The organism is Bradyrhizobium sp. CSA207 (assembly GCF_029051685.1).
GTDB lineage: Bacteria > Pseudomonadota > Alphaproteobacteria > Rhizobiales > Xanthobacteraceae > Bradyrhizobium.
The window spans coordinates 1-57433 of the sequence record NZ_JAACFT010000038.1 but is presented as its reverse complement, the minus strand read 5'-3'; the positions used below and the strand labels follow the sequence as shown (position 1 = coordinate 57433).

Here is a 57433-nt window from a genome sequence, read left to right as displayed (position 1 = left end):
CTCGGGCCTCGGCCTTAGCTGAGCGCCTTCCCAAGACAGTGTCTTGGTGTTTGGTGCGCTGCGCCGAGATCGGCCGGACTTCGATCAATTTCCCGCGATACCTCCAGCTATCTTGATGCAAAGCGGGATACATTTCTCTTGCAATACTACCGGTGGATGCAGGCGCGGGCATCGGAGTTTTCGTCAATTCTCCGACGAGGCCTCGACTGGGACAGCGAAACCTACCTTTACGCGGTCTACTACGACCATTGTCTTGACCGCCTTAATGTTCGGATTCGTATAAAAGAACCGTCTGGTGAATTGCTCATAGTCTTCCATGGTGGGCGCGGTAATATATAAAAGGAAGTCCGCGTCGCCAGTGACGTAGAATCCATTCACGACTTCAGCGGACGATTTGATGGTCTTTTTGAACTTATCGACTATCTCCGAACTTTCCCGCTCCAGGCTTACCAGCAGGAGCATTTGAATGGGTCTGCCAACCGCCTTCGGCGAAACGATCGAGATGTCGGCCTCGATGATGCCTTCCGCACGGAGCCGCTTCAGTCGTCGTTGACACGCGGTAGCGGATAGCCCGACCATTTCGCCGATCACGTCGGAAGTCAGCCGGTTGTTCTTTTGCACGATCTCGAGGATGCGGGCGTCTATTCGATCGTATCGCATAGTTGCTACCACCGAGGTGAATTTCACCGATAAATGCCACTGACAAGCAGAAAATCGACCTAATACGCAAGGAATGCAACGTTTTTCGACATGTCGCCTTCGTTCGGACCCATGAGAAGTCGTTGCGGGCCGTGCCAAGGGGTCCACTATAGTTGTGATCGACGGAATCATCTCGGAAATTGAGCACCGCATTGACAGGACTTACGCGACGATTGGGGCAGCGGCCACATAGGTACCAACGTTGCCGCCGCACTGTAACGATCCGCGACAACTTGGCTCGCTCTCTATGGCGACGTAGATGCGTGATCCGAGTTGCCCAACGCAAGCGCGCGTGGAGTGCCCGGGCAGCGTTTTTTGCTCTAAAGCCGCGCCAAAAGAGTCGTCGGTGAAGAACTCCCAAGCCGTTGAGCGGGGGGCGATTTTTGGGCGGAGCGAGGCAAGGGTTTGCGCGCTGGACGGACCCTCTGCTGGCCGAGGCGCTGGACGATGTTGACGTCCAATATCGTTTGGCGATGCCTGCGCAGCCACAAGATCGACCTCGCGGCTCGCAAGTCCTGGTGCGAGAGCAACGACCCGAGCTTTACGGCCAAGGCCGCCGATGTTGTTGGCCTCTACGTCGCCCCGCCCGCGAAGGCCATTGTGCTATGCGTGGACAAGAAGCCCTCGATGCAAGGCCTTGGAGCGAGCGCAGGGTTATCTGAAGTTGCCCCATGGCCGCGCCTTGGCCAGAGCGACCATTACAAGCGGCATGGCACGACAACACTGTTTGCGGCGCTTGAGGTCGCCACCGGAAAGATCATCGCGACCCATTCAAAACGCCGTCGTCTTGTCGAGTTTCTCGACTTGATGAACAGTGTCACTGCGGCCTTTCCCGGCCGAAAACTCCACGTCATCCTCGATAACTTAAACACCCACAAAAAGAACGAGCCTTGGCTCAAGGCCGACCCCAACGTGCAATTCCATTTCACTTCGAGCATCGCGTCCTAGCTCAATCAGGTCGAGGTGTGATTCTCGATCTTGCAGGGGCAATCACTTAGCGGCTCCTCCTTCAGAACCCTCAAGCAGCTTCAGGACCACATCGATGCTTACGTCAACGCATACAACGACAAAGCCGAGCCCTTCGTCTGGAGCAAGAAAGAGGTCCGCCAACGCCGCTTCACAGGCGACCGTATCACTCAGCTCTGATTCCGGGGATTAGTGTCCTGAACCAAAACTTCGTAACATCACGTCGATGTGATTGACAGCGATCTTGGGCAGAGCGGTGCTGGCGCAGCCCACAGGAAAGGATTTAAGGACCTGGTCGCACGTGTCCCTCTTGGTGAGGTCGGTCTCATTCTATCGATGGACGGTGACGCGCCTGGCTCGCAATTGCTCGGATTGGTATCCGCTCCTCGATGTCTGTGGGCATTGTCGTTGTTTGATCGCTGATCGGGATAGCGTTTATGATCCTGGAACGCCCAACGGGCGTCGTCTGCTCGGTTTGAAGGGAACGATCTCAGAGCTTGAATTGCAACCGATCAAGAGCCGGATGACCACGGGGCTTTTGGCAAAAGCCGAACGCGGGACTTGGCCCTGCAACTTCCCGCGGGCCTCGCCCGCGACCCTCCGGCGTGGCTACCAAGGACCCAATGTTGAGGTGCTGGGGCGCTTGTCGCTGCTCCTCGAGACATTCTTGAAAGTGCGGACCGCCGCTCAGGCGATGCGGACCTTCACCAGCCGCGGCTTGGCCTTGCCTCGTCGTGACCGCCATGGCGATCTGCGCTGGCGGTCGGCCAGCGTCTCGGCTGTGACCGCGATCCTGAAGAATCCGGCATATGCGGGTGCCTTTGTCTATGGAAGGACTTGGCAGAAGCCATCCCGGATACCAGGAGCGCCTCCACAAAAAAATCGCGGCGGACGGGCATGGACTGGAGGATCGCGGTGCGGGACAAATACCCTGCCTATATCGATTGGGAGACCTTCGAGAAGATCCAGGCCATGCTGCGAGGCAATCGCGCAGAATACCAACGCATCAAGAGCCGCGGCATCCCGAGCGATGGGGCGGCCTTGCTCCACGGGCATCACCTATTGCGGTGAGTGCGGACACAAGATGACCGTGCGCTACAAGGGCGGCAGTCAATCCAACGTGGCGCGCCAGAATGTCAGCCGGTCCCATCGATGCGCAGGTCGCGGCGGCTTTTTTGCAAGCCGCGGCGCCTGCGTAAATCGATGGGCTATCCAGAGCACGCAAGACTCAGCTTGAATCCCGAAAGAGCCCTGCGGCAAGCCGAGAGCAACAAATTGAAAGCCGCGCTACCCAATCGGCTCATCGGCTCTCGCGGAGCGCCAGTTCAATCGTGCCGACCCGGACAATCGGCTAGTCGCCAGAAAAGCATTAGGAAGCCGCCCTCTTGGCGCTTCGACAAGCCGAGGAGGCATTGGCCCAGCACACGGTGTCCAAGGCCAATGATCCTGTCGGCGTTCCTCAGGATCTACGGGCCAAGGTGGGTCGCGCTCGGAAATCGCCTTCCGGCCCTATGGGAGAATCCGGTGACCCGCAGGGATCATCGAAAGGCGCTATTGCGCTGTCCGACCGGGAAGGTCGTGATGCGCCGCTGCGCCCGCGACAGAGCTGAGGTGCGCATGTGTGGCGCGGCGGCACGACTACTGAGCTCATGGCCGCTTACCCCTCAACGCCGTGGCTGCACTGGCACGTGGAACGTATATGCGCATTGGTGCGTGATGGCGCCTACGACGATGAAATCGCGCGAATTCTGACGCAGGAAGGGCATCACTCGCCATGGTAGGCGGACAAAGTCCTTGCCGATCACGGTCCGGCGCATTCGTCTTAAACACCGCCTCGAGGTGCGGCATCGGCAAACGCGGGGGCCGCTGGTTACAGACCAATTGACAGTACCCCAATTGGCAAGCCGTCCGAATATCTGGGGCCATCAAGACAATGGTTGTAGTAGACCGTGTTAAGGTGGGTTTCGCGACCCGGTTGAGGTCTCGTCCGAGGAGTGACAGTTCGGATGCATGTGTCCGTATCCGCGCCTCAGATCTGGCTGGCGCAACGAGTGCCGCGAGCGGTTTGGACTTTCCTGGGTGCCGCAGCCGGCTTGTCGCGGCAACCACCAGAATTCCAGCAAGAAACGCGACCGGAACAGTTCAGTTGGTTCCTATTCATGCGGGGAGATGTTCCAATCCGGAGATTCTCAGGCGAACATTTTGTAAGCGGCCGGACTCAGCTTGACCGCCGGCGAGGATTCGGTCCTTGCGACTTCCAACTTCAAGTCCACCAGAGAACCAGATCCGGCCTCGCAAACCCGAGAAAACAGTTCAGCAGAAGGCGAGGCTTCCCATTGCCTGATTGCCGAGTGACACCATGAACGAACCCGCCGTCGATCACGGCGATATCTCCCGCCTCGAGTTGAACATCGTGATAAGGAAGGGCTTCGAGATAAGCTGCCGAATAGGGGTAGCCCGTGGTCTCCACGCCCTGCGACTTTCGGTCGCTCGCTGTTGGCTTATGGCTCCAGATGCGCAGATTGCCCCCTTCGTTGGGCATGCTGGGGTAGAAGTTTAGCGCGGCAACCGTGTTGTTCGCCACGGCGGGAAGCTCGCAATCTTTTCCGGCACATAGGATTTGGGCGACGTCGTCGTGGGGCTCTAAGGAATACGTGCCGGTTCCAGACCAACAAATGGCCCGACAAATATTGGCTTGACCGCGCTCCGAACGCGCCGGCCGCAACTCAACGCCCTGCTTGTGAAGCTCGCGCTTCAATGCGTCGAATAACGCACGAACCGGATCAACCAGATTCGCAAAAAGAGCCTCCACGAATGGTCGCGCACTTTCCGCCTCTGCGAAATAGGCAGCCGCATTCCTCCTGTAATGAGATGCGCCGACATATTGTCCGGGAACGCCATCTTTGCGCTGCTTGAGACCGGGATTTCGATTAAAGTTCGTGGTGATCTCCTCAGCTATCTCAGGACTGAATGCCTGTTTGATATGCAGAACAGTAATCTCACCTTTCAGGACTGAGATAATCTCCCCAGCGCTGATTGAGCCGGTTCGTTCTTTCGTTGCGACAGGCGAGATCGCTGGCGCTTGAGGTACCTGGGCAGTTACCATTGCCTTACTCCTGTATTGCCTGGTTAAGAATCGTGATGCCAAGATCGAGCTCGTCATCCGTGATTGTTATCGGCGGGAAGACTTTGATCACGTCTCGATTTGGTCCCGACGATTCGATCAGCAGTCCGTTTGCGAAGGCGACATCGTGTACACGGTTGACAATCGCCTGTGAGCGACATTTGAGGCCAACCATCAAGCCGCGGCCTCGCTTTTCCTCAATACAATCGGGGAATTTCACGACGAGATCGTCAACGCGTTTTTGCAGAGTGACAGCTGTCCGTTCGACGCCAGCACTAAATTTGCTGTGTGACCACATTTTGCACATGGCGGCTGCAGTCACGAAAGCGAGATTGTTGCCTCTGAAAGTGCCGCTATGTTCTCCCGGCTTCCATACGTCTATGTCCGGGCGAATCAAAACGACGGAGAGCGGAATACCTGAACCGCTTAGGGACTTGGAGAGGCAGACGATGTCAGGTTCGATCTTCGCGAATTCGAACGAGAAGAAATCACCCGTTCGACCCGCCCCGGCCTGAATATCGTCGACGATAAAAACAATGCCGTGGTTACGGCAGATGCGCTGAATTTCTGCGAGCCAACGTGCAGATGCAGTGTTCATGCCGCCCTCTGCTTGGATACTCTCTAGAATGATTGCTGCGGGTTTTTCTATACCACTCCCCAGGTCGCCGAGGACGTGGTCGATATAACTCGCCGAATCGAAAGCTCCGTTCGGATAGCCGTCGTAGGGGATACGGATCACATCGTGGCGGGCCACGCCGCCCAGCTCCCTGGTGGAGGCTGAACCTGATACAGCTAGAGAGCCGAGCGACATTCCGTGGAACGCATTTGTAAAGGCCATGACGCTCGAACGACCGGTATATTTTCTAGCTAGCGCAAGAGCCGCTTCGTTAGCGCTTGTGCCAGTCGGTCCAGGAAATTGCATTTTGTACGAGAGGCCCCTGGGCTTTAGGATCGTATCAACGAACAGTTCGATAAATTCACGTTTTGCCGCCGTGTGCATATCAAGCGACAAAAGAATGTTCCCGCCGGTGAGATAATCAATGGCCGGTGCAAGGATGTCAGGATTGTTGTGCCCGTAGTTGAGCGCGCCGGATCCCACGAGGAAGTCAATATAGCTCTTGCCGGCCTCGTCCCAAATCGTCGCCCCTCGCGCCCTCGTAAAGACGGTAGGAAACGAACGCCCATAGCGACGAACGTTAGACTCATGAAGAGAGAAAGCGTCTGTATTCATTCTTGAGGATCCGTCTACATGCATCTCATTTAGCGAGATGGACTGAACACGTTCAATTGGCGCCAGATGTCCAGAGCGTAGCAATACGTCATCAGGCTAAGCTCCAGGCCGTTGATTACGTCGATCGAGCTATTGGCGATTTTTTATCCAAGAAAGGCGAACAACGAACCTGCTAAACTTGGTAGGTTTTGTTACAGAGCTCTGCATCTGCTGCAATGCACGTATGTGTGTCGTCGATTTCGTCAACTAAACACCTCTCCGAGACGGCACCGAAGCTGTGCTACCTGAGTTGCGCAGCTGCGTTTGAGCTGTCGAGTCTAGAATAGAACAAATTGGAAAACACTGGATCGCCGCTCTGCACCACCTGCCGGGCTGATCAGCAAAGAGGCTTGGACTGCAGCCGCGATGGAAGCCGGCCCTCGCTGGCGTGAGCCCGCGTTCCCGTGCTTGCTCTGGACGACGGAGCACAATACTCAGACCCGGCTAAGGTGGTTGCATAGATGCCAGCATCACAGCACGTGTCTCATATGAACGTTCCCGTGAAGACCGAAGGATATTCGCCCAGGCTCGCTGATTGATTTGCTTGTTTCGGCCGCGCCAACTTCACGGAAGCACTTCGTCGACCTTTTAACAGGATGCGCAGCGATGCACGCCAGGACGTCGGCGATCCGGGGTTCTGGATCTACGTCTTTCATCTTGGCGGTGATCAGGCTGTATATCACGGCAGCACGGTCGCCGCCGCTATCCAAAACGATCTGAGCTTCTCGTCAGGTCGTGGTCGAGTAGCTCAGCCATTTGGCTTCGCCCTCACAGATCCGGGCAGGCGGGTTTCCCGCACCCGGCTCTTCCCGAGGGTAACCCGCGTCATATCCGCGCCTGCGCCCAAGTGCGAGTGATGCGTGGAACGGGCAGACGGAAGCGTGCCGTCAGGGCATCGAACTCCGACCAGCCCATGCGCCGACTTTTCTGACTGCGCCGTCTCAGACAGCGCAGCCAGGTCCGACGCACTTCGCGGTAGAAGCCGCTGAACGCTGGATAATTGTGCGGCCTGCCGTAGTAACCGTAGTGTCCACGCAGCACAGCGGCGAACCACTCGTGCTGGGTGGCCAGTGACGCGTGCATGAGCCGCCAGGCCTCCTGGCGCAACGCCGTCAGCTTGCGCGTCAGGCGTTTCCCTTCCGTCTTGTGCTTCACGATAAACTGGCCGTCCCGGGTCCGCCCGCAGTAGTGGGTGAAGCCGAGGAAGGCGAAGGGCTCGGGTCTCCGCTCGCCGCGCCGCTGACGCGAGAGGGCCGCAAACCGACCGAACTCGATCAACCGCGTCTTGCCCTCATGAAGCATCAGGCCAAAGCTGGCCAGCCGCGCCTTGAGGGCCAAGAGCATCTCCTGCGCATCCGCCTTGCTCTCGAAGCCCATGACGAAGTCGTCCGCATAGCGCACGGCCACAACGCGACCGCGTGCGCGGCGACGGCGCCATTGATGGGTCCGGAGGTCGAGGATGTAGTGCAGAAAGATGTTGGCGAGGAGCGGACTGATGCCCACCCCCTGCGGGGTACCCCTGTCCGTTTCATGCTTCTGGCCGCTCTCAAGAACGCCGGCCCGCAGCCACAGCTCTATGAGCCGCAAGATGCGAGGATCGGCGATCCTGTGCGCCACGATCCGCAGCAGCCACTCGTGGTCGACCGAGTCGAAGGAAGCGGCCACAGACTACCCATCACCGTGATATTCCAGATTCGCTGACCATCACCCGCGAGCGCCACGCCTTCGAAGGCCAGTCGCTGGCCGTGATCAGCAGCATCCGGCGGCGCGGCGTCCTCCTCGTTCTCGTGGTCTTGCCAGACGGTAGCCGCTCGGTGATTCCGGCCAATTGGCCCGATTGGAACGCCGAGCAGGCAAGGCGAACGCCGGCGAACGATGCTGGTGGTGCGCACGATCTCGGCCGGCTTGGCGATTTGCTCCACCTGCGCAAGATCATTGACGCTCTCTACGACCGACCCGTCGAGTCGGTGCAGTGCAAGGAGAGCAACCATGCAACTGAACCTGGCCTTTCTCGACCGCCCCGATCTTCCACCGGACCCCTTTCCAGCAGCCCCGTCGGCGACGGCGTGGGAGCAGCTCGACGAAGCCTCGCGCGTCGCAGCGCTCGAGATCCTCGCACGTCTCATCGCCCGCATGATCTCGGCCAGTTCGACGAGGGAGGCAAGCGATGAATGAACGCGCCAAGATCACGGCCAGCCATCTGTCCCGACACGCCATCGTCTACCTGCGCCAGTCGAGCGCCGTCCAGGTCGAGCACAATCGCGAGTCGACCGATCGACAGTATACGCTTGCCGCCAAAGCCCGTGAACTTGGCTGGCCCAATGATCGCATCATCGTCATCGATGAGGACCTCGGGCTCTCCGGTTCCAGCTTTGTTGCGAGATCGGGCTTCGCCCGCCTCACCGCCGAAGTCGCACTCGCCCACGTCGGCCTCGTGCTCGGACTCGAGGTCTCGCGCCTGGCGCGCAACAACGCCGATTGGCACCGCCTCATCGACCTCGGCGGCCTCACCGACACGCTGATCGGCGCCCTCTTCAATCATCGGCTCCTGCTCGGGCTCAAGGGCACCATGAGCGAGGCCGAGCTGCATGTGCTGAGGGCCCGCCTCAACGGCGGCATTCGCAACAAGGCAGCACGCGGTGAACTCCGCCGAGGATTGCCGGTCGGCTTTGTCTGGGGCGAGGCCGATGGCGAGGTCCGCTTCCACCCCGACGAGGCCATTGTCACCGCCGTCCGCAACGTCTTCGCGCGCTTCGCCGAGACGGGCTCGGCGCGCCGCGTCTGGCTATGGTTTCGCTCGGAAGGGCTCACATTCCCTCTGCAGATGCACCAGAACGCAGAGATCCGCTGGGTCGAGGCCAGCTACACTGCCATCCACCACGTGCTCACAAATCCCGTCTATGCTGGCGCTTACGCCTATGGCAAATCACGTCAGGAGACGAGGCTGGATGCAGCGGGTGCACGCACAAAGCGCGTGCGACAACTGCCGCGCTCCGAGTGGCAGGTACTCATCCCGGACCATCATCCCGGGTTCATCGATTGGCAGACCTATGAGGCCAACCAGGATCGCATCGCCAAGAACACCCGCCCCGGACCGCACAAAGTGGGCGGCGCCGTGAGGGAGGGCAGCGCCCTGCTGCAGAGCCTTGCCAGCTGCGGGCACTGCGGACGCCGCTTGCACGCGCACTATCGCGGGCGCCGTTCCGCACCTGGGTATCATTGCCCCGGCAAGATCCTGGTCGAGGGCCGCGGCGTCTATTGCCTCAACATTGGCGGCATTCAGATCGACGAGGCCGTCACGCGGGCCTTCAGCGCCGCCCTCGAGCCGGCAAAGCTCGCTGCCACGCTCGCCGCTGCCGAGCGGCTCGAAGCAGATCGCGAGACCTCGCTCAAGCAATGGCGTCTCGGCGTCGAGCGAGCAAGCTACGAAGCAAGCCGCGCCGAGCGCCGCTACCGTGCCGTCGATCCAGACAACCGGTTGGTCGCTCGCGGCCTGGAGCGCGAGTGGGGGGAGGGCTTGAGCGAAGCCGCCAAGGCCGAGCTTGCACGCCGCGAACGGGAGCGTCCACGCGTGCTCTCCCAAGAGGAGCGCGACCGTCTGCTCGCACTCGGGCCCGATCTTCCCACCGTCTGGCACGCGGCAACGACCACGCCGCGTGACAGGAAAGAGCTGCTGCGAGCATTGCTCGAGGAGGTCATCATAAAGGTCGAGCGCGACAAGGCTGCAGCCCACCTCACGCTGCGCTGGAAGGGCGGCGCGCTCAACGAGATCGATCTCGCGCTGCCGCGCTCGCGGCCGGCCACGATACGCACCGATGAGGACACGATCGCGCTCGTCCGCCGGTTGGCGGGGCATTATCCCGACGCCGTGATCGCCGGCATTCTCAATCGCCAGGGGCGCACCACAGCATACGGCCATCGCTTCGAGGCAAGCCGCGTCGGCAATCTGCGTCGCCACTGGGATACCCGTGCTTCGAGCCGAAGGCCGAGCAAGCCGGAGGGGAACTGCTGACCATCAGCAAGGCCGGGGTCGTGCTCGGCGTCGCCCCTTCGACTTTGCACCGCTGGCTCAACGACGGCATCATTCCGGGCGAGCAACTGACGCCCGGCGCACCCTGGCGCATTCGCCTGACCGAGGACCTCATCGCCCGATTCAGCGAGACTGCTGGGGACGGCTTCGTGACCATGCACGAGGCAACCCGCAAGCTCTGTGTCTCGCGCCAAACCGTGTTGCAGCGTGTCAAGCGCGGCGAGCTCGAAGTCGTGCACGTCACGAATGGCAGGAAAAAGGGAATCCGGATCAAGGTGATAACCCGGCAATCCGAGCTCTTCGAGCAAACCTCATGAACCGGGGGGTAATATGAAGCGGTGTCCAAGAAGTTGCGTATGTCGGCATCGAGCACCCAGTTGACGCGCTGGCTCATGATCGCCGTGTGCAAGGCGTCAAGCGCCATATGAGGATTCCGCCCCGGCCGGAAGCCGTAGGAGAACCCGAGGAAGTCGACCTCGTAGACGGCGCTCAGCACCTTGACTACCGCGCTTTGGACAATCTTGTCCTCTAGCGCCGGCACGGTTACTTCGAACTGCACATCGGCCCGGTCAGCCTTTGGGATCGGCCGAGATCACCCACCCCTTTCATCCACTTCGAGGTCATCAGTTCGTTGTGCTGAAGATCAGGAAGGTCTCAGGCGTAGAGACGTTGAGCCTGCGCCATGCCGAGAGGGGCTCGTTTGCAGTCCCACGCGAATGGACTGACTGGGCACCTCCCGGCACCCCGGGTGAGCCTATCAATGGCCAACAGCCATTGCTCTTCGATGCCACCGGCGCGCTGGCGCTTAGCCAACTCGTCTGTTCGTTGAAACACAAGAAGTGAGGCTTGACCGATGACTCGAGTTCTGACTCACTCGGACATCGTTTTGATTCTGTCCGACGAACATGAAGAACACTTCTTCTTCCGCGGCTCTACGCAGACGCCGCCACCAACTGGTGCGGACCCTGCCACCAATCGAGCAGGTGATACGTGGGTCACTGATCGAGACCTACAAGCGGTGTGGTCGACCCAATTGTCATTGCATCGACGGGCCCGGGCACGGGCCCAAGCGATACTTGTCCACGGTCGCCCGAACCGGCGAACGCCCGCGCCTCGGCTATGTGCCGAACGCGACTTACTCCCAAGTCGCTGCGTTTCTCACCAACTACCGCAAACTACAGGAGATGCTCAACGAGATTTGCGCGATCAATGCCGAGCTTCTGCGCCGCCGCGAGAGTCTCGACTAAATGGATCCGGCTGTCGCAACGCTCGATTTTGCCAAGGCGGGCGCCATCATCGCCAACATGATCGAATCCTATCTTGCTGCAGGCGCCCTGCCGTTCAATGCGGAAGGAGCCGATCATGCTGAATCCGAAGATTGCCGATCATCATCTGACGCGAAAAGCCTGCATCTACATTCGTCAATCGACGATGGCGCAAGTGCGATTCAATCAGGAGAGCACAGAGCGACAGTACAATCTAGCGGACCAAGCGAGGTCACTTGGCTGGACGCCGGAGCAGATCCGAATCCTCGATGGGGATCTTGCCCAGTCGGGAGAACTGACGACCAAACGCGACGACTTCAAGACCCTTGTGAGCGATGTGGCGATGGGGCAAGTCGGTGCGATCTTCTCTCTGGAGTCTTCGCGCTTGGCACGCTCGAACAAGGACTGGCATCGATTGCTGGAACTGTGCGCTGTCACCAAGACATTGGTGTTCGACGGAGATGGCTGCTACGATCCGTCCGACTTCAACGACAGCCTTGTCCTCGGCATGAAAGGCACGTTCGCGCAAGCAGAACTGCACATCATTCGCGCGCGCCTCCACGGTGCCAAACTCAACAGAGCGCAGAAAGGTGAGTTGCGTTTTCCATTGCCAGTTGGTTTGGTATTTGACGACGACAAGATCGTTCTCGATCCCGACCAAGAAGTGCAAGGTGCCGTCAGGGCGGTCTTCACGCTGTTCGAGCAAGAGAACAGTGCCTACGCTGTGGTTCAACGCTTCCACCAGATCGGCCTTCTCTTTCCGCGTCGATCGTACGGCGGGGTGTGGGATGGCAAACTCATCTGGGGTCGGTTGACCCATTCACGGGTGATCGGCGTTCTTGCGAATCCATCTTACGCCGGCACTTACGTGTTTGGTCGATATCAATCCTGCAAGAAGATCGGCCCCACTGGCGAGATCTGTACTCAATCGCGCCAGATGCCACAAGATCAGTGGCGTGTTGTTATTCCGAACCACCATCCGGGTTACATCACCTGGGATCAATTCCTCGCCAATCGCAGTCGCCTCGCAGCGAACCGGACCAACAGCGAGGTTCTCGCTGGGCCTGCTCGCGAGGGTCTCTGCTTGCTGCAGGGCATGTTGCTCTGTGGCATTTGCGGGCGGCGTCTGAGTACACGCTATACCGGTAACGGCGGTCTTTACCCGAGCTATGACTGCAACTCGAGAAGTCGCGATGCATCGCCGCTTCGTCGCTGCATGTCTTTGCCGGCAAAGCCGCTGGATGACGCCATCGCTGCGCGTTTGTTGACCGCCGTTACGCCACTGACAATCAAACTTGCACTCGGAGCGCTGACCCATTTGGAAGCGCGCGACAAAGCGATTTCTGCGCAATGGCACCGAAGGATCGAGCGGGCCCGCTACGATGCTGACTTGGCAGAACGCCGCTATGAGGAGGCCGACCCCAGCAATCGCCTGGTTGCCAGCACGCTCGAAAAGCGCTGGAACGACGCTATGCAGCGGATGATCGAACTCAAGGCTGAGGTCGCCGACTTGGAGCGTCAAGTAATGCGCAGCCTTACACCTGAACAAAAGCAGCAAGTTCTACAGCTCGGCAAAGACTTTCCTCGACTTTGGAAGGCACCAACCACTTCAGCCTGCGACCGCAAGCGAATGCTGCGTTTGTTGATCCGTGATGTCAGCGTCGTCAAGGGTACAGAACCCAAGCTGTTGCATTTGCAAATTCGTTGGCAAGGCGGAGCGACCGAAACGATCGATGTCCGTCGCCAGCCAAACCGCGCCGAGGCAATCCGTTATCCCGACACCTTTGTTGCTAAAATCCGCACGATGGCGGAACAATACGATGATGAAGAGATCGTCCGACGGCTCAATGGCGAAGGGCTGACAAGCTCAACCGGCAAGCCCTTCACGGTCAGCATCGTACGTTGGATCCGGTTTAAGCATCTTATCCCCGGCCCGTCGCTTCCCACCGGAACGCTTACAGTCAGCCAAGTTCGTGAGAGATATGGCGTCAGCCCGTGGATCGTCCACTACTGGATCGAGCGCGGCGTTGTCTCAGCGGTGCAGCGCAAACCAAATGCGCCATACGCCATCGCGATTGATAACACTGTTGATCGACGTCTGCGAAAATGGGTGGCAAATTCCTGGCATCTTCATCCATCATCCCCAACGCAAACTGTATGAGGTGTATTATGCGCGGTGCGTCGGCACACCGAGAGGCCGCTTACCGCCATCGGCTTTGGGGATGTAGACTCGTCGCACCGGCTGTGGCCGATAGCGACCAGTGTGGACCCGCCCGCAGAGGTCGCGAATGTTATCCGTCAGCCTCTCTTCGTACTTCGCCACCGTTAACCCCATCGACCCCCGCGCTGGCCTGCCGCTTTTGTCGTCGAAACGCCAGAAGCAGAGCGTCCTCTTCGACGTGGTGCAGCAAGGCTGTGAACCGGGTTTGGGCAGCCTGCTTGGCCGCCGCGTCCACCCGTTCGAGGTTCGGCGGCAAGGCAACCCGGCTCCGCGCGGGCTCCCCTCGGGCTGGTCCCTTCCCTCCATGCGTCTCGTTTCCTTCGACGACTTCACAGGTACTATGGATCAGTCCGACTCCCGACCTCAGCTCGAACCGCGGCTCTGGCAGTGCCTTTGCCGCTGCCCCCGTTGGAGACCAATCCAACGGACCCGGTCGGGCCTCATGTTCCGATGATTACCTTCCATGCGTGATCCGGCCATCGACCCGACGGAGCGGCATCGTCTCGCATAACGACGATGCTCACGCTGCCTTCGGGTTTAGGGAACACACTCGGCCTGCGCGAACATCCACCTTTCGAGGCTCATTCCCGCACCCGCATGGCTCCTGTCTACACTTCAGACCCGCGTTGCCGCGACGCCCGCAAGACTCGGTTCCGGCCTGCCTGCTTCGGCCTTGGCCGGATGGGACTTGCACCCACAAGCATTCATCAGCTGGGCATGACGTACTCCCCGGTGGTGGTGTAGCTCGGTAGAGCAAAGCCGCCCGGACGCGCGCCTCACATAGCGCCGTAGCGGGCGGGCGGCTTTGCGGTGGTCACCGGCAGTTCTCCGGTAGGATCAGGTTGCGACACGCCAACGCAACCGAGGAACCACCGATGACCGACGACATGATGAACCTGCGCTCGCTCGTGGAGAAGACCCCCGATGCCGATCTGTTGCGCGAGATGATCGGCTTTGCCGCCCAGCGCCCTGATGGAGCTGGAAGTCGAAAGCCAGACCGGGGCCGCCTACGGTGAGAAGACCCCGAACGCCTGGCCCAGGGCAACGGTTACCGCGACCGGATTTGGGAGACCGGTGCCGGCGCGGTCGAGCTGCGCATCCCAAAGCTGCGCAAAGGCTCCTACTTCCCGGGCTTCCTGGAGCCGCGCCGCATGGCCGAGAAGGCGCTCACCGCCGTGGTTCAGGAGGCCTACGTGCAGGGCGTCTCGACCCGTTCGGTGGACGATCTGGTGCAGGCGATGGGCATGACCGGCATCTCCAAGAGCCAGGTGAGCCGACTGTGTGGCGAGATCGACGACAAGGTGAAGGCCTTCCTCGCCCGTCCAATCAAGGGCGACTGGCCGTATCTGTGGATCGACGCCACCTACGTGAAGGCCGCATCGTCTCGGTCGCGGTGATCGTCGCGGTCGGTGTCAACAGCGACGGCCGACGCGAGGTTCTCGGCATGGATATTGGCCCCTCTGAGGCCGAGACGTTCTGGACCGCGTTCCTGCGCAAGCTCGCCCGCCGCGGCCTGCGCGGCGTCAAGCTGGTCGTCTCCGACGCCCATGAGGGCATCAAGGCCACCGTGGCCAAGGTGCTCAATGCAAGTTGGCAGCGTTGCCGCGTCCACTTCATGCGCAACGCGCTGGCGCATGCCGGCGCGTCGTCTCCGCCGTCATTGCCACCGCATTTGCCCAGGATGATGCGGCGGCGGCCAGCGCCCAGTGGCGCCGGGTCCCGATCAACTCCGCCCCAAGCTGCCCAAGCTCGCGACCTTCCTGGACGAGGCCGAGACCGATGTGCTCGCTCACATGACGTTCCCACCGCAGCATCGGACCAAGCTGCACTCCACCATCGAACGTCTCAACGGAGATCAAGCGACTGCACCGAGGTGGTCGGCATCTTCCCCAATGAGGACGCCATCGTCCGCCTTATCGGTGCGATCCTGCTCGAACAGAATGATGAATGGGCCGTCTAGCGCGCCCGTTACATGACGCTGGAAACCATCGCGCCCTTGAGCGATGATCCGACCGTCAGCCTTCCGGCCATGGCCAGCTGACCAGCCCGGCTGTCGCCGGTGAACGCGGTGACCCGCCGCCAGTTACACCACGCCAGGGGACACGATCTTCTCGTCATGCATCCAGCGACGACGCCGGCCAGTCTCAACAACCTCGAATCTCAACCTGAGCACTGCACTTACTGCCGTCCACAAAAGCTATACACAGCACTCGAGCTAACCCCACAAGGCGGCCGCCCGGGGCAACATCATCAACGATCGCATCCAACCCCGAGCACAGAACTTCCGTCTGCCCTCCGTCTCCTCGTTCCTTTAGCCACACTGCTCCCGTCGAGTGCGCTTCGCGTCCGCTGGTGATTTCCGGACGGATCGTGACAGCCAACGTCGACTCCACTGAAGTCACGGGAAGTAGCGAACGACCGTTGCCTTGATTATGCGCAAGCGAGGACACGGCTCTGAATATTGTTGAGAACGGGTAGCTGCATTCTGCATTGAACAGTGGGCGCGGCCGCTGCTCGCCTGGTAGTTCTTGAGGGCGACTTGTCAATCAGTCTCTACGTGAAACCATGGCACCTGAGCTTGCGGACAACAAACTTGTGGCTGTCGGGATCCACCGATCGCGTAGGGATCGGGAGGGACGTTCCATTTGTGGAGAGACAGCCCGTAGCGAGACAACAGTCGCACTCGGCGAATCTAACGTTCCGCCGCATCTCTGCCGTACCAACGGGAATTGGGTCGGCAGATCGAGGCGTGTCGACGTCTGCGCAGCCATTGCGATCAGGGTCGCCTGGACGGCTCTCTAGTCTCCTCATCCGAGTTAAAAAAATGCGTTTTCGTTGTCGATAGCGATACTCGCCACGAGCATCGCATGATTCTGAAACTGTCGAAGCCGATCGACGACAGTATGCGATAGGCGTCCAGCGCCTCAGGAATGTTCTGCCGAGGACAACTTGTTGCACACAACTATGCCCCAGAAACATTTTGCCCTAAGGAGATATAAATCGAATTGAACTGAGAAACTGCGCCGTGCTTTCGATGAGCAGTTCTGGAGTGACGACATTGGCGCGGTTAGCCCTGATCCGCGCGCCAGCCGCGACCGGTGCACGTCCAGCGACAATGCTTCAGGTAGTCAGGGCCGCACTTCAGCTAGATGAAAAAGCTGAGACCCCGCCCTATATACGGCCTCCCGAGCGGCACGAAACCATTGCGCTGCGACGGCAGTAGTCGGAAGCGGCAGATCTTCTTCAGTAATTTGACCTTGGACATAACTAGCCAATACGTTGCCAAAGAGTGTGCCAGGTGCTGCCCCGCCCGTTGTAACAGCTGAAGGCGATCACGTTTCGGTCCAGCTTGTGAAAGCGCGGCAGGTTGTCCGAAGTTATTCCAATCGAGCCAAACCAGCCGGCTTCGAACCGGAGATCACGGAGCTGCGGAAATAGGATGCGCAGGGACCTCAGAGCCCAAGCCCGATGAACGCTGGCACTAACGCCCTTGAGAGCCCCGACGCCGCCGAAAATGAGGCGCCCAGAGTGATCCAAGCGAAAAGAGGAGAGCACATTTTGGGTGTTTTCCACGCCCCTTGACGCTCGGGCAAAAATTGAGGCCCTCAGATTCTCTGGTAGAGGTCCGGTGCAAAATTGAAATAAGGCAAGTGGATCTGCTCCTGACGAATCTGTAACCAAGGCCCCTTGCCGTAAGCATCGGTAGCGACGATCACCCACTCAGCATTCACAGATCCCGTTGCCGTGCCAATCCTCCAACGCGAACCGGTATCACTGGCGGTGAGGGCCTCACTCTGAGTGAAGATTCTAACTCCTGCCGCGAGCGCGACGCGACACAGGCCACGCACGTAAGCGAACGGCTGTACCGTGCCGGGGGTCTCTTCCGCTTTGAGCACGACTACTGCAGCACCGCGCTTCTGCCATTGTTCGGCACGGTCTCGATCTCCTGCAAGCCCTTGCGTCCGACGGCGCAATGCAGAGTGCCGGCGTGCACAGCTTCGCATTCGATCTTATACTTCTCGATCAGTTCGAAAACCTTTTGTGGTCCATGGCCGAGCAGTTCGATCAACCGTTCCCCGAATGGCGAGCCAAGCTTCTGCGAGCATATCAGGCATCCTCCTCCAATCACAACGACATCGGCCTCTGCGTCGCCTAGCAGTGTGCCGGTATAAGGCGCGGGTAAAGCAGTCATCTCCCACAGTCCGTGCGATCTCAGATCGTTTCTAGTCGTTCCACTTAGTTTATGGTCTTCAATGCTCTCGGTTCGAAATCGCCCCCACAAGAGTCAAGCATCAGGTCTCTTCGGGACGTGTTTTGTTAGTCAACATAGGCAAGACGTTCGATGCCAGCCGCCACTCGCGCGAAGCCCAAGCTGCGCCGTTGGGTGGACGGAGCTCAAACCAGCGATCGAGAACCTTGCGCACACGAAATCACCATCGGCGGCTCGCCTATTGCAAATGCTTCATCCCCCCTGCAGCTCCTTCTCGCCAAACCGGCAACGGCAATATGAAACGGCCATGCCGATCGCCTCCCGCAGTAATCACGCCTCCGCCGCTTTCTATTTGTGAACAGGGCGCCAGCATTTCGCCCCGCTTGCAATCGGCATGCCTTAAGTCGCAGCTGAGCCCATCGCGGCACGCTGTTGAGGTCCTTGTATGCTTGAAGCGGCGCGGGACGGTCACCTCGGACTGAGGAAGGCGATCCCGGAGTTCTCTCAGGCGTGCTCTGGCGGCGCTATGATGTGCACTTCTCGCGCAACGCGCTCGACTATGTTCCTCGCAACTCGACGGCGACTGCCTGCTCCAGTTGCGCTGGATGTACGACCGGCTCCGCCTCTCCGAGGTGCGACGCGATGTGGCGGCCTGGCTTGCCAAAGCGGTGGCAAATTCCCGAAGCCGATCCAGCTGGGTCGAGGAGAACATGAGGAGACGCTCGCTTAGTTCCGCCTGCCGCTCGCTGGCGCAGGCTGGTGCGGGCTCTGACGATCGAGCCCGCGAGCCTTGGCTCGAGGAATGATCGCTACCAAGAACGAGGCGCTACGCCACGGGGCCTGACGATGCTCAGGCCCATCAAGGGGATGCACGCCACCCTTTCTCCGCCGCCCGCTGCGCTTCTTGGGTGAGGCGAGCGATGCCAACTCCGAGTGATGGCTTCACCGAACCTTATGATCGATCTGCTGAACTGACACACAAACTTCAGCATTGCGTACCCTCCGATCTCATCCTTCGGGCAAATCGTCCAACCAGCAAGCTGCCTCGACGTGTGGCCGGGAGAATATCCTTCCAATCTTTTCGGGCACTTTGTTTTGATGATATCGCATATACACCCGTCCATCATCTCCCAAGTCGAGGATCTCGATTTTTCCCGTGTAGTGGGACATGATGTATTTGAATGTCTTCTCGATACCGCTGAGACGTTGGTTGATGCCGCGCGTAATCTCTACCCCGCGACGCAATGGAACCTGAAAGTGCGATGCCCCCTTCACCGGCCTGCCCTGAAAGAGATAGTAGGGGCGCACTCCGATTTGGTGACATTTGGCAAAGGTCGCTGCCAAGATATCGGGATCATCGTTGACTTTCGCGAGAAGCACGGATTGATTGAGGAATTGCACTCCCTGTGCGCGCAAAGACCGGACTTTGCGCTCCGCATCGACCGAAATCTCACCGATGTGATCGAAATGTGTAACGATTATTGAAGTCTTACCCGCTTCATGGATTCGTTGGAACAATGCCGGTAGAGCCGAATCATCAAAACGCTTGGGCTCAAAGGCCATCATTTTTGTCCCGAATCGAATTGATTCCAAATGTCTGATTGGCAGCAAGTGATCAAGGATCATATTGAGCTTGGCGGTCCTGAGCACGAACGGATCGCCTCCCGATAGCAGCACGTTCGTCATCTCAGGATGATGGCGAATATATTGGGCAGCCTTAGCGAAATCAGGTGCAATTTCATCGGACTCCTTGCCGACTATGCGTTTGCGAAAACAATAACGGCAATATGAAGCGCAACGGTCTGTTACCAGTAACAACCCGGTCCGGGCGTATTTATGCTGGAGGCCGAGCACGACCGTGTTATCGTGCTCGCCGCTCGTATCTAAACTGCCACGAGTCTCGAACTCCTCGACTGAAGGCTCCACAATGTGTTTAAGCTGCTCGTAATGACCGCTGTCGGAAATTTGATCGCGGTAGTATTTTGTGACATGATAGCGTGTGATGTTGTTGGCTTGCAGTTCACCATCGGTAGTGACGCGCGTCCCTTCGATGAATTTCATGACATGCCCCCTAACAGGCGGCGGATTGGCTGTTCTTGTCATTTTGCTGCACCTTGTCCGGTCGTGATGGGCTGCGTCCACCGGCGCGGCGATTCACTCACTAGTGGTACAACATGAACAAAGGATCGAAACCTATCTACTTTGGTGAGGAAACTTGGAATCGTATTTTGGAAGCCGGTGTTGGCAGTTAGCAGCTATCGAGGGAGGCGGAGCGTTCCCGGGCGGTAGCGGGATCACTCCGGCTTGTCGCGCGTCGCCGCTCCAGTCGAACTAGCCAACCTCACGCAAGCGTCCCGAGTCACAAGTTCCGCAATCCTAGATTCGCATTAGATTCGCCTCGCTGTGCCAAGATGGAGGATGCAGTAGCGACAGAGAACGTGATGGCGGTCGCAGTTTCGGCCACGGTGCTGGCGCTTCTGGAGCGGGCGCGCAGCGGGATCGGCACCCAAATCGAGGTGTCTATTGCATGCGCGGTGATGGAGGGCCTCGCATACAACTCGATCAGCATTGACGACCTTCTCCGCTACGCCGAGAAACGTGCTTACCGATGGACCTCTCGTACGAGTCCTCGCAGGAGCTGCGCAATCCATTTTGCCGCAATTGCAAATGTGAGGCGCATGTTCTTTGTCGTCTGCCTGGGGCACAAGCATCATGCGAGGCGTTGCTTGCAGCTTTTTGGACCGTCGCCGACGGACTTGCATGGAGACAGACACCCATCTTCCCATCCGCGAATGGCGATCCGACGTCTCGCTTGGCGGCGGTCCCTATCCAAACATTGGGTCGACAAGATCGCCGGGCGGATGAGAGCTGTCTTCCTGAACGGGCGATTGATATTTCGTGCGCGGTTGAGCTCGTAGCGACGAGCGGCGGGCAGCCGGTAGGCATCGCCGGCAGGGCTGTTCGAGCGTTGGCGAATTGAGGCGCCCGCGCGCGCCTTTTCTTCTGGCGCCGCGGGCGCCAAGCTTCCACGAAGTGCTCATACCTCGCGCTGGGTCGGCAAAGTGCATCTCCTGATTGCTAGGTCCACGATGATGGAGCCTTTGCGCATGGAGCTCAACATGCCCGCGGCTGACAAATTTCGGCGCGCTCGCGCCGGGAGAGGCAGGACGTGCCAATGACGACATTCAGCGCGAATACCACCTCTTCAACGGACTCTATCGTCGAAAATCCGGTACGAACTCGCCCTTCGAACAGGTCATCCAGTTCGCCAAGCTGGGGAAATTGAACGGTGAGGACCGTGACCTCGGCACCCAAGCCTGCCGCCATCCTCGAGCGTGAGTGCCGATACGCCCCTCCGATTACACGATGCGTGTGGGTTGGACGCCCGGAACGTCGCCGATTAGCAGCGCCCATCCACGAGCGTATCGCTTCAGCGCCGCGCCTGCCGCTTCGATCGCAAATCTTCCTCCGGCGCTCATCGGGAAAGCAGCCGAAGCTTACCGTGCGCGTCAGTCACGGTTTCATAGGCAATGTCGGTGCAACCAGACTTGACAATGCCGTTCGCCTGCTCCGGATCCGAATCCAAATGCAGATAAGTGAAGAGGATCTGGTTTTCTCGCAGCTGCGTCCGTTCGGATGGCTGAGGCTCCTTGACCTTCACGATCATCTCGCTGGACGCGAACACCTCGCGAGTAGAGGCTCGATCGTCGCACCAGCTTCGCGATAGTAGTCATTTGTCGAGCCAATTCCGGCGTTGGCTTCGGCCAGTACGCTGTAGCTGGCCACGTATTTCGCGGACGGCTCGAAACGTCAGGCCCACAGGGTATTCGTGCGTCTTGATTTCTTACGAACACCGACCTTCATTTGCAATCTCCTTAGTGAGCGGTTCTTTGTAATCGGAAGAACGGTACAAGCCTGCAGCTCGGAAGCCCAAACCGTGCAGTAATCCGGCGATCTTCGCGGCACGCTTGCAGGATTTCGAAGAGCCGACCCGGGACAGATCAAGTTCGCAGTGATGATAGCAGAGTGACCACACGGATCTCGGCTGGTCACGGCCCTAGTCAGGGCACTCGCCATCAACTTCTTCGTTGTTTTGCCCCATTCGCAGCGATGCTCGATTCGGAAATGCGAGTAGCGCTTACGAGGAGGCCTGCGGGTTCATCAAAGATGGATCGGGTTTTTCAGAAGTTTGCTGAGCGATTGACCGAAAGCTCACACCCAAATGAAGCTCAACAGAGCATGGCTGATGTCACCGCTGCGTTGAGATTGTCTTGCTTCGCATATCTTGCTTTGCCGAGAAGGCCCGGCGGTCCCCCGAACCTAATCTCGACATATCCATCTTCCTGGACCGCTCTTTATCTGCAGCGCGGGTACGAGTCCATCGATCCGGTGGTACGCCGGGCGATGCGCGAGCCTAAACCTTTCCGATGGGGACTTGGAATCGGGCCGAGAAGCCGATCGGATTCAGAACGCACGCTGTTCGAAGAAGCCGCCAAATTTGGGATTCGCTGCGGATTTACATTCCCAATCCACGATGACCATGGCGCGATCGCCGCGTTGAGCTTTGCTACCGACGAGCATCGAACGAGTTTTGAGCGCTCGTTATTCGAGCACGCCCAGAGTCTGCGGCTCATCGCAAGCTTTTTCCATGCACATGCAAAGCGCTTTTGGACGATTGATCGAATGGTCGCTGGGGTGTTGCTGTCTCCTCGCGAGCATGAATGTCTCGAATGGTCCGCGCGCGGCAAATCAGCCGGGGAGATCGGGATCATTCTCGGCATCGCTGAACGAACGGCCGGATTTCACTTGGACAACGCGCGTGCGAAGCTCGGTGTTAGCTCGCTTCGCCAAGCCATCGTGCTGCTAACCGAATCAAAATCTCGAAAATAAAGCGCCCGCCCGCCATGCATACCTGTGCAACTGCACAGGTATGCTTGCCTACGGCTCTCTGCTTAGTTGCCGAAACAAAGCAGGGAGCCAAGGATGATGCAGCTTATCACGCCGGAGCACTACGGCCAGTTCGTTCACGATCTCGCCGAGATGCACCGACTGCGCTGTCGCGTATTCAAACAGCGGCTGGAGTGGAGCGTCGAGATCAGCGGCGACATGGAGATCGACGAGTTTGATGTCCTTCGACCGGTGCATCTACTGAGCCGCTCTCTTGCCGGACGTATTCAGGGTTGCGTCCGGCTTCTACCATCGACCGGCTCAACCATGCTGAGAGACACCTTTCCAATTCTTCTCGACGGGCAGCCGGCGCCCCGAAGTTGTCAGATATGGGAGAGCAGCCGTTTTGCGCTCGATGTTCCTCCGGATGCGCCGAAAGCGAGTGGCGGACTCGCTGCCGCCACTTACGAGCTGTTTTCGGGCATGATTGAGTTCGGCCTTTCTATTGAATTGACCGAAATCGTCACTGTCACCGACGCGCGGATGGAGCGCATTCTTCGGCGCGCGGGCTGGCCCCTCCGCCCGATCGGAAAAGCTCGTCCTGTCGGAAACACCATAGCGATAGCCGGATTCCTCGAGGTATCGACCGGTGCCTTGGAGCGGATCCGCAAGATGGGGCGCATCGCGGGTCCGGTGCTCTGGGCTCCGGTCATCCGAGCGGCCGCGTAGGATTTTCAAAGCAAGACCAGTTGCGGCATCGCTCCCTATCGGGATCTCCGGTGAGCCTTAAAGATGCACAATCTCTTTCGATCAAGACCTTCTCTCCAGGCCGGCAAAGCGCTTGAACTGAAACATCTGAGATCGGCCGTTACTGCGGCCGATTGCGGCAGCTTTCGTGCAGCCGCGGAGTTACTGAGCTCGCAACAGTCTAGCATCAGCCGGAGAATTGGCGAGATAGAACACCACCTGGGTATAGCTCTTTTTGAGCGTTATAGCGGAGGAGTTCGCCCAACGCGGGCCGGCTGCGACGTTCTTCGGCTGGCGCGGACTATACTGGAAGAATTCGACGCACTCATCGCAACAGCAAGATCCATTCAAAACAGCGAAACCGGCCGGCTGAGTGTCGGCTTCTGCACTGCGCTTTCGCCAGGCAGTCTGCAAGCCTCACTGCTCGAGTTCAAACAGGCCGTCCCGCAGATCGAGGTGGTGACAGTCGAACGATCACGGACTCGCCTGGCAGCGGCACTTCGCAACGGCGTTCTCGACGTCCTGATCGTCACAGGGAACCTGCCGTTACTCGACAACAAAGCAATATCGTTATGGAGCGAGCGTGTTCTTGTCGCCTTACCTCATGATCATAACCTCGCCGCGCGCGACATTGTCTACTGGACCGACCTACGCGGAGAGACGGTGCTGCTGAGCCATGACGATGCCGGAAACGAGTTCGAAGACCTGTTGATTTCCAAACTCGTGTCGCCTGAGGATCGTCCTAAAATCGAGCGCCATGACGTCAGCCGCGGCATGATCAAGAGCCTCATCAGCATGAACACGGGAATCAGCCTGGTGCTAGAATCCGAGATGGGCATCAACTATTCCGGCCTCGTCTACCGCGAGCTGCGCGACGACGCCGGTCCGAGCCGCTTCGAATTTTCGGCATACTGGCGAGCCGACAATGAAAATCCTGCCCTGACCGCCTTCTTGAAGTTCCTCTCCCAACGCTACCCCTCACCTCCGGTTGGACGCTGACGCGCCCGCCGAGCCTTCCGGAAGTTCCTGTCGGCGGCCATGAACCGCTCCAACATGGGTGCGATAAGCTTGGCGGGATCCCCGACCGGTTGTCCTGTCTCTTTCGCGAGGATATCGGCGTAGGCCACGAGATCCCGGTGGATGCTCGCCGGCAGTTCGTGCGTGACCTTAACCGGCTTGTCGTCTTCGATTGCTCCGAGCTTCAATTTCGGCATGGTCCTCATCCTCTATATGGCTCGAGCACCAAGTCGCGGTTTACAATCACGCGCACCGGAAATCCCGGACGGATCGTCAACGTCGGCTGGATATTGAGATTGCGACGGACCACCTGCTGGCCTGTCTGATTGATCGAATCGCCTGCCCCGCGACGGAGCGCGGCGACCAGGTCGCTGTTGGTGTTACCGGTATCCGCGCCAGAATTTACCTCGGTGCCCATAGCAAGCAGGGTCGAGAGCGCAGCCGCTCCCAACAGTTCCTTCCAATGGTTGTCGACCTGGTCCTCAAGGCCGGAGTAGCCCGCCGCATCGGCACCGGGCTGACGCTCCAGCACGATCGATCGTCCATTCGGCATGATGAGCCGCGTCCAGACCAGGAGCACGCGCGACTGTCCGAATGCGATCTGGCTATCGTAAGTGCCGATGAGCCTTGCTCCTTGCGGGATAAGGCGAGCTCGCCCCGTGGGAGTATCGTACACCGCTTCCGTCACTTGCGCCGTGACCTGGCCTGGCAGGTCGGAGCGGATCCCCGTGATGAGGGCAGCTGGAATAACGGTCCCAGCTTGAACCACAAAAGGCGAGGCCGGATTTGCCAAACGGTCGGAGCTCGTTGTGCGCTTATCGACAGGTCCATTGACGAAGGCGAGTTTTCGATCCTGCGCGTTCTGGGCGAAGGCCTCATCGGAGGAGCTCGACGCCGTTGAAGGCGCCTCTCCCGGCGACGTCACGGCTGCCGGGGGCCGGACACTGGTGCTGGCAAAGACCTTGCTGATGCGCGCCGCCTCCGATTCCTGATTGACCCGCTGCTGTTCGGCATCAATGCCAAGGGCACTCGATGAGGACGAGCCTTGGGCCGCAACGATTGGCCGGCCAAGATCGCCCGGCAAAGGCGGTCCAAGCCGTGGCACGTCTTTGGGGAGCGCGGCATAGTCTTTGGGTAATGTCGTAACCTCATCGGCGACGTTGTGGTGGTCGGTCGAGTAAAGCTCTTCCGGAGCAGGCGCTTGCGATCTCTTGCCCTGCAGAGCCCATAAGGCGGCACCGCAGATCAGAACGAGCGCCAGAGCGCTGCCCCCTGCAAGCACTTTGCGGGACAGGCGCGCAACCTGCGGCGGCGCGGCGCGGAGCCGCAGGGGTTCACCTACCTCCTCCGACGTCGCGGGCCGAGCAGCATCCTCACCTTGTCCATTCCCCTGATCGGTATCGGTCACGAGGATCTCCCGTCGGTTCGCACAATCCGGACCTTCTGCTGGTGTTCCCCGCCTAATCTCAGTTCGGCGGCTGAGAAGAGACGGTCGACGATAAGCACGTTTCCAAAAGCGCGATAATTCACGAGTTCGGTGTCGCCATCAGGCCCGATGAGGAAGAGTGGCGGCATTTCGCCCTGACCGATACCGGCTGAGAATTCGATATAAACCTTGCGGCCGTCATCATAGACATTGACGGGACGCCACGGCGGACTGTCGCCTTCGATGCTGTAACGATAGCGGCGCTGTGTCAGATCCGGAATCATGGAAGTGGGCGGTAGATTTTTGCTACGCGAAGCCCTCTCCTCGGGATAAAACCACGCCACCGATGGCATATAGGGCTTCTCGCGGGAGCGAAGCTCGATCAGGTAGGTCCGCCTGTCGGTGTTGATCACGAGGTTGGTCTCGATCGCAGGGCGGGTCGGCTTCACCATGATATGCACACGGCGCGTATCGCCGCTGCCGCTCTCGGTGTCGCCAACCACCCAGCGCACGGTATCTCCGGCGGCGACTGGCCCCGAGCCAATCAGCTGCTCGCCGGGCTCCAGCGCAATATCAGTGATCTGCCCTGGCGCGGCGTAGATCTGGTAAAGCGCGCCCGGACTGAAGGAAAACACCTGCACAGCATTGAAGTAGCCGGCCTTGCGGGGCTGCACCCGTGCGGCATCGTTTGCCGTTTCGATCCGCGCGATGGGCTCCTTGGCCTCCGCATTTTTTCCGCCTCGCGCGGGCCGCCAGGAGGGCGGAACATGCAGCGGTCGCGGACGATCGTCGGTAAGGGCCGACAGATCTGGTAGCGGCGGGACCTCGCTGTCATAGCTGATCTGCGGAGGCTTGAAGACGGTGCAGCCGCCGAGGGCGGACACAGAGATCAGAAGAGCGAGCCCCAGGCTTGGCCGGACTCTCTCTATAACAAGTACAAGACCTGACAGCATGGCTAGCCGAGCTCCTTCGACCAATTGATTGCGTTGACATAGATGCCGAGGGGATTCTTCCGCAGGCGGTCGAGGTCACGCGGCACGTCCACGATGATGGTGAGAATCGCGCTCCACCGCTCAGTTGTGGCAAGCTGACCATTGTCATAGCGGCGCTCGATCCAGGCTAGGCGAAAACTCTCGGGCGAGGCCCTGATGACGCTTGAGACCTCGATGGCCACTTGTATCTTCCCGAGCTTGTCGAAAGGATTGTTGGTGCGGGCATAGTCATTGAGCGCGGCAGCACCGCGATCGGTGACAAAATCGTAGGCGCGCAGCCAGTCCTGGCGCAGCACAATGGCGTCCAGCGGCAGGCCGCGTACATGCTCGATGAACCGGGCCAGGTGAAACGCGATTTGCGGATCGCTCGGTTGATAGGTGGCATTCGCGGGCGCAACCGTTTTCGCTTCACCCAGCTGGTCAACTTCCACGACCCATGGCGTGACGGTCCCCTGGGCGGACTGCCAGACCAGGGCGCCGGCAAAGCCGGCAGATAGAAACACACAGGCAAAGGCCATGAGGCGCCAGTTCCTGGCCTGGACGCGCGCTGAGCCAATGCGGTCATCCCAGACTTGCGCGGCGCGCTGATAGGGCGTGACCGGCTCGGGCGTGCGGCCATAGTGGACGGCCGATCGTTTGAACATGTTTTAACCTCAACACGTGAATGAGATTGGGATTTCGGAAAGACGCGTCAGCGGTCCTCTTGCGAGAGATCGACCGACCCACCACTGCCACCGTGCTCGCCTGAGCGAACTGCCTGCGTCGCAGCTGATGCTCCATGACTGATCGTCTGGGCGCGCTTCATGCGGCGAACCCATGAAGGTGGACTTTCAGATGAAGAAGAGCTATTGCCAGGACCACCGCTCGTACCACCAGCTCCGGCAAAACGAGCGGCGAGGGAGCGCAATGGGCTTGCCGCAGTCGAGGCACCCGCCTCCGTCGCACCCGACAGTCCAGCTCCGCCAAAGGCGCCGCTCGCAAAAGCTCTCGCCCCGTTGGCGGCACCAACCGCCGCAGTGCCGGCCAACGCAGCGCCGGCTGAGGCAAGTCCGGCTCCGGCCGCCACCACACCACCGGCCGCAAGGCCAGCACCAATGGCTGAGCCCGCACCGAGCTGGGGCCCGCCGGAGACGATGCCGTTGGCGATACCCGGCCCGAAGATGCCGAGGCCCAACAAGGTGAGAGCGCCCAACACCAAAGCCATCGCATTCTCGATTGTGGGCTGGTTGCCGCCAAAGCCGGCCGTGAACTGCGAGAACAAGGTCGAGCCAATGCCGACGATCACGGCCAGAACCAAGACCTTCACGCCTGAAGAGATGACGTTTCCCAGGACCCGCTCCGCCGCAAAGGCTGTCTTTCCGAACAGGCCGAAGGGGATCAGCACAAACCCTGCAAGTGTGGTTAGCTTGAACTCGATCAGAGTGACGAAGAGCTGGATTGCCAGAATGAAGAAGGCGAGCAGCACGATAATCCAGGCGAACAGCAGAACCGCGATCTGGACAAAGTTTTCGAAGAAGCTGACGTAACCCATCAGGGAGGAGATCGAGTCCAGGATCGGCCGCCCGGCATCCAGCCCAACTTGCGCAATGCGACCTGGCCTTAAAAACTCTGCTGATGAAAGACTCGTGCCTGAGGCCTTAAGGCCTAAAGAGGCAAAGCTTTCGAAGACGATGCGCGCGAGGCTGTTCCAATTGCCGATCAAGTATGCAAAGACGCCGACAAACAAGGTTTTCTTGACCAGACGGGCAATAATGTCCTCTTCGGTCCCCAACGACCAGAACAGGCCCGCAAGCGTCAGGTCGATCGCCGCAAGCGTGGTCGCGAGATATCCGACTTCGCCGCCCAAGAGACCAAACCCGGAATCGATATATCGCGTAAAAGTCTCGAGGAACTGGTCGATGACACCGGTGCTGGCCATCGGTCACTCACTTTGGGCAGGAACGGTGGGGTAGCCGGAAGGCAAGCGGCTGTTGTCCTTCGGCGGCACGGGTGATGATGGCCCAGCGCTTGCCGGCTCGCCGTCCGAACGTTGCGAAAACCTATCCTTTTGATTGAGGAATTGCCGGCGCTGCTCGGCCCAGATCTTCTGGCATTCAAGAAGCGCGTCCCGCTGCTCGTAGGTGATGTCGCGGCACCGCTCGAGCTTGGCCGCCACGGGATTTTCCGCGTGGCTTAGCGCGGCACGCGACTGAGCTGATTCGGTTTCGTTGTCACGGAGCCGGATTGCGCAGGCGGCAACGACGAGGACAGCGAGCGCCAAGGCGATCGCGGCAGGCAGCCGTTCAAATCTAGTGGTCATTAGTGGAACATCTTCACGGTTGTGGGTTGATAGGCTTGGCCTTGGTGAAGGAAGCGCCGGAGCTGCTCCCGGCCCTGATCCTGGGCCACGGCACGTTGGGCCACCTCAAGAGATTGCGAGCGTCCTTGGGCTGCGACGGCGGCCGTCAGATCGGCAAGCTGCTGCGCCTGAAGTGCGATCAGCTGATTGCCGGCCTGGCTTGCCTGCAACGCGCCTGTCGCCCCCTGGCTGGCGGTCACAAGCGCAGACAATTGCGTGCGGTTGGTGTCGAGATTGCCGACAACGGTGGCCTGGACCCGCATGGCATCTTGGAGACCCGCCACCGAATTTTGCCAGCGCGCTTGGGCGTTACGGATCAGTATCTGGTCGGACGTGCTCGCCGATGAGGGGGCGTAGGTGGTTGAGAATGCGCTGTCGATTTGCTGGACCTGGTAGCCAATTCTCTGCGCCTGAGCGAGAAGCTGCTGGGTGCGCTGGATCGATTGCTCGAGCTGTTGCAATGATGAGTACGGCAGGCTCGCGAGGTTCTTGGCCTGATTGATCAGCATCTGCGCCTGGTTCTGGAGCGACGTGATCTGGTTGTTGATCTGCTGCAATTCGCGCGCGGCCGTCAGCACATTCTGCGCATAATTGTTCGGATCGAACACGATCCACTGCGCAGCGGCTTGCCGAGGCGCCCCCGAAAGAGCAATGGCGATCAAGCTCGCCGCCAGGAGGAAACGGAGCCGCCTCATGAGGAGCCTCCGTTCCCGGCAAGCCGCGGAATGAGATCGCAGGCCCAACCAAGGTCGCGCGCCTGCAGCCACCCCCTGACGAATTCCTCCCTTCCCTTCTCGGCTATCACCCGCTCGATGAGCGCCTGGTCGGCTTTGGAAGACGCGGCCGTAAAAGCGAGCGCGATTTCGCCAAGACCGAGCTCGAACAGTCGATTACCGCAGCGCGACTGGCAGTAGTAATCCCGTTTGGGTGTTGCGCGAGCGAGGATCTCGATCTGGCGGTCGTTCAGTCCAAAGCGCCGATAAATCGCGGTGATCTGTGGCTCGATCGCGCGGTCGTTCGGGAGCAGAATTCGGGTTGGACAGCTCTCGATCACCGCGGGCGCGATTTTCGACCCATCGATGTCCGCAAGCGACTGGGTCGCGAAAATGACGGAGGCATTCTTCTTGCGCAGAGTCTTGAGCCATTCGCGAAGCTTCCCCGAAAACCCGGCATCGTCGAGCGCGAGCCAGCCCTCATCGATGATAAGCAGCGTTGGACGGCCATCAAAACGATCCTCAATCCTGTGGAACAGATAGGCGAGCGCTGCCGAGGCGACGGGCGTCCCGATCAATCCGTCGGTCTCGAAGACCTGGACGGATGAATCCCCAAGCTGCTCACCTTCGCCATCCAAGAGCCGCTGATATGGCCCACCTAAGCAGTAAGGGTGGAGTGCGCGCTTCAAGGCATTGGATTGGAGAAGAACGGAAAGTCCCGTGAGCGTACGCTCTTGAAGGGGAGCCGAGGCGAGTGACGCCAGGGCCGACCAAACGTGATCCTTGGTTTCGGGGCTGACATCGATGCGTTCACGGGCGAGAATCGCGGCAATCCATTCGGAGGCCCAGGCGCGCTCTGTGATATCATCGATGCGCGCAAGAGGCTGGAGAGCGACAAACTCACTGGTTTCGCTACCAATCGCGCCGCCGAGATCATGCCAGTCTCCTCCCATGGCGATGCTGGCTGCCCGGATCGACCCGCCGAAATCGAAGGCAAAGATCTGCGCCTCGTCATAGCGGCGGAACTGCAGCGCCATGAGCGCGAGCAGAACCGACTTTCCGGCTCCCGTCGGCCCGACAACCAGCGTGTGCCCGACGTCCCCAACATGCAGTGAAAACCGGAATGGGGTCGATCCCTCGGTCTTGCCGAAGAATAGCGGCGGCGCCTTCAAGTGGTGGTCCCTCACCTCACCGGCCCATACGGCCGAAAGCGGGATCATATGGGCGAGGTTCAAGGTGGAAAGCGGCGGCTGACGGACGTTGGCGTAAGTTTGTCCCGGCAGGCTGCCGAGCCAGGCTTCCACCGCATTAACTGTCTCCACCATGCAGGTGAAGTCCCGCCCCTGGATCGCTTTCTCGACGAGCCGCAGTTTTTCGTCGGCGGCGCCGCCATCCCTGTCCCAGACCGTGACTGTCGCTGTGACAAAGGCCTCACCGATCTGATCCGAGCCCAGTTCCTGAAGCGCGCTATCTGCATCAATCGCCTTGTTGTGAGCATCACTATCGAGAAGACTTGAAGCCTCATTCGTCATCACCTCCTTTAGGATCGCGGCGATCGACTTCCGCTTGGCGAACCATTGCCGTCGGATTCGGGTCAGGAGCCTTAAAGCATCCGCCTTGTCGAGCATGATGGCCCGGGTCGACCAGCGATATGGAAAGGGCAACCGATTGAGGTCGTCGAGAATCCCGGGGGTGGTCGCGGTCGGAAAGCCCACCACCGTCAGAACGCGCAAATGCGCCTCGCCCAGCATCGGCTCGAGTCCACCCGTGAGCGGCTGATCGGCAAGTAGCGCGTCGAGATACATGGGGATCTCAGGGACGCGAACCCGATGCCGCCTGGTCGAAATCGTCGAGTGCAGGTAGGTCAGCGTTGCCTCATCATCGAGCCAGCTGCATTCCGGCATAAACCCTTCCACAAGCTGCAAGACGCGGTTGGTCCGGTCGATGAAGCCGCCCAGCACCTCTCGTGCATCGGCGGCGCCCGTGCGATGACTGCCCTCGTACAGGAGCCGCTCAGCCATGGCGGCGCCCTCCGCTGGCGGCAAATAAAGGAAAGTCAGGTAATAGCTCGATTCGAAATGAGCGCCTGTCTCTTCAAATTGCGCTTTCCGCTCCGCGTCGACCAGGCTTGACGCCGCATCCGGAAAAGTACTCGCAGGGTAAGCGCCGGCCGAATGACGCTGAGCCTCGACGAAAATTGCCCAGCCAGAACCTAGCCGTCGGAGCGCATTGTTCAGCCGCCCAGCGACGGCGACGAGTTCAGCCGGAACGGCACTATCGAGATCTGGTCCACGGAACCTTGCCGTACGCTGAAACGAGCCATCCTTGTTGAGAATGACGCCCCTATCGACCAGGGCCGCCCAAGGCAGGAAGTCGGCAAGACGCGTGTTCGAACGGCGATATTCGGCAAGATTCATCATATGCAACTCTAGGAGCTGAGGTGGCCTGGAATGCGGACGTGCCGGCGCACGACTTCCACGAAATCGGGATCGCGTTTTGCGGCCCAGACGGCGGCCATGTGGCCGACGAACCAGAGGAGAAGGCCGGCAACCCACAGGCGCAGCCCAAGACCGAGTGCAGCCGCTAACGTGCCGTTGGCGATCGCCACGGCGCGCGGCGCACCGCCCATCAGGATCGGCTCGGTGAGCGCACGATGCACGGGCGCGATAAAGCCTGCGATAGGCTCCTCCATCAGATCACCACGCCGCCGCCGAAGGAGAAGAAAGACAGAAAGAAGCTCGATGCCGCAAAGGCGATGGACAGACCGAATACGATCTGAACCAGGCGACGAAAGCCACCAGATGTGTCGCCAAATGCGAGCGAGAGCCCGGTCACGATGATAATGATGACCGCGATAATCTTGGCGACGGGACCCTCGACCGATTGTAAAATCTGATTGAGCGGCTGCTCCCACGGCATATTTGAGCCAGCGGCCCAAGCCGGGATACTGCCCAGCCAAAGGCTCACAATTGCTGTAGCCGGAATGCTGGCGCGGCGGAGAGATGAAGGCTTGCTCATGAGCGGTCTCCAATTGCAGAAAGGCTGTAATCACCTGATGCTCCCAAGCCGGTGACGCGGGCGAGCTCGCCCAAGCGGCGTTCGGCGCCGCGGCCGCTGAGCACCGCGATCACGTTGATTGTTTCGGCGATAAGCGGACGCGGGACTGTGACAACAGCTTCCTGGACGAGCTGCTCGAGCCGACGTAACGCCCCAAGCGCCGTTCCGGCATGGATCGTGCCGATTCCACCAGGATGTCCTGTGCCCCAAGCCTTGAGCAAATCGAGCGCTTCGGCTCCGCGCACCTCACCGATGGGAATTCGATCGGGGCGCAGACGGAGCGACGAGCGGACCAGGTCGGAAAGCGAGATCAAGCCGTCCTTCGTGCGGAGCGCCACGAGGTTTGGCGCCAAGCACTGAAGCTCGCGCGTATCTTCGATGAGAACGACCCGATCAGTCGTTTTAGCGACCTCCGCGAGAAGGGCATTGGTCAGTGTCGTCTTGCCGGTCGAGGTGCCGCCGGCGACCAGAATGTTCTTGCGCGCGCGAACTGCATCCCTCAATGCACCGGCCTGATCCGGCGTCATGATGCCGACTGCGACGTAATCTTCGAGGCTGAACACGGCAACCGCCGGCTTTCTGATCGCTAATGTTGGCGCGGCAACGACCGGCGGCAGCAGCCCCTCGAACCGCTCCCCCGTCTCGGGCAGCTCGGCAGAAATCCGTGGGCTCCCGGGGTGAACCTCGGCACCAACGTAGTGAGCCACCACGCGAATAATTCGCTCTCCATCAGAGGGGGATATAGTCTTGCCAGTATCCGTAAGGCCGCTCGACAGACGGTCGATCCACAGTCGGCCATCGGGATTGAGCATCACCTCGACGATTTCCGGTTCTTCCAAAAACCCAGCGATGGCGGGCCCCAGCGCGGTACGCAGCATACGCGCTCCGCGCAAGTTCGCTTCTGAATCAAAAGAATGGATCGGCACGATTTGCCCCAAGCTGCTGAGGCCGCTTCGGCGCCCTCATCTGGAGGCAAATAAAAAGCAGGACCTGTATTACCGCAACAAAGGGAATATGCCGTTCGTAGCCTAGCGTAGAAGAAGAAACATTTGAAAGAGCTAGCTTGACGCCACGCCTCGTCGACGGCGAGGCGAGAAATCAGCAATGACCAATGATCCGGCGTTTACTATTTCTACGCCTCTCGCGGTAGCGATGTTTGCTCAGGCTCCGTTGCTTCTCCTGAACCAGTGCCGCTCGCCCACGTGGGCACGATTGAGATCCCGCATTTTTGAGGAAGCTCAGCCGGGAATAATGAACCACACCAGCCGGCGGGCTGCCGCAAACACCAATGTCGAAAGGCTGGTCTGGTACACCACCCCGAGTGTCGCACCCGCTGCAGGACCATTTCTTCCAAATCAGGCCGGCCGACTACTGCACGAAAATTGCCAACGCAAAATGCAGGAGTTCAAAGAGTGATTTCCGCAAGTTCTGGAAATCTCAACGCCTTTAGCTGGCGCTCCCGAACAGGATTGAACCGCGACTTTTGCTGGCCCGCGGCATTCTGTTGGCGACGGTATTGACCGTCGCATGGCCGAGCTGAGCTCGCACATCTACTTGAGCTGCGCGTGTAGCGAGACATGGTCGAGTTCGCCTTCCCACCAGGACACAAATACTGCGGCAATACCGTTCCCGATAATGTTCGTAAGCGCGCGCACCTCGCTCATAAACTTGTCGATCGAGAATACGATCGCAATGCCCGGGACAAGCTCAGGACTGACCACCGTCAACGTTGCGGCCAGGGTGACGAAGCCGGCACCGGTAACACCGCTTGCGCCCTTCGAGGTGAGCATCGCCACAACCAGTATCGTGAGCTGCTGGCCAAAGTTGAGATCGACCCCGAGCGCCTGTGCGATGAACAACGTCGCCAACGTCATGTAAATGTTGGTGCCGTCCAGATTGAAGGAGTATCCGGTCGGCACCACTAGGCCAACGACTGGCTTGGAACAACCCAGCCGTTCGAGCTTTTCCATCAACTGCGGCAGCGCGCTTTCGGACGACGACGTTCCGAGCACGATCAGCAGCTCATCCTTGATAAAAGCGATGAACTTGAAGATAGAAAAGCCGACCAAGCGCGCGATCAGGCCAAGCACAATGATCACGAAGAGCCCGGCTGTCACATAGAACAGCGCAATCAATCCGATGAGTTTACCGAGCGCGGAGGGTCCGAATTCGCCGATGGTGTAGGCCATCGCGCCGAACGCTCCGATCGGCGCGGCCTTCATCACGATCCTAATGACACCAAACACCGCGTGCGCAGCATCGTCAACCAGACCGCGCATCCGCTCACCCCGCTCGCCAAGCGCCATCAGCGAGAACCCGAATAGGATGGCAAACAGCAGCACCTGTAGCACGTCGCCTCGCGCCAGGGCGCCAACCACGCTATCAGGAATGATATTGAGGAGGAAATCGACTGCCTTCTGCCCTTCCGCCCTTTTGACGTAGTTGGCTACCGCCGCGGCATCAGCCCTGGGAGCGAGCCCATGACCGGCCTGAACGAGATTGCCCATCGCGAGACCCAGGACGAGCGCGAAGGTGGACACGATCTCGAAGTAAAGCAGCGCCTTGACGCCGACTCGGCCGACCTTTCGTGCGTCCTGAACATGCGCAATTCCGGACACAACAGTGCAGAAGATGATCGGCGCAATTACCATTTTGATCAGCTTGATGAAACCGTCACCAAGCGCTTTGACCCAGCTGCTCGTCCCCACAGCAGGCCACAACCAGCCAACGAGAATGCCAACCAGGATCGCGATGAGTACCTGGATGTAAAGAACTTTGTACCAGGGGCCAGATGGCTGGAACAGGGCGGCGGCTTTGACAGAGCGGCGCTGGCGGTGAATGTACATCATGCTCGACCCGGCGCCGTGGTATCAAAGAGGGGTGACAATGAAGGTACGGCTTCGCTCAGTGTTCCTTCGGTGCGGGGCGCAGGGGACTCTGACCGCTCCAGATGGCCCCGTCCATTGCCGCGGATTGGCGCCTCTCCCGAATCGGCTTGTGGTCGACGCGAAACGAAGTTCTGAATCGCTTCTGAGAGCAGCGATAGAAACTTGAGAAAGCTTCCTTGAGAGCTGGAAAGCATCAGCGTCACCACCCATTTCTATCTTTTTTGGTTGTTCGAAGATGCCATCCAGCATCTTATAAGACGCCAACTTTAGCAGCCGGCGACCACTCTTCACCTGGACAGGCAACCTCGCCGCTATCGCGCCCGAGCGCGACCTATCTTGAAGAAACATTCACCACCGTAAAGATCTGGTGATGGTGCGGCCTCGCCCGCGTTCACCCGCTCACTTCTCCTATCCTCACTTCATGTGAATGCCCCGACATTCCCAATAGGGATCGAATTCGATCGCAAAAGCACGAGGCCGAAAAGACGTGGCACGCAGCATTGCTCACGCTGCCTCACTTGGCGATCTCGGTTCCGGTTTTTCGCGAGCCGTGTTTTGCGGGGCTGAACAACACTCCTCATAACAGAGCTTCTCACTCCTGTAGCTCGCCAAATCCTGCAGAGAGCACGGCACGACATCCCGTTTCGCTACATCCGAGGCAGGCGCTGCATCCAGCCACTTCAGCGCCACCTTGACCAGCTCGATCGCGCGGTCCTTCTTACCGGTCTCGTAATAGTACTGAGCGACCGCCCCGTACGACAGGAACTTAGCGCCCTCGCTGCCTTGGGGCGGGTTCGTCGCTAGGATGTGTTCGGAGAGGTCCTTGCCCATGGCAAAGCGCTCGGCATGTGGGAAACCGGAGTAGTCTTTCGCGGGGTCGAACAGTTGGCGGATCGCCACGCTCATCCAAACCACGGATTTCTTCTCGATCGCATCGCGAACCAATTGACGCAACACGGGCAGGCCAGCCCGCATGTCGCGCATTTTGTGAAGCAACAGTTCGGCATGAAGCCCACGGATGGTGACCTCGTCCGGCATCGCAGCGAGGGCCTCCTCGATCGCTGAAAGGGCTGTCGGCCAATCCTTACTCTTTATGGCGGGTTCGAGTCTGGCAAAGATCGGCTCCGCCAGCCCTCGCTTCTGCGATAGTTCACGCTTTCTGCGTTGACCCCTGTTTATCCTCTCCGCATCCAGCGCTTTGGCTTCATCGCTCCCTGCCCACGATCCGTTCAGAACCTTGGGCAAGGCGTTATCGAGTTGCGTCGGATGGCCGATAAAGGCGATGCGGCCGTCACGGTCCACCACGAATGACGCGGGAATCTCGACAGAAAAGGTAGGATCCATCCAAATCTTGTTCATTTCGCCCGCGTCGTCGAATGCGATCGCGAAGTTCAGATTTGGCAAGCTCTTCGTCAACCAAGCGTCCAAGCTGGCTCGCGCTTCATCTACCGTCGGAGCCGCGACTCCCACCACCTCAACTCCGTTGCTCCTGTATTTGTCTTGCAGGATCACCAAATTCGGCATCGAAGCGATACATGGTCCGCACCACGTCGCCCAAAACTCGATGATGTATACTTTCCCAGGTTCGAACCTTGTAACGGGCTGGCCACGTAGCCAATCCTCAACTTTGATGGAGGGAGCCGGGGAACCGACGCTCAGCACGTTCTCCGCACCGACTTGACTTGCGCTCTCAGTCAGACTGGTCATTGCTCTAATTCGCTTTTCCTGGCTCTGCGGAGAAAAATAGCAAGTCGCGTGCCAGCCAGCGCTCATTGATATTGCGCATTTTTTTGTCATTCCTGTCGACCTTGCGACGCATGTCGCATGTCCGACCAGCTGTTTGAAGCTTCTCAGGCAATCAGTCGGCCGGACGTTCTTGACGCGCCTGTAGACCGACGAGGCGGGAAGTCAGGCAGCGCAAAGGCCGCGTTCACCACTCCACATCTTCATCGGTTTCCAGGATGACCATTTCGGCGCTCGGGATCACGACCTGAACTGACCTGCTTTGGTCCATCGACTTGCGCTTGACGGCGATCTCAGATTTCCAATTCAACTCTTTGAGCCAAGGGGCGATGAACCAGAGCAGGGCGGCCAGCTGCAGCACAACATTGACACTGAACGCCGTCTGATACGCGATTGAGGGGTAGTGTCCGTCCTTTGCCGGCCATTGCTCGAGAATTAACCCCGTCCCGTACTGGACCAGGAAAGCCCACCCGAAATGCAGAACGTTGAGCACGCCGTTTGCGCGGGCGATCAATTCGGCCGGAAAGTAATCTCCGATGATCGCGTAGCTGAGGGCGATTGCTGATCCGACCACCGCCACAATGATCCATGACGGTAGCGACAGGAAAGGTGGATGCAAGATCAGCGCGAGTTCGGCTGCAATGAACACAGCAGCTATGATCGCGAGTAACGTTTCAATGTTCTTGCCATGCCGGCGCAGCGAATCGGCGACCGCACCGAGCAGCAATGCGCCAATGCTTAGGGCTATCGCCATGATGAGCAATTGTGTGACAAGGCTTGTTCGATCCAACCCTTTCACATCGCTCAGCCAAGACGCTGCCCACAAGGACTGCAGGGCCCATGCGGATCCGATACATGTTGAAGAAATCGGCGCAATTCTCCAGAACCGCCCATCCGTATAGACGGTCTTCAGACTGACTATCCCTCGAGGGCTCTTCGTAGCTGCGTCTTGCTCTGGAACTAAAAAATAGATCACAGCGGCTGTGGTGGCACTGGATGCGGCAAGCACCTCAAATAGACCGCGCCAGCCTATCCAGTTAAGCAATGCCTCGGCTGGTGCGGTTGCCGTCACCGCGCCCAGTGCACCCAGCATGATCATATAGCCATTGACGAGCGCCACGCTCTCTCTCGGAAACCAGAGGACAATTGTTTTCAGGCCAGACATGAGGGAAGCTGCGGTGCCAAACGCTATCATCGCGCGACCAAGCAGAAGCGACAGGAATCCGCTCGATAATCCGAAAAGCGCAGCGCCTGCGGCGGCCAGCAGCAAGAGCGCACTTTGGACCCGGCGCGGACCAAAGCGATCCAAGAGCATGCCGAGCGGAATCTGGCTGCCGGTAACGACCAGAAAGTAGATCGAGGCCAACAGCCCCAAATCGGCTGTACCAAGCTCGAATTCAGAGGCGAGGCGGCCACAAATGAGCGTATTGATCATCCGAAACAGGTAGGAAAGATAATATCCCGCGGCAAAGGGAAGGAACACGCAAGAGATGATCCGCCAGCTCCAAGGCCGGATGACCAGCTTTTCGCGTGATATCCGCCCAGCGGCATCGCTGCGCGTGCTTCTCCGAGCGCGGCTATCGGCTTTAACAGAAGGCGTTTGGCAACTGTCGAAAGTTGATCTTGCTGCCGCCCTCCTCGGCGACAGCACACGCTTCCGATTGTTCACCTACGGCGGCCACACAGTGGCGTTCTTCTTCTGGCGCTCGTGCAACGGCGCGTGACGCCCCGCCGCCCATTTCAGACCCGGATCGGCTGGAATTAAGGCGATCGATTGTCTCCTGCAGCAAGGGCCGACCAAACCGTACGCGATGATCGACCTGCTCGGCGAAGGCCTTGAAGCGCTCAAGCCCGAGTAAGCACGCCTCGTCCTGCTTGGATGGCGGCATCGGCGGCGTCAGAGTGAGGTGGTATCGCGCATGGAGGGCCACTATTTCCGCGATCATCGCGATGTCCGTACGCAGCCTGAGCACCTGCTCATTCGTTCGCTCGATCGCCTCGTAAACAAGACCCACTACAGGCGGCGCCGGATCCAGGAAGCGCTCAAGAGCCGCCTCTACGACGACGCTCTTGCCCATCCCTGGGCGGTCAGTCGCGGCTTCAAGTCGCTGGAATATGCTCTCCGAAACTTGAATCGTTATCCTTCTGGTCCGTTGAGCTTCGCTCGGGCTCGGCTGCGCGTCCACCTCAGCTTCATTCCGACTTGAGCTCGGTTCTTCCCGGCGTTCGCCGCCAAGCCGCATACTCCAGCTTCCTTCTCTCTGCGACTGCACACCGCCCGCGCTTGCACGCGCGTGTGGATGTTCGGTCGAAACGGATGAATCGCCCTGCGATGACGCACGACAAAAGGGCCGAGACCGCATGCCGCTTCAACCGCAGGGACATTCTGGTCGCAGTCTGGCGTACCGAAAGAAGGAAACGGCGGACTCCCAAAGACCAGCGCCAGACGTCTCGTAGCCTCTTGTCCCTCAGACAGTCAGGTCGCCGACAGACAAGCGAGCTCGCGCCGCGACGTCGCGAACGACCGCCGCGGATGCGCCGGCATCATCCCTTTCCGCCTAATGCGCCTCATACCAAGCGCACCAGCTCATGCGCGCGCGACGGAATACACCCGCGCCTCGTCGACTTCCGGCATGCATCACCAGCGTGCAGTAGGGACTTACAACCGTTCGCGTGCCGCGCGTCGAGCCCGTCTCACGACCGTTGAAACGTATCTGCTGGCCCGGTACGATCACTCACTTGTCGGGAGGCTTCAGGGGAACTGTCGGCCCCACTGGCGGAAGGCTGGATCGTGAAGCGGGTCCCCCTCACTGTGGCTGCAGACGTAGCGCTCGTTGTGCCCGTCCTCGCCAGCCGCGAGATTCATCGGTCCCCCGCACTCCGGGCATCGCTTCCGGATCCGATGGAGGACTGCCATGTGAATTCCCGCTGCCGACGGCGAACTTACTTGCGTTAGATCGGCTGCTACAGGCTCATCGCAGAACATTCTGCGACGGGTCCACCCTGCTCGCCCGCCTTGACGTCGGAGCCGTCGATGTACTTAAATGCGACCCTGGTAAGCGTCGAGTTGGGGCACATCATGGATGTCGAGTTCTACAGGGGCTTTGCACAGCGAGCCCGCGATCTGGCCGATAAGGCCGACCCGTTCACGCGAAAGCGGCTTCTGGTGCTGGCCGAGAGATACGATGCCAAGCTCGGCAAGCCGTCGCCGGCCAGCCGCAACCTTCAACGCACGCTGCCGCTTCCCCGCACCGTGCCAGCCGTCAGCTCCGTCTCCGATGCTGGCGAGGCTTGAAAGAGCGCCGGCAGCGAGGTCGACTGCGACGTCAGCAGCGGCAGCAAGCATCAGCCCTCGCATGGGGCTCCAAGGCGCTGGATTTTCCAGGGACGATACACGACCTACACCGTGGAAGGATGCGCACCCAAACCGGAGTGAGCATGCCGGATGTCACGGGTCGACCGCCCTCACCGCACTTCGGAAGCACTGCGGTCGCCGAGCAGCTTGCCGGTGGAGGCATTCACCAAATGGACCGATGAGCATGCCGGACAAACGACCGGCAGATGAGTGTCGGGACCGATCTGCTCCAGTCCTGTCAGCAGGTGCTGCACGTCTATGCCGGTGCGCGGGCACCTGAAAAGTACTGATTGCTCCATCCGGCCAGCATAGGCCTGGATACTGCGCCCTGAAACTGCGGTTGTTTACTGAGGGCGGGCGCGCACCTCCGGAGCACCGTGCGGCGGCAGTAATGAAGCTTGATGGCGTCTGGAGGCCGGCTCTGCGACGGGCTTGCGTATTCTTTGGCCCAGTGCTCAAGCCGCGCGGCTGGGGTCCGCATCGTTGATCGAGCGCGCAAGCGGGGGCACCTTCTCGGCGGCAATCTGGTTTTATCGTCCTCCATGGAATTCCTAACCCGAAATAGGCGCTCGTGTTGCGCGCTCTTGCATGGAGATCACGTACCTATAGTGCGCGCTTCACTTTCAGCCGGCAGCTTCCCGGCAAGGATCGCCCGGACCTGACCTCCCGCCGGTGGGGCGCCGCTCGGAAAGACCTGCCAGGACGAGCCGTCTCGAGCTGACGACGTGGACTTCCGATATGAGCGGATCCTCATCCGAGGCAACATCCAGATCTCGAGAGGAGGCGCCGCCAGGATGGACAAGGCGGCCGCCAGCGTAACAGTTCGGACGCCTGAAGCGGACTTGCCGCTGCAGTGACGAGGTGCGCTGTAGCCTGGCGGTTGGCGACGCTCCGCAGCAGGGCATTTCTCCAACGGAGAATCGGTCGCCCCGGCTGGGAGGACCATTGAGACCTAAGCGGCGTCCCCAGCACGGTCCTCACGGTGAAGGCCGCTTGTAGCCACGCGCCTGGGAGGAACAATCCGTTCGTGGACATGCGAAGAAGGTGTCCGGTCGATCAGGAGGCTGATCAGTTCAGGGCGACTGTAGTGACCGCTTGCATCCATCACTCTCTTTGCCCGTCGATTTCGATGAAGTCGAGATCGGCAATCACTTCTCCTTCACCTTCCTTCAGGGATCCGCCTATCAATTGACCGTCGGGGGCAACGATAGCGGTGAAGCAACCGCCCGAAATCGGACCGATAGCACCGCCCGTGTCGTTGACCTGGTCGGCGTTGAGTCATGCGGTTGCGCTGACGACGAAGCAGGCCGACTCAAGGGCATGCTGCCGGGTGCTCACTTCCGTTTGTTGGGAGAAAAGGGGGCCGAAGATCGAACCGGGGTACATCGCGGAGTGGATCTGCTCGCCATCGGCAATCAAGGCCTATCTGGCCAGCGGGAGATAATGCTCCCCAGCACGCGAGCTGGCCGATCCGGCCAACGGCGCTGTCTACGGCGCGAAGGCCGCCACCGTCGCCTTGGCCCAGACCATCCGCTCGTGATAGGCGGGGGGTGATCTTGCGGCGACGCTGAATCAGCGTGCTGTCCGCATCGAACAGGAGCTGAGTGTTGTAGATCGATCCTCCGTGCCGCTCGTTGGCGCCGACTGAAACGACCATTCGGGCATCCTTCGCGGCTTTGGCGATCGCATGCGTCTCCGCGGAGGGAACCGTAAGGGATTGCTCAAGCAGCCTCTGATGCTCCTTGGCAAGCGTGTGGGGCGGCTGGACGAACGAGAAATACGGGTAGTATGGAATGATGGTCTCCGGAAACGTGGCGAAACGCACCCCTTCTTGCCTAATTTGCGAATCTTTTTCGTGATCTTCTCGACCGTCCGCTCTCGGCTGTACGACACGGGGCTGATCTGTACGGCGGCTGCCTTGACGATGTTTGTCATTGTATTCTGCTCATTGTCCCTATCGGAGGCATGGCATTGGAACTGGTGTAGAGGACGAAGGATGACTCTCACGGGGCGGGTTCGAGTACACCGGAAGGGGTTATTGGACTCAGGGGTACGTACGTCCGCCATCGACAGCCACGTCGATGCCGGTGATGTAGGATGCGTCGTCGGAAGTGAGGAAAGTCACTCCTCGCGATCTTCCGCGGCTTCCCGAACTGCTTCGCGGGTATCTGCTTCAGCAGGGCCTTTCGGTGTGCTTGCATGCTGACTTCAGAAATGCCGAGCCTCCTAAACAGCGGGCCTTCGATGACGCCCGAGCTCTCGGCGTTTACCCGGACGCTCCGGCGGATCAGCTCGGCGCCAAGCCTTCGCGTGAAGTTGCGCCGTACAGCCTTCGATGCCGATACGGTCGATTTCGCCGCGATTCCGGCCTGATCGGACAAAGAAGACGTGAAAACGATCGCGCTGCCGTTGTGCATCAGACGCAATGCCTTCTGAACGTCGAAATAGGATCTGCGGAAATTGACGTTCAAGACGTCAAGGCTCTGCTGCGTTGCTTCCGCGAGCGAGCCGAGATTCGCGGTGTCGGCACTGGCATAGAGACCGTCGAAATGGGGTACAATAGTCTCGCGCATTCCTTCGAAGAGGGATAACCGGCGCGAAAAGCGGCAAAGCCTCGCCGTCCGGATAGCTGCGCAACGCCCTGCAGGACTTTGGCTCATGACGCGTTTTCCGCTTGGCTTATGCATTGAGGGATAAGGCTTTCTGCCCGCTGTGTGGGGAGTCGCGTCGGCTACTGCCGTAGTCGAATGATGCGCCATCATGTAGTACGTGGTGAAGTGGCCGCTCTTGCTGGTGATCTTGCCATTCTTGCGAGTGACGTTGCACTTCTCACGTTTGGTAATCAGCTGCATCTTGCACCGCTTGGCGATCAGGGGCATCGGGACAAGCTTCCATCCCGTGGCCTTGCGCAACTCTGCTTGCGTAACGCCGTCTGGCCGCGAGGCGAGAGAGCTGATCAGATTGATCTTGGTGTGAGGATGCTTGGCCATCGTCGCCACCCGGGGGAATTGGGCCTCATTGAACGGCTCCAAGCCAATGTGCTTCTCTTGGCCCAGTTGTCCCTTTCCTCGAAACGAGGTGATTTAGTTCGCGTCCCTTTTGAATGCCGAAACTTATTGCAGGCGGTCTCAGGCACCGCCTGATTGCTATGTGACGTAAACGGATCAGGTCGCACCGATTCGCTGATCTTTGGGGCAGCGTACGTTGTCGCATTGTTCAACATGGTGTTCGCGAAGTCAGGCCGGACAATATGGATTGCTAACACAGAGGACCTGCGTGCAATCCGCAAAAACTGGTAGGGGCAACTATTAAGAAGACCTTGCGAAGGGTGGAGAGGCTTGCGCTTACTCAAGCTTAGCAGCCTCACTCCATTGAGCGGCAGCTCGGATGGAGGCCGGGCCTTTTCTTAACTCGCTTCAGATTTCAGCATTCATGTCATGCAGCCTGTCCCCTCAGATATCCGTCCTCGGTCCTGATCAAACGCGCTCGTACGATTCGATTTGGCCCAATTATTGTTTGCGGCCGAATGCACTCGGCGCGAGGTAGCTTCGGAAGTTCCCCTGTGGTCCTCGCGCGCAATCGCAGCCCGTTCTCAAATTACTCTGGAATTTCGGCGTTCAAATCGAAGCTCACCTCTTTCAGAACGGTTGAACCGCTGGAAAGCCTTCGGCCGAGTGCTTCAATGAACCGATCATAACGTTCGGCGCCTTTGGCTCGAGCGGCTGGACTGGACTGCTCCGGTAAAGCCGGCACCGATGTCAACCAGAAGCGGATGAACAGGGCGAGCGTCTCGAGCATGATGGTGTCATTGCGCTCGAAACGTTCGAGCAGCCGCGCGATCCGATCCAGCCGCTTGGCAACAACCGCCTCGCGTCGGTCGGAATCGTCAGGCGAGAGAAATGACGCGATCGCGGCCTCTGCGACCAGCGACTTGGGCTGGCCACGACGCTCTGCGAAGACATCAAGGGTTCTGAATGTCTGCGGATCAAGGTAGACACTGAGCTGAATCTTTTTCATCAATTTGGCCCGCTCACAGATCCATGCCATCGTCACGATCGAGGCTGGTCGCGCGCGCTACTCCCTGCATTGCGCGGCTTAGGGCTTGTGCCTGGACCGCATCTGCGTCCGGCTCATCGAGACCAGTATCGAACTCATGTTCCGCGAGCGGCGCCTTGATTTCGATCTCCTCGTGCTGCGGCAATTCTGGCTCGCGCCGCAGCCCCCCGTTGGGATCGCTACGTTTTCGCTGCCGCGTCACCAGCAGTTCGATCGAGGGTGCAGCGGTTGGGTGCCCCGACCAGTCCTCATCCCGGCGCGTGGACAAGAGAATCGTTCCTGTTCTGGCGGGCGTAAGGATTCGCTTCTGAAATTGCGGGTCCTCATAGTAGCGAACCTTAGTTGCCCGTAGTGGATGGAGGCCCGACACCATCACAATCGCCTCCTTCGATGAGAGCTGCATGACTTCGCCGGGCGTCAGGAGCGGACGGGACGTCTCTTGGCGGCTCACCATCAAGTGTCCAAGCCAGGGGCTTAAGCGATGCCCGGCATAGTTTTTCATGGCGCGCAGTTCGGTCGCGGTCCCCAGCGCGTCCGAGACTCGCTTGGCGGTGCGCTCGTCATTCGTGGAGAAGGCGATCCGGATGTGGCAATTGTCGAGGATCGCGTGGTTCGGCCCGTAGGCGCGTTCTAATTGATTCAAGCTCTGAGTGATCAGGAAACTGCGAATGCCATAGCCCGCCATGAAGGCAAGCTGGCTCTCGAAGAAGTCGAGCCGGCCAAGGGCTGCAAACTCGTCGAGCATCAGGAGGAGCTTTTGGCGGTGATGATCGGGATCAAGGCTCTCGGTCAGGCGCCGTCCGATCTGATTGAGGATGAGCCGCATCAGGGGCTTTGTGCGGACGATGTCGGATGGCGGTACGACGAGATAGAGTGAAACGGGCTGCGGTCTGTCGACGAGATCGCGAATGCGCCAATCGCTCCGCGCGGTGACCTTGGCGACGACCGGATCGCGATAAAGGCCCAGGAAGCTCATTGTGGTCGACAGCACGCCCGACCGCTCGTTCTCGCTCTTGTTGAGCAGCTCTCGCGCAGCTGAAGCGACGACGGGATGAACGCGATCACCAAGATGAGGGGTCGCAAGCATCGCATTCAGCGTGGTCTCGATCGGGCGGCACGGGTCCGAAAGGAATCTGGCAACCCCGGCAAGTGTCTTGTCAGCTTCAGCGTAGAGGACATGCAGGATCGCACCGACGAGCAGAGAATGGCTGGTTTTTTCCCAATGATTGCGGCGCTCGAGCGCTCCTTCGGGATCGACGAGGATATCCGCCACGTTTTGGGCGTCTCGTACTTCGCAATCGCCACGGCGAATCTCAAGAAGGGGATTGTAGGCCGCGCTTGCCGCGTTTGTCGGGTCAAACAAGAGTACCTCTCCAAGGCGCGCGCGCCATCCCGAGGTCAACTGGAAATTCTCGCCCTTGATATCGTGGACGATCACCGAGCGCGGCCAGGTCAACAGAGTTGGAACGACCAGGCCCACCCCCTTGCCCGAACGGGTAGGCGCAAAACAGAGCACGTGCTCAGGTCCATCATGGCGAAGATATCGACCATCGAAACGCCCGAGCACGAGGCCATCGGCGCCTAGCAGCCCCGCCCGTTTGACCTCGCGCGTATCGGCCCAACGCGCTGATCCGTAAGTCGTGACATCGCGAGCCTCATGCGCGCGCAAGACCGAAAGCACCATTGCAGCGGCGACTGCCGCGATACCACCACTTCCGGCGATGGCGCCCCCCTGGAGGAAAATCGTGGGGGCGTAAGCGTCGAATTCAAACCACCAGATGAAGAAGGCAAACGGCTGGTAGATGGGCCAGGCCCCTAGCCTGAACCAGGCCGGTCCAAGCTGCGGCTGGAACGCAAGCTGGTAGGCGGTCCATTCGGTCGCTGCCCACACGAAGGTGAACGCGATTAGGCAAACCAGGATCACCTGATGCCAAATGATTTTTGTCGCAGACATGGCTTGCCGATATCGACACCATCGACCCGTTGGCTACAATCAGGGGCTTATGCTTCTCGCAGTCGCGCGCGCCCTAGCGAAGGGATCGGCGGGTCAGATCGGGAAGCGGCGTTTCGGCCAAAAACGTTCGCTCGGCCTAGAACAGGCTTCCTCAAGGGACCGTCCCAACCAGCTTCGCGTGATCGGCGCTTGGATGGTGACGGAATCAACTCGTACCGTGCTGTCGCTCGAGGCGAACCGGCCGGCCTTCGCGAAGCGACGCTCCGGGTTATAGATTTCTGCGAAGGCTAGCTCGCGTCCTCCCCTAAGCTCTCCGTCAAGCGCGCGCGATCCAGAGAGCGTGCGGCGTACCACAACTCCTTGTTGATGAGGCGGACGTTCGCGCATTAAGTCGGCGTGAGGCGGGGGCTCGCGGAGTACAAGAATCATGCGGGAGCAGCCCGGCAGGAGCTTATTCACCGGCGAGACGATAGTGCTGGGCCGACCTTCATCGAGATACTCCCGCAGATCGGTATCGAGCGAGTCCCTCCTCCAGCCGGTCGGCTATTGCCGCCCTATTGTTTTGGCCAGCCAGATGCTCGGATGTTGCACGTCAGCTCTTGCCGCCTTCCTGGAAGGACAGGCGACTAGCGTTTGCTAAATGCTCATTGCGCGAATCGGTTGCAGTTCGCCTATCCACTCCTCAAGCTGGCTTGCCGGACCGGAGTTGTCCGATTGCTCGCCGGCCTGCGTACACGGATAACGTCGCGCGAATGCCTCCATAGTCGAGCAGGTTGAAACCGTTATTCGCCCGCTCCATGACACCCCCACAACTGTGCACAACAGACTTGACTCTGGCGAACGGCAAGGCGGTGAGCGAAGCGGCGGACTCTTCTGAGCATCTGACCATCGGCATCCGAGACCAGTACGCACGGAAGTACTGGACTGCGATCACGCCACCCAGACACCTTCCGATCACTTCGAGATCGGAGATCCCATGCCGTTTCCGCTACGCGGGATAGCCATCTAGATTCGAAGGGTTCTGCTAGCCGATCTAGCGGTTGAGAAGCTGACGAGCTCAACAACCTTCCGGTGAACGGCGCATTTTTCCACACAGCTGCGTCCAGTCCCCCGTCGAGCGCCGCGAAGGTCGCGGGAACCGGCGGCGATGAAGAGATAGTTCCAGAATGGTGCATCCTCCATTGGCCATTCGCTGCTCACTATCGCTCCTCTCCAATTTTTCCGCCTCGGCCAGTCCGCGCAGGACAACCAAATCTTCGCGGCCCCGCAATTGGGCGCACTGCAACTCAGCACCTCGGGTCAGAGCGATAGGCCGCGCTTGCGGCCGAGGTCCCAGTCGATGCTGCCTGGACCTGCGATGCCGCTGACCTGTTTGCCCAATTCCCGCTCGAGCGAAGGCGACCAGGGCACAAGTCGAAAGCCGAGGCCGCTGTCGATCATCGCGAAGCGCCCCGAGGCCAGTGACAGGCGCCGACGATAAACCCCCGAAATCTGCTCACCTGCATCAGATGACAAGTGCGGAAGGCCCGTTTCCTTCATGAGACGTCGTGCGATGACGTCGAGTTCGCGGCCGCGGAGGGTTTCGATCAAATTGCGGCTTAGCCGGACCTTGTTGCCATCGCGCTGGGCGAGCCCTTGGCCGGCCAAAACATCGATGCGCTGCTCGAGTGCCGTACGAACCTCGGCGCCAAATGCAACTCGCGAGAGCTCGGCAGGCTCTCGCGCGACGAGCTGGCGGTCTAGCCAGGTCGCTCCGTCCGCCGCGACCTGCTGATCGAGACCGAGCTCCGAGCGAACCGCGAGTGCAGTCCGTGTTCGACCACGGGCGTCCGCAAACCGGCGCAGTTCGACAATCCCACCGATCGGCCCATCGCCGGCCGCCTCGAGGTCGGGAAGCTTCACGTGATGCACGCGCCCATCAATCCCATCGACAATGGCAAAAGCCGTGCCCTTGAGCTCGTCATCAAGCCCGCGCGCGATGAGACGACCAACGATCGGTTCGCCATGACGTTCGCCCTCCAGTGCCCAGGATGCAGGAGCGCGGCTGGCGCCGTCGCGCGTGAGACTTTTGTGCAGCCGCTTGATGATGTCACCGCGCTCGCCAAGCGCGCGTAACCGCGCCTCCGCATCGGCGGCAAGGACCCAGACCGCGGGCCCCGCAGGTTCCGCCAAGCCGAGCCGCTCGAGCGTCCGCATCCGCCCGATCCGAATTTCCCGCAATGGATCGCCCCCGGCATCCCGCTCTGACCTCAAATCGATGACGCCGTCCGCCGTCCCCGCCTCCCGGGCAAGCGCCCGGTCGAGCCTGGTCCAGCGTTCGGCTGTCATATCCGCCTCAAGGCTCTGGCGGATCTCGAGCTCCGAGCGAGGGCCAAGTTCGCGCGTGACAAGGTCGCTGGCGCGGGCGCGCAGGCCCATAGCGATATAATCACGACTGATGACGAGGTCGGCACCGTCATCCGTACGGCCCCGCACGAGGATGTGAATGTGCGGATGCTCGGTGTTCCAATGGTCGACCGCGACCCAGTCAAGCCGTGTGCCAAGATCGCGCGAGGCTCGGTCCATCAGCTCCCGAGTGAAGCTACGCAGGCTGGCAAGTTCACCAGCATCATCAGGCGAGACAATGAACCTGAAATGATGGCGATCACCCTCGCAACGCGTGACGAAGGCGCGACCGTCCGCATCGTCCCCCGCAGCGTCGAATAGTTTGCCCGGAGCGCCGTCGCGCGTGACTCCATCGCGCTGCAGGTAACTGATATGGGCGCGCAACGCGCCCGGCGAACGCATCCGCCGCACCACCCGGGCCTTGACCATAGCGCCGCGGGCGCGGGCGTTGAGGAGCCGCGCCGCAGCGATGCTCGCGGCGCGGCCGCGTCCAAACTTACGGCCATGGCCATGCTTGCCTCGCGAGAGGCCGCCGGCCTTCTGAGCGGCTGTAAGTGCCTGCGCCAGAAAGGGCTTTGTCCGGGGCGCGCGCGTGGAACGGATACGGCCGGGACGGATCCGAAGATCATCGTCACGCGTCATTCCGGCCGCCGCAAGGCACCGAAAGCCGTGTAAGAACAGCGCCTTGGCGAAAGATGAACTTTGCTCCGAGTCGCCGCAATGTATAGTCGATCATTGAAATCGATAGACTTTCTCGCACAACCGACCGGCCGCACCTTGCGGCTTTTATCCTGCCCTCGGCGGTCGGCTACCCCCTGCACCCTCCCGACCATTCTCAAAGATGCGAGAACCTTCGAGGCCATGCGAGCAAATGCGATTGCTATCATGGAGACTGCTCCTTGACTGATCGATGCATGAACAGCCCCGTCGCGCGAGGTACGAGTGCGCTGGCAACCGCTCTAGTCGCTGGCTTCGACGAAGTCATTGTGCGCACTCCTGATGCACAGCCATCGGCAGCGGATGAGCTGCCGCGTCGCTCAACAAAAACTGGAGCCTGCTGCCACAGGACAACTTGTCTGGCGGCCGAACCAGCGCTCTCGCGCTGCTCAAGACCGATCAATGGTGTTATTCTGGCTACATAGGTTTGCGTTTCATCTGGAAGGGATCGGCCTGTCGTCAAATGCTGCTCGTACCGCTTCGGTCCCGCATTGTAGGCTGCAAGAAACCCTCCCGATCCGAACCGGTCGAGCATCTCGCGAAGGTACGCTGCCCCAGCCATAATGTTGTCGTGCGGATCAAACGGATCGATACCAAGATCGTGACGAGCGCTCAGTTCGACCCAAGTCGCGGGCATGATTTGCATCAGCCCGAGCGCTCCCGAAGGCGATATGGCGTGCGCATTACCGCCGCTTTCGACCTGCATCACGGCATTGATCCAACGCTCCGGGATCGCGAACCGATGGGAGGCTTCGGTCACGAAGGCGGCGTATGCAAGGCTAGGAAGCAGGGTTGTGGACTGCGCAGCTGGTGCGCGCGATGAGACCTCCGCTCTAGCGGTCGAGGACGGGCCGAACGTCAGCAGAATTCCCAAAGAGCAAGCAGCGGCCCCACATCCCATTGTGCGGACAGCCGCCAAGTACAACGTTTCTCCCAGCCGGCCTCGAGGCCGCCCGATCCTGCGGCAATGCGCGCCGATTCTCGAGAAGCTGGCCGAGACGGAGAAACGATGTTGCGACCAGCCGCATGGAGAAATGACAGGCCAAGAGGGGAGATCCGGCATGGTCACTTCTCCCTGGTCCACACCGGGAGCGCTCGCCCAACGACGGCCGATCTCGGCAGGGGGCCGAAATATCGGCCGTCTAGCGAGTCGGCCGACTGCCAGTTCATGAGAAACACTTCGCCCTCAGCAATGACCCGGCAACCTTGCCAGACCGGCAAGGGTCGGCCGCGGCGATCGCGCTCGCTTGCCTCACCCATCTGAATGCTGTCGACGATGATCGTGAGGCCCGTTCTGCAGACGCTTTGGCCAGGCAGCGCCAGCACACGCTTGAGCATTGGAAGACCGCTTGGCAAATAGCCGTTGAGATCGAGAAAAGTCGCGAGCGGGTCTGGCGCTCGAACCGCCACGAGCTCAGTGACGTACAAACGTCCGGCCTCTCGCAAGCGATAAAGGCCGATCGGCACGCTGTCCGAGGCATTCCAGATGTACAATGGTGAGGAGTTGTTGATTGGCCAGAGCGCGAGCATTGTGGCCCCACACATCGCAAGAATGTTCCCAAGCCGTCCCATCAGAGTGCCATCCTGCGCCGATGGAGCCACGCCTGGTGGCGTGCACGGGTATAAGCTCGTGGCTTTTCGTTGACGGAAAGACGGTTGTGGGCGTGATGCCAATAGTCAGGGGCTGCATCGGCAGGATCGATGCCAAGTGACTCCACGGCGTCGATCAACTGCAGAACGCGCTCGACCTTTGGCCAACCAGCTAATCGCAGCAGGCTTTCGCCGCCGGGACTGACCCAAGGCACGGTTGAGTATCGCTGCCCTGGCGCGACTGCGCGCAAAATGTCGATCCGAGACAGGATGGTTCCGAAGTCGTTGGACGTCCAGCGCACGAACGCGAAGATGCTGCCGGGCAAAAACGAGAGAATGCGCCGGTGATGGTCAACGATCCTCTCTGATGCAGGTTTACCGAACCGGATTCGATTTTCGATTCGCTTCTCGAGCCACAAGAGCTCAACAGTTGTGAGGTCACTCACCTGACTGCTCCATATTGAGAGGAATTTTTGACGTGCCAACGATGCGCTTCGCTGGCGCATCGCACGAAGAGCCTTGACGTCGGCAGGACTGCTGTAATGACGCTTCGATGGTTCGTAGTCGCCGAAGGCTTGCAGCGATCCTGCTGCAAAGGAGCACATCGGCGAGGCTCCAATACGTTAGAAGGAATCGGAAGCATTCCAGGTCAGCCGAGGTACTGACTCGTGTCACCTGGCCGGCGGGATTGCTGAGATGTTGCTTCGCAACAGTCCGGAAACGGAACGGGCGCCGCGTTCCGGCGGAGAATGGTAGAGACGAACGACGGAATTTTATGCAGGGCTCGACGTGTCGCTGCAGGCGACAAATGTTTGCGTGGCGGACGGCGACGGCAACGTCGTCCAGGAAGCGACGCTCGAGGCCGATCCGGACGCGACTAAGCTGTGTCTCGCGGAGTGGACACTCCAGCGGAAGCGCGGCGGGCTTGATGCGTTCTCCTACTCTGCCTGGCTCTTCGCGGCTTTGAGCGAAAAGGACGTTTCCGTGATCTGCATCGAGACTGGGCGTGCCGAGCCGGCGCTGAGCGCGATGCTGAACAAGACCGATCGCAACGACGCCAAGGGCATTGCGCAGATGGTGCGGACCGGTTGGTTCCGTGGCGTCGACGTCAAATAGGAAGGCGCGCAAACGGTGCGAGCGCTGCTGGTCGGGCGCAAGGCGACGCGCGGCAAGGTGCTGGACATGGAGAACATGATCCGCGGCCTGTTGCCCCCGTTCGGCCTCAAAGTCGGCGAGATCTCGGTCGGCCGTTTTGACGCGCGGGTGCACGAGATCGTTGCCGGAAAGAGAGAACTGGAAGCGATCGTCGCGCCGCTGTTGGACGCCCGAAGCGCGATGCGGCTGCAATTGGCCAAACTGCACCGCCTGGCGCTGGTGGCGGCGCGCAGCAACAGCGCGGTGCGGCGGATGATGACCGTCCCCGGTGTCGGCGCGCTCGTGGCGCTGACGTTCCGCGCCACCATCGATGATCCGGTGCGATTCAAGAAGTCGACCAATGTCGGCGCCCATGTCGGGTTGACGCTGCGGGGCTATCAATCCGGCCAGACCGGCCGGATCGGCAGCATCTCCAAATGCGGCGATGAGCTGACGCGAGCGATGCTGGACGAGGCGGCGATCGCGATCCTCACGCGCATTCCGAAGAATTTTAAGCTGCGGCTGCGGGTGCTGCGGCGGGCCAGGAAGAAGGGTCTGAAGTGCGGGGCGACCACGGTGGCGCGCGCGCTCGCCGTGCTGCTGCACAAGATCTGGACCAGTGGCACCACCTTCCGGTTTGGCGCCGGCGGCAAGCGCGGCCGGGTCGCTGCGGCGATGTAAGGGCCTCCGCGACCCGGCCGCTTCCACGCGCGCCTTTTCCTTCCGTGATGGCGGAGCGGCGTCTCCCGAGCAGACGGGGATGTGGGTGAGATCGCAACTTTTCTTGCCGGCGGCTTCATGGACACCTTTGAAGCCATCAAGTACGGCGCTGGTGAGCCTGACCGTCCATTCTCCAGATTCCGGCATGTGGTGGCGGCCGTGCCAACCACGGACGTTAGCGAGTTCTCCTCGAGGAGCGAGCTGCCGCAAAGGAAGGCGACGATCGTGATGCGGTGATTCCGATGCCGGCGATCGCGTAATTTCGCGCGCGACCGCGCTCGCGCGCGTGGATTGGAGGACAGATTCGCATTGCAGGAAAGTTTTGCGCGTGAGAGAGTAAGCGGATGAGGCCTCCTCGCTGCATGCACGCCCGACTTGTTCACAACGCGCTGATTCACAACAAGAAGTTAGTGTCAGTACGTTAGTAAAGTTACGAGAGCAGGAAGTCTTGGCGCCGCAGAACCTTAGCTCTGATTCCGGTCCTCGATAGCACGAGCATCGCGTCCCCGAAGGCACGAGGGTTCCAGTCCCTGATAGCACGAGCGAATTCACAGCTTATCCCCGGCAGGGCTGATAACGCCACGCTTTCGCAACCGCTGCGTAGGCGGGTTGATCGGGACGGGTGCGAAATTCAATCGTTCTTCGCCATTCAGGTCGTGTGTGATAGCCAGCCGATAGCCCGGCAGGGTCTGATGATGCACGATCTGGCGCAGGTCGTAGGCGAAGTGCTTGAGCGGCGAGAGGCTCCCGGACTTGGCATGCAAGTGCACGAGGCCGAAGCTCCAGCCGCCATGCTGATGACCCCCGTGCTTGCGGACGAGGCGATAGAGCCAACGTTCCAGTCCACCGGTCAGATCGAAATACGCGCGGTCAATGGTCAGCACGAGCGATTCGTTTAGAACGCCCGTGTAGAACCAATCGGGTAAGATCAGCTCAATCCCACGGGCATGCCCGTGCACATCGCTTGTGTGTTTCCATTCGTTGATCCAGGAGAAGCGGTGCCGCCGCCGTTCTGTCGGCTGCCGGATTGAGGTCATGACGCTGGTTGATTGCAATCGGTCGAGCGCAGCCTTGAGGCGGTCGTAGTCGCGTACGCTGGTGCCGCGGCCGACGAAGGTCAGGATCTCGTAAGGCGTCGCTACCATCAGCCGGGACGTTTTCAGGCCGGCATCGCGGGCTTCGACAATCTGCGAGGCAGCCCAGATCAGAACGTCCGCGTCCCAGATCGTGGCCAGGCCATGTTCCGGCACCGCTTCGACACGGATGGTGATGGTGCCTGTGCGGAAGTCGATCGGAACGATCCGCTTCGACTTTGCCAACGAAAAGAACGGATATGCCATCAAGTCTTGCGCGTCCCGTGGCGCGAGATCGCCAGGAAGCGCGCGAAACAAATCGAGTTGGTCGCGCTCCGAGCGCCGCCTCCTGGCTGCAGTTGAGTTGCTGTCCGGCATAGGTCAGCGCCGCTCCTTGCCCGCATACGGAATCGGCGTGTGCCGTTTCGCGGGCAGGACTGTGCCTGCGCCAGGATCGCTGGTGGACGTTTTGGCGCCGCGGTCAACCCACGCCGTCAGGTCTTCGAGCGCATACACAACCCGGCCGCCCAGCTTCCGGTAGGTCGGGCCTGTGCCATAGGTGCGGTGCTTTTCGAGGGTGCGGCCGGACAGTCCAAGAAAGCGCGCCGCCTCGGGCGTGCGCAGGTATCGCGGCGGCAGTCCGGCGTTCGGATCGGGCATTTGCAAGGCTCCGTCGTCGTCTGGAGCGCGGCCGGGTTCGGTCGCGTGTCGACGGTCACCATGACGGAGTAGGAGTGCTCAGGGGGATGCCGAAGATGGACCGATGATTTTCGCCACCCCGGCTCTACTGCCTGCGAGATGAGGGACGTAGCAATGCACGGTAGCCGCCGCGCATCAGAGCCAAACCAGCCTGCACCAGGCGGATGGTCCGGCTGCGCAGCTCATGGGTTTTCCAGGCGCGTTCAGGGATGCGTTTTCGGCCGAACAGCACTTCGGCAATGACGCGATAAGAAGCGCCGTCCAAGTGCCCATCGAGCGCGCGCAGCGCCAAGGCCAATCGTTCGCGTCGCTGCGCCGAAAGCTGATGAAAGGGTGGTCCTGGGGCGCGGCCGGTGATCGCGCGCCACAACCGACGCGAAGCGTGCATGCGGATCTCGTAGTCGTCGTCGAGCGGCAATTCAGCCGCGTAAGAGACACCCGGCTGCGGCGCCTCTTTCAACCAGAGATGATGTTGCACCCCCTGAATGCGCAAGACCGCATGCCACCCGTCAGATGCCTGTCTGATGCTTGCCGATCCAAGTTGGGCAAGCGGTAGCCCAAGGCCGATCGCTCGTGATGCTGACGCGCTGCGCACGACCGAAACGACGGTGGGCAAGGCCTCGGGCGCCCAGAAGATCGTCTGCTCGTAAAAGGACCTCTGGGGGTCATGAGCGAAAGCAGACGCCCCATCTCCTTCGGAATTCGGAAGTTACCTGCGATCGATTTTCACGACAGAAAGCTCGATAGTTGGGGCCGCGCCGCAGTGACTCCCAGGCGAAATCCGCCATCTCGCCCGACTTGATAGCGTGTTGATACGCCTCCGGTGAGCGCCAGTCGAACTCAGACGTTGCTATGATTCCCTGCCGTAAGTCGATTACGGCGCAATGTCTATGAAGCTTTGGATTGTTGGGGAAGTCACCAATTGTGCATCGCGTGATGCATGCAGGCGATCACGCGTCAGCAGAGAAATCCGTTCTCGAGTGCGAACTCATCATGACAGATTTTCCTATTTGGTCGCGCCGCCGCGAAGCAAGTCACGGTAGCCGTGGTCTGCCATCCATTTTGCTCGCGCCAGATGACTATCAAACGCATTGCGGCCACGCGCCGGTTCGCGATCCGGGTCGATATGCAACACGATCCGGGTCACCTCTTTCCAATCCGCGCCATCGGCTTCGGCGTCAAGAAGTCGCCAATACGTCACCAGATGCTGCTCGTCATAGGTCGTCAGCACCGGCTGATCCGGCGCGACATCCGCGACATCGGGATCTAACGGTGGCTTCGTCATGTAGGCTTATGCGCGCACTTCGCTAATCTGCATTGTGGGCGAAACTTACCGGAATAGTTCGGTTATAGCCAGTGGTTTGATGGTCTGCCTAATGGCTGTTTGGGCGCATGAAAGCTCGTGCGCTCGTGGCCTGGAATGTGCGCCGGATCCGCGTGGATCGCGGCATTCCGCAAGAGCAACTGGCCTACGATGCCGGGATTGACCGCTCATATATGAGCGGCCTTGAGCGGCAATCTGAGAATCCGACAATTGATCTTCTCGACCGGCTCGCCGAGACGCTGGATGTTCATTTATCTGAATTCTTTATTCAGCCACCCAAGGGAGCGGCGACACCCAAGACGTTGCCCAAAGGCCGCAGGTCAGCGCGTCTACGTTCCAATAAACAATAGCATTGGGCTAGTTCAGCCCATGCGGACAAGCGCCACGGAAGGGCGCGTCTTAAACAAGTGAAAATCAACTCTACCAAGCCGGTCCAGCTGCAGCTTTGGTCAATCGGTTTTTCTCCAAGCGTGAACCCCGCCCGAGGCTGTCGGGCGGGGCGATGATGAGCCTCACTCTCCGTTCTTGCGGGGCCGCGACCAGAGCAGGGTGTAGCCCTCGCCGCCTTCGTCATCGAACAGGTTCGCATAGATCGGCGCGTTGAATGAGGGATCGTCGAGCTTGAGCGAGAGGTAGTCGCGGCCCTCTTCGGAGCGCTTCGACCATGCGGCCCCAATTTCGATGTTATGCGGTGCACCGCATAACGTCGATTATGCGTAGCGCGGGATTATGCGGAGTCGTTGGCTGGTAGCCGCGGTTTTCCCGGGCTTTTGCCGCTGTGTCGCTCCGCATAATGACGGGGCGCTGTCCGCGGCGCCTCGCGTGTTTGCGAG

Annotated in this window: 52 protein-coding genes and 6 pseudogenes; 18 read left to right on the top strand and 40 right to left on the bottom strand. The window is 59.9% G+C overall.

Annotated elements, in window-relative coordinates; translation table 11 throughout:
• Positions 1–183: 183 nt before the first annotated feature.
• Positions 184–660 (bottom strand): Lrp/AsnC family transcriptional regulator, encoded by a 477-nt coding sequence (locus GWG65_RS33000; RefSeq protein WP_275199689.1) that lies wholly within the window; start codon positions 658–660, stop codon positions 184–186.
• Positions 661–1149: 489 nt separating this feature from the next.
• Between GWG65_RS33000 and GWG65_RS32995 the strand changes: the two genes are divergently transcribed.
• The 3 genes and pseudogenes from GWG65_RS32995 (at position 1150) to GWG65_RS32985 (ending at position 2736) form a co-directional block, all read left to right on the top strand.
• Entirely contained in the window at positions 1150–1647 is a 498-nt protein-coding gene (locus tag GWG65_RS32995; RefSeq protein ID WP_275199667.1) for an IS630 family transposase, read from the top strand.
• Positions 1648–1921: 274 nt separating this feature from the next.
• Positions 1922–2452, top strand: a pseudogene (locus GWG65_RS32990) (recombinase family protein); the annotation flags it as partial.
• Positions 2453–2562: 110 nt separating this feature from the next.
• Entirely contained in the window at positions 2563–2736 is a 174-nt protein-coding gene (locus tag GWG65_RS32985; protein ID WP_275199691.1) for a hypothetical protein, read from the top strand.
• A 1192-nt stretch (positions 2737–3928) separates the two neighbouring features.
• Here the strand turns inward: GWG65_RS32985 and GWG65_RS32980 are convergent.
• The 4 genes and pseudogenes from GWG65_RS32980 to GWG65_RS32965 form a co-directional block, all read right to left on the bottom strand.
• A complete protein-coding gene (locus tag GWG65_RS32980) occupies positions 3929–4771 on the bottom strand; it encodes a hypothetical protein (RefSeq protein ID WP_275199666.1) in 843 nt (280 codons plus the stop codon).
• A 4-nt stretch (positions 4772–4775) separates the two neighbouring features.
• Complete coding sequence (ectB, locus tag GWG65_RS32975; RefSeq protein WP_275199665.1) at positions 4776–6020, bottom strand: diaminobutyrate--2-oxoglutarate transaminase; 1245 nt, start codon at positions 6018–6020, stop codon at positions 4776–4778.
• 603 nt (positions 6021–6623) lie between these two features.
• Positions 6624–6766 (bottom strand): annotated as a pseudogene (locus GWG65_RS32970) (transposase domain-containing protein); the annotation flags it as partial.
• Positions 6767–6884: 118 nt separating this feature from the next.
• The gene (locus GWG65_RS32965; protein WP_275199664.1) at positions 6885–7724 is read right to left on the bottom strand and encodes a reverse transcriptase domain-containing protein; all 840 of its coding nucleotides are present in this window, start codon (positions 7722–7724) and stop codon (positions 6885–6887) included.
• Positions 7725–8048: 324 nt separating this feature from the next.
• Between GWG65_RS32965 and GWG65_RS32960 the strand changes: the two genes are divergently transcribed.
• The 3 genes from GWG65_RS32960 to GWG65_RS32950 are packed head-to-tail and all read left to right on the top strand — an operon-like array spanning position 8049 to position 10406.
• Positions 8049–8234 (top strand): hypothetical protein, encoded by a 186-nt coding sequence (locus tag GWG65_RS32960; RefSeq protein ID WP_275199663.1) that lies wholly within the window; start codon positions 8049–8051, stop codon positions 8232–8234.
• A complete protein-coding gene (locus GWG65_RS32955) occupies positions 8227–10071 on the top strand; it encodes a recombinase family protein (protein WP_275199662.1) in 1845 nt (614 codons plus the stop codon). The genes GWG65_RS32960 and GWG65_RS32955 overlap by 8 nt, the downstream gene beginning before the upstream one ends.
• 20 nt (positions 10072–10091) lie before the next feature.
• A complete protein-coding gene (locus tag GWG65_RS32950) occupies positions 10092–10406 on the top strand; it encodes a hypothetical protein (RefSeq protein ID WP_275199661.1) in 315 nt (104 codons plus the stop codon).
• Positions 10407–10429: 23 nt separating this feature from the next.
• Here the strand turns inward: GWG65_RS32950 and GWG65_RS32945 are convergent.
• Positions 10430–10672: pseudogene (locus tag GWG65_RS32945) on the bottom strand (group II intron reverse transcriptase/maturase); the annotation flags it as partial.
• Between the two features lie 322 nt (positions 10673–10994).
• Between GWG65_RS32945 and GWG65_RS40520 the strand changes: the two are divergent.
• On the top strand, positions 10995–11336 hold the full coding sequence (locus GWG65_RS40520; protein ID WP_342760690.1) for a DUF6788 family protein: 342 nt from the start codon (positions 10995–10997) through the stop codon (positions 11334–11336).
• Here the strand turns inward: GWG65_RS40520 and GWG65_RS32940 are convergent.
• Positions 11265–11453: a hypothetical protein gene (locus GWG65_RS32940; protein WP_275199660.1), complete on the bottom strand. Its 189-nt coding sequence runs from the start codon at positions 11451–11453 to the stop codon at positions 11265–11267. The two genes, GWG65_RS40520 and GWG65_RS32940, sit on opposite strands and share 72 nt — an antisense overlap.
• On the opposite strand from GWG65_RS32940, the gene GWG65_RS32935 reads away from it, so the two are divergent.
• Together GWG65_RS32935 and GWG65_RS32930 are read left to right on the top strand one after the other, a co-directional pair.
• A complete protein-coding gene (locus GWG65_RS32935; protein ID WP_275199659.1) occupies positions 11452–13515 on the top strand; it encodes a recombinase family protein in 2064 nt (687 codons plus the stop codon). The genes GWG65_RS32940 and GWG65_RS32935 overlap by 2 nt on opposite strands.
• A gap of 935 nt (positions 13516–14450) precedes the next feature.
• Positions 14451–15616: pseudogene (locus GWG65_RS32930) on the top strand (IS256 family transposase).
• Between the two features lie 1087 nt (positions 15617–16703).
• Here GWG65_RS32930 and GWG65_RS32925 read toward each other — a convergent pair.
• The 4 genes and pseudogenes from GWG65_RS32925 to GWG65_RS32910 all read right to left on the bottom strand — a co-directional run bounded on the left by GWG65_RS32925 (position 16704) and on the right by GWG65_RS32910 (position 21446).
• A pseudogene (locus tag GWG65_RS32925) lies at positions 16704–17767 on the bottom strand (FAD-binding oxidoreductase).
• A 1026-nt stretch (positions 17768–18793) separates the two neighbouring features.
• The gene (locus GWG65_RS32920; protein WP_275199658.1) at positions 18794–19846 is read right to left on the bottom strand and encodes a KamA family radical SAM protein; all 1053 of its coding nucleotides are present in this window, start codon (positions 19844–19846) and stop codon (positions 18794–18796) included.
• A 1053-nt stretch (positions 19847–20899) separates the two neighbouring features.
• Positions 20900–21100: a hypothetical protein gene (locus GWG65_RS32915; protein ID WP_275199657.1), complete on the bottom strand. Its 201-nt coding sequence runs from the start codon at positions 21098–21100 to the stop codon at positions 20900–20902.
• Positions 21101–21260: 160 nt separating this feature from the next.
• Complete coding sequence (locus tag GWG65_RS32910) at positions 21261–21446, bottom strand: hypothetical protein (protein ID WP_275199656.1); 186 nt, start codon at positions 21444–21446, stop codon at positions 21261–21263.
• A 506-nt stretch (positions 21447–21952) separates the two neighbouring features.
• Between GWG65_RS32910 and GWG65_RS32905 the strand changes: the two genes are divergently transcribed.
• The 3 genes from GWG65_RS32905 (at position 21953) to GWG65_RS32895 (ending at position 24418) form a co-directional block, all read left to right on the top strand.
• A complete protein-coding gene (locus tag GWG65_RS32905) occupies positions 21953–22675 on the top strand; it encodes a LuxR family transcriptional regulator (protein WP_275199655.1) in 723 nt (240 codons plus the stop codon).
• A gap of 93 nt (positions 22676–22768) precedes the next feature.
• Positions 22769–23401, top strand: a complete 633-nt coding sequence (locus GWG65_RS32900; RefSeq protein WP_275199654.1) for an acyl-homoserine-lactone synthase — start codon at positions 22769–22771, stop codon at positions 23399–23401.
• 63 nt (positions 23402–23464) lie between these two features.
• A complete protein-coding gene (locus GWG65_RS32895) occupies positions 23465–24418 on the top strand; it encodes a LysR family transcriptional regulator (protein WP_275199653.1) in 954 nt (317 codons plus the stop codon).
• Here the strand turns inward: GWG65_RS32895 and GWG65_RS32890 are convergent.
• The 11 genes from GWG65_RS32890 to trbB are packed head-to-tail and all read right to left on the bottom strand — an operon-like array spanning position 24391 to position 33840.
• On the bottom strand, positions 24391–24633 hold the full coding sequence (locus GWG65_RS32890; protein WP_275199652.1) for a DUF2274 domain-containing protein: 243 nt from the start codon (positions 24631–24633) through the stop codon (positions 24391–24393). The genes GWG65_RS32895 and GWG65_RS32890 overlap by 28 nt on opposite strands.
• 5 nt (positions 24634–24638) lie before the next feature.
• Complete coding sequence (locus GWG65_RS32885; protein WP_275199651.1) at positions 24639–25844, bottom strand: TrbI/VirB10 family protein; 1206 nt, start codon at positions 25842–25844, stop codon at positions 24639–24641.
• Positions 25841–26815, bottom strand: a complete 975-nt coding sequence (trbG, locus tag GWG65_RS32880) for a P-type conjugative transfer protein TrbG (RefSeq protein ID WP_275199650.1) — start codon at positions 26813–26815, stop codon at positions 25841–25843. The genes GWG65_RS32885 and trbG overlap by 4 nt, the downstream gene beginning before the upstream one ends.
• A gap of 2 nt (positions 26816–26817) precedes the next feature.
• Positions 26818–27498, bottom strand: coding sequence for a conjugal transfer protein TrbF (gene trbF / locus GWG65_RS32875; RefSeq protein ID WP_275199649.1), 681 nt, complete (start codon positions 27496–27498; stop codon positions 26818–26820).
• Positions 27499–27545: 47 nt separating this feature from the next.
• Entirely contained in the window at positions 27546–28772 is a 1227-nt protein-coding gene (gene trbL, locus GWG65_RS32870; protein WP_275199648.1) for a P-type conjugative transfer protein TrbL, read from the bottom strand.
• 3 nt (positions 28773–28775) lie between these two features.
• On the bottom strand, positions 28776–29114 hold the full coding sequence (gene trbK-alt / locus GWG65_RS32865) for a putative entry exclusion protein TrbK-alt (protein ID WP_275199647.1): 339 nt from the start codon (positions 29112–29114) through the stop codon (positions 28776–28778).
• 38 nt (positions 29115–29152) lie between these two features.
• Positions 29153–29887 (bottom strand): P-type conjugative transfer protein TrbJ, encoded by a 735-nt coding sequence (gene trbJ / locus GWG65_RS32860; protein ID WP_275199646.1) that lies wholly within the window; start codon positions 29885–29887, stop codon positions 29153–29155.
• On the bottom strand, positions 29884–32325 hold the full coding sequence (gene trbE, locus GWG65_RS32855) for a conjugal transfer protein TrbE (RefSeq protein ID WP_275199645.1): 2442 nt from the start codon (positions 32323–32325) through the stop codon (positions 29884–29886). The genes trbJ and trbE overlap by 4 nt, the downstream gene beginning before the upstream one ends.
• An 8-nt stretch (positions 32326–32333) precedes the next feature.
• Positions 32334–32597, bottom strand: coding sequence for a VirB3 family type IV secretion system protein (locus GWG65_RS32850; protein WP_275199644.1), 264 nt, complete (start codon positions 32595–32597; stop codon positions 32334–32336).
• The gene (locus GWG65_RS32845) at positions 32597–32923 is read right to left on the bottom strand and encodes a TrbC/VirB2 family protein (RefSeq protein ID WP_275199643.1); all 327 of its coding nucleotides are present in this window, start codon (positions 32921–32923) and stop codon (positions 32597–32599) included. The genes GWG65_RS32850 and GWG65_RS32845 overlap by 1 nt, the downstream gene beginning before the upstream one ends.
• The gene (gene trbB, locus GWG65_RS32840; RefSeq protein ID WP_275199642.1) at positions 32920–33840 is read right to left on the bottom strand and encodes a P-type conjugative transfer ATPase TrbB; all 921 of its coding nucleotides are present in this window, start codon (positions 33838–33840) and stop codon (positions 32920–32922) included. Before trbB ends, GWG65_RS32845 begins: the two co-directional genes overlap by 4 nt.
• 226 nt (positions 33841–34066) lie before the next feature.
• On the opposite strand from trbB, the gene GWG65_RS32835 reads away from it, so the two are divergent.
• Complete coding sequence (locus GWG65_RS32835; RefSeq protein ID WP_275199641.1) at positions 34067–34378, top strand: hypothetical protein; 312 nt, start codon at positions 34067–34069, stop codon at positions 34376–34378.
• Between the two features lie 134 nt (positions 34379–34512).
• On the opposite strand, the gene dctA is transcribed toward GWG65_RS32835, so the two are convergent.
• The 4 genes from dctA to GWG65_RS32815 form a co-directional block, all read right to left on the bottom strand.
• Positions 34513–35808, bottom strand: coding sequence for a C4-dicarboxylate transporter DctA (dctA, locus tag GWG65_RS32830; protein WP_275199688.1), 1296 nt, complete (start codon positions 35806–35808; stop codon positions 34513–34515).
• A 546-nt stretch (positions 35809–36354) separates the two neighbouring features.
• The gene (locus tag GWG65_RS32825; RefSeq protein ID WP_275199640.1) at positions 36355–37557 is read right to left on the bottom strand and encodes a TlpA disulfide reductase family protein; all 1203 of its coding nucleotides are present in this window, start codon (positions 37555–37557) and stop codon (positions 36355–36357) included.
• 223 nt (positions 37558–37780) lie between these two features.
• Entirely contained in the window at positions 37781–39028 is a 1248-nt protein-coding gene (locus GWG65_RS32820) for an MFS transporter (protein ID WP_275199687.1), read from the bottom strand.
• Between the two features lie 151 nt (positions 39029–39179).
• On the bottom strand, positions 39180–39836 hold the full coding sequence (locus GWG65_RS32815; RefSeq protein ID WP_275199639.1) for a hypothetical protein: 657 nt from the start codon (positions 39834–39836) through the stop codon (positions 39180–39182).
• 836 nt (positions 39837–40672) lie between these two features.
• Between GWG65_RS32815 and GWG65_RS32810 the strand changes: the two genes are divergently transcribed.
• Positions 40673–40888, top strand: a complete 216-nt coding sequence (locus tag GWG65_RS32810; protein WP_275199686.1) for a hypothetical protein — start codon at positions 40673–40675, stop codon at positions 40886–40888.
• A gap of 1372 nt (positions 40889–42260) precedes the next feature.
• Here the strand turns inward: GWG65_RS32810 and GWG65_RS32805 are convergent.
• The 8 genes from GWG65_RS32805 to GWG65_RS32770 all read right to left on the bottom strand — a co-directional run bounded on the left by GWG65_RS32805 (position 42261) and on the right by GWG65_RS32770 (position 52096).
• Positions 42261–42773 (bottom strand): nitrilase-related carbon-nitrogen hydrolase, encoded by a 513-nt coding sequence (locus GWG65_RS32805; protein WP_275199638.1) that lies wholly within the window; start codon positions 42771–42773, stop codon positions 42261–42263.
• Positions 42774–42951: 178 nt separating this feature from the next.
• A complete protein-coding gene (locus GWG65_RS32800; RefSeq protein WP_275199637.1) occupies positions 42952–43938 on the bottom strand; it encodes an SDR family oxidoreductase in 987 nt (328 codons plus the stop codon).
• Positions 43939–44545: 607 nt separating this feature from the next.
• Entirely contained in the window at positions 44546–44965 is a 420-nt protein-coding gene (locus GWG65_RS32795; RefSeq protein WP_275199636.1) for a CopG family transcriptional regulator, read from the bottom strand.
• Positions 44966–44978: 13 nt separating this feature from the next.
• The gene (locus GWG65_RS32790; protein ID WP_275199635.1) at positions 44979–46958 is read right to left on the bottom strand and encodes a conjugal transfer protein TraG; all 1980 of its coding nucleotides are present in this window, start codon (positions 46956–46958) and stop codon (positions 44979–44981) included.
• Positions 46959–48257: 1299 nt separating this feature from the next.
• Complete coding sequence (locus tag GWG65_RS32785; RefSeq protein WP_275199634.1) at positions 48258–49985, bottom strand: VirD2 family relaxase/mobilization nuclease; 1728 nt, start codon at positions 49983–49985, stop codon at positions 48258–48260.
• A gap of 241 nt (positions 49986–50226) precedes the next feature.
• Positions 50227–50820 (bottom strand): lytic transglycosylase domain-containing protein, encoded by a 594-nt coding sequence (locus GWG65_RS32780; RefSeq protein ID WP_275199633.1) that lies wholly within the window; start codon positions 50818–50820, stop codon positions 50227–50229.
• A gap of 305 nt (positions 50821–51125) precedes the next feature.
• Complete coding sequence (locus tag GWG65_RS32775; protein ID WP_275199632.1) at positions 51126–51590, bottom strand: S26 family signal peptidase; 465 nt, start codon at positions 51588–51590, stop codon at positions 51126–51128.
• A 41-nt stretch (positions 51591–51631) separates the two neighbouring features.
• Positions 51632–52096, bottom strand: a complete 465-nt coding sequence (locus tag GWG65_RS32770; RefSeq protein WP_275199685.1) for a DUF2840 domain-containing protein — start codon at positions 52094–52096, stop codon at positions 51632–51634.
• 343 nt (positions 52097–52439) lie between these two features.
• Between GWG65_RS32770 and GWG65_RS32765 the strand changes: the two genes are divergently transcribed.
• From GWG65_RS32765 to GWG65_RS32755, 3 genes are all read left to right on the top strand, one after another.
• Positions 52440–52766: a transposase gene (locus tag GWG65_RS32765; RefSeq protein WP_275199631.1), complete on the top strand. Its 327-nt coding sequence runs from the start codon at positions 52440–52442 to the stop codon at positions 52764–52766.
• 15 nt (positions 52767–52781) lie between these two features.
• Entirely contained in the window at positions 52782–53465 is a 684-nt protein-coding gene (locus GWG65_RS32760; protein ID WP_275199630.1) for a transposase, read from the top strand.
• An 81-nt stretch (positions 53466–53546) separates the two neighbouring features.
• Complete coding sequence (locus tag GWG65_RS32755; protein ID WP_275199629.1) at positions 53547–53741, top strand: hypothetical protein; 195 nt, start codon at positions 53547–53549, stop codon at positions 53739–53741.
• A gap of 311 nt (positions 53742–54052) precedes the next feature.
• On the opposite strand, the gene GWG65_RS32750 is transcribed toward GWG65_RS32755, so the two are convergent.
• From GWG65_RS32750 to GWG65_RS32730, 5 genes are all read right to left on the bottom strand, one after another.
• Positions 54053–54955, bottom strand: a complete 903-nt coding sequence (locus GWG65_RS32750) for a replication initiator protein A (RefSeq protein WP_275199628.1) — start codon at positions 54953–54955, stop codon at positions 54053–54055.
• 3 nt (positions 54956–54958) lie between these two features.
• Complete coding sequence (locus tag GWG65_RS32745) at positions 54959–55237, bottom strand: helix-turn-helix domain-containing protein (RefSeq protein WP_148742779.1); 279 nt, start codon at positions 55235–55237, stop codon at positions 54959–54961.
• Between the two features lie 124 nt (positions 55238–55361).
• On the bottom strand, positions 55362–55769 hold the full coding sequence (locus tag GWG65_RS32740) for a DUF2285 domain-containing protein (RefSeq protein ID WP_342760689.1): 408 nt from the start codon (positions 55767–55769) through the stop codon (positions 55362–55364).
• Between the two features lie 172 nt (positions 55770–55941).
• Entirely contained in the window at positions 55942–56064 is a 123-nt protein-coding gene (locus GWG65_RS32735; RefSeq protein ID WP_275199627.1) for a DUF6499 domain-containing protein, read from the bottom strand.
• A 218-nt stretch (positions 56065–56282) separates the two neighbouring features.
• Positions 56283–56561 carry a DUF2285 domain-containing protein gene (locus GWG65_RS32730; protein WP_275199626.1) on the bottom strand — a complete coding sequence of 93 codons (279 nt, stop codon included), beginning with the start codon at positions 56559–56561 and terminating at the stop codon, positions 56283–56285.
• Between the two features lie 107 nt (positions 56562–56668).
• On the opposite strand from GWG65_RS32730, the gene GWG65_RS32725 reads away from it, so the two are divergent.
• Positions 56669–56950: a helix-turn-helix transcriptional regulator gene (locus GWG65_RS32725; protein WP_275199625.1), complete on the top strand. Its 282-nt coding sequence runs from the start codon at positions 56669–56671 to the stop codon at positions 56948–56950.
• A 162-nt stretch (positions 56951–57112) separates the two neighbouring features.
• Here the strand turns inward: GWG65_RS32725 and GWG65_RS32720 are convergent.
• Positions 57113–57280: pseudogene (locus tag GWG65_RS32720) on the bottom strand (DUF736 domain-containing protein); the annotation flags it as partial.
• Positions 57281–57433 lie beyond the last annotated feature (153 nt).

Excerpts from the sequence above, each read along its gene's own strand:
- GWG65_RS32850 (WP_275199644.1), bottom strand. The coding sequence starts at position 32,597 with ATGGAGGAGCCTATCGCAGGCTTTATCGCGCCCGTGCATCGTGCGCTC.
- trbB (WP_275199642.1), bottom strand. The coding sequence starts at position 33,840 with ATGCTGCGTACCGCGCTGGGGCCCGCCATCGCTGGGTTTTTGGAAGAA.
- GWG65_RS32940 (WP_275199660.1), bottom strand. The coding sequence starts at position 11,453 with ATGATCGGCTCCTTCCGCATTGAACGGCAGGGCGCCTGCAGCAAGATA.
- trbE (WP_275199645.1), bottom strand. The coding sequence starts at position 32,325 with ATGATGAATCTTGCCGAATATCGCCGTTCGAACACGCGTCTTGCCGAC.
- GWG65_RS32980 (WP_275199666.1), bottom strand. The coding sequence starts at position 4,771 with ATGGTAACTGCCCAGGTACCTCAAGCGCCAGCGATCTCGCCTGTCGCA.
- GWG65_RS32900 (WP_275199654.1), top strand. The coding sequence starts at position 22,769 with ATGATGCAGCTTATCACGCCGGAGCACTACGGCCAGTTCGTTCACGAT.
- GWG65_RS32985 (WP_275199691.1), top strand. The coding sequence starts at position 2,563 with ATGGACTGGAGGATCGCGGTGCGGGACAAATACCCTGCCTATATCGAT.
- GWG65_RS32790 (WP_275199635.1), bottom strand. The coding sequence starts at position 46,958 with ATGTCTGCGACAAAAATCATTTGGCATCAGGTGATCCTGGTTTGCCTA.
- GWG65_RS32730 (WP_275199626.1), bottom strand. The coding sequence starts at position 56,561 with ATGACGAAGCCACCGTTAGATCCCGATGTCGCGGATGTCGCGCCGGAT.
- GWG65_RS32775 (WP_275199632.1), bottom strand. The coding sequence starts at position 51,590 with ATGCTCGCGCTCTGGCCAATCAACAACTCCTCACCATTGTACATCTGG.
- GWG65_RS33000 (WP_275199689.1), bottom strand. The coding sequence starts at position 660 with ATGCGATACGATCGAATAGACGCCCGCATCCTCGAGATCGTGCAAAAG.
- GWG65_RS32895 (WP_275199653.1), top strand. The coding sequence starts at position 23,465 with ATGCACAATCTCTTTCGATCAAGACCTTCTCTCCAGGCCGGCAAAGCG.
- trbJ (WP_275199646.1), bottom strand. The coding sequence starts at position 29,887 with ATGAGGCGGCTCCGTTTCCTCCTGGCGGCGAGCTTGATCGCCATTGCT.
- GWG65_RS32745 (WP_148742779.1), bottom strand. The coding sequence starts at position 55,237 with ATGCCCGATCCGAACGCCGGACTGCCGCCGCGATACCTGCGCACGCCC.
- GWG65_RS32735 (WP_275199627.1), bottom strand. The coding sequence starts at position 56,064 with ATGGCGGATTTCGCCTGGGAGTCACTGCGGCGCGGCCCCAACTATCGA.
- GWG65_RS32825 (WP_275199640.1), bottom strand. The coding sequence starts at position 37,557 with ATGACCAGTCTGACTGAGAGCGCAAGTCAAGTCGGTGCGGAGAACGTG.
- GWG65_RS32795 (WP_275199636.1), bottom strand. The coding sequence starts at position 44,965 with ATGAAAAAGATTCAGCTCAGTGTCTACCTTGATCCGCAGACATTCAGA.
- GWG65_RS32920 (WP_275199658.1), bottom strand. The coding sequence starts at position 19,846 with ATGAAATTCATCGAAGGGACGCGCGTCACTACCGATGGTGAACTGCAA.
- GWG65_RS32960 (WP_275199663.1), top strand. The coding sequence starts at position 8,049 with ATGCAACTGAACCTGGCCTTTCTCGACCGCCCCGATCTTCCACCGGAC.
- trbL (WP_275199648.1), bottom strand. The coding sequence starts at position 28,772 with ATGGCCAGCACCGGTGTCATCGACCAGTTCCTCGAGACTTTTACGCGA.
- GWG65_RS32725 (WP_275199625.1), top strand. The coding sequence starts at position 56,669 with ATGAAAGCTCGTGCGCTCGTGGCCTGGAATGTGCGCCGGATCCGCGTG.
- GWG65_RS32800 (WP_275199637.1), bottom strand. The coding sequence starts at position 43,938 with ATGGCCAAGCATCCTCACACCAAGATCAATCTGATCAGCTCTCTCGCC.
- GWG65_RS32815 (WP_275199639.1), bottom strand. The coding sequence starts at position 39,836 with ATGCGGCTTGGCGGCGAACGCCGGGAAGAACCGAGCTCAAGTCGGAAT.
- ectB (WP_275199665.1), bottom strand. The coding sequence starts at position 6,020 with ATGAATACAGACGCTTTCTCTCTTCATGAGTCTAACGTTCGTCGCTAT.
- GWG65_RS32935 (WP_275199659.1), top strand. The coding sequence starts at position 11,452 with ATGCTGAATCCGAAGATTGCCGATCATCATCTGACGCGAAAAGCCTGC.
- GWG65_RS32845 (WP_275199643.1), bottom strand. The coding sequence starts at position 32,923 with ATGAGCAAGCCTTCATCTCTCCGCCGCGCCAGCATTCCGGCTACAGCA.
- GWG65_RS32785 (WP_275199634.1), bottom strand. The coding sequence starts at position 49,985 with ATGACGCGTGACGATGATCTTCGGATCCGTCCCGGCCGTATCCGTTCC.
- GWG65_RS40520 (WP_342760690.1), top strand. The coding sequence starts at position 10,995 with ATGAAGAACACTTCTTCTTCCGCGGCTCTACGCAGACGCCGCCACCAA.
- trbF (WP_275199649.1), bottom strand. The coding sequence starts at position 27,498 with ATGTTCAAACGATCGGCCGTCCACTATGGCCGCACGCCCGAGCCGGTC.
- GWG65_RS32905 (WP_275199655.1), top strand. The coding sequence starts at position 21,953 with ATGGATCGGGTTTTTCAGAAGTTTGCTGAGCGATTGACCGAAAGCTCA.
- GWG65_RS32890 (WP_275199652.1), bottom strand. The coding sequence starts at position 24,633 with ATGCCGAAATTGAAGCTCGGAGCAATCGAAGACGACAAGCCGGTTAAG.
- GWG65_RS32835 (WP_275199641.1), top strand. The coding sequence starts at position 34,067 with ATGACCAATGATCCGGCGTTTACTATTTCTACGCCTCTCGCGGTAGCG.
- GWG65_RS32750 (WP_275199628.1), bottom strand. The coding sequence starts at position 54,955 with ATGCCGGACAGCAACTCAACTGCAGCCAGGAGGCGGCGCTCGGAGCGC.
- dctA (WP_275199688.1), bottom strand. The coding sequence starts at position 35,808 with ATGTACATTCACCGCCAGCGCCGCTCTGTCAAAGCCGCCGCCCTGTTC.
- GWG65_RS32810 (WP_275199686.1), top strand. The coding sequence starts at position 40,673 with ATGGATGTCGAGTTCTACAGGGGCTTTGCACAGCGAGCCCGCGATCTG.
- GWG65_RS32820 (WP_275199687.1), bottom strand. The coding sequence starts at position 39,028 with ATGATCAATACGCTCATTTGTGGCCGCCTCGCCTCTGAATTCGAGCTT.
- GWG65_RS32955 (WP_275199662.1), top strand. The coding sequence starts at position 8,227 with ATGAATGAACGCGCCAAGATCACGGCCAGCCATCTGTCCCGACACGCC.
- trbG (WP_275199650.1), bottom strand. The coding sequence starts at position 26,815 with ATGCTGTCAGGTCTTGTACTTGTTATAGAGAGAGTCCGGCCAAGCCTG.